General features: G+C 68.9%; 39 protein-coding genes, 1 pseudogene and 1 riboswitch. Of the genes and pseudogenes, 17 read left to right on the forward strand and 23 right to left on the reverse strand.

The window, feature by feature from the left end; genetic code table 11:
- The first annotated feature begins 430 nt into the window (after positions 1-430).
- From ACK5M9_RS15055 to nagA, 3 genes are read left to right on the forward strand one after another with little or no spacing between them, the layout of a single operon-like run.
- Complete coding sequence (locus ACK5M9_RS15055) at positions 431-1663, forward strand: D-alanyl-D-alanine carboxypeptidase family protein (RefSeq protein ID WP_416893955.1); 1233 nt, start codon at positions 431-433, stop codon at positions 1661-1663.
- The gene (locus tag ACK5M9_RS15060) at positions 1660-3024 is read left to right on the forward strand and encodes a sugar porter family MFS transporter (RefSeq protein WP_416893991.1); all 1365 of its coding nucleotides are present in this window, start codon (positions 1660-1662) and stop codon (positions 3022-3024) included. Before ACK5M9_RS15055 ends, ACK5M9_RS15060 begins: the two co-directional genes overlap by 4 nt.
- Positions 3021-4142: an N-acetylglucosamine-6-phosphate deacetylase gene (gene nagA / locus ACK5M9_RS15065; protein ID WP_416893956.1), complete on the forward strand. Its 1122-nt coding sequence runs from the start codon at positions 3021-3023 to the stop codon at positions 4140-4142. Before ACK5M9_RS15060 ends, nagA begins: the two co-directional genes overlap by 4 nt.
- Positions 4143-4145: 3 nt before the next feature.
- Here the strand turns inward: nagA and yhjD are convergent, their stop codons facing one another.
- Positions 4146-5180 (reverse strand): inner membrane protein YhjD, encoded by a 1035-nt coding sequence (yhjD, locus tag ACK5M9_RS15070; protein ID WP_416893957.1) that lies wholly within the window; start codon positions 5178-5180, stop codon positions 4146-4148.
- On the reverse strand, positions 5177-6208 hold the full coding sequence (gene trpS / locus ACK5M9_RS15075) for a tryptophan--tRNA ligase (RefSeq protein ID WP_416893992.1): 1032 nt from the start codon (positions 6206-6208) through the stop codon (positions 5177-5179). Before trpS ends, yhjD begins: the two co-directional genes overlap by 4 nt.
- 158 nt (positions 6209-6366) lie before the next feature.
- Positions 6367-6486: riboswitch (SAM riboswitch) on the forward strand.
- 150 nt (positions 6487-6636) lie between these two features.
- On the opposite strand from trpS, the gene ACK5M9_RS15080 reads away from it, so the two are divergent.
- Genes ACK5M9_RS15080 through ACK5M9_RS15090 form a run of 3 tightly spaced genes read left to right on the forward strand, consistent with a single transcriptional unit; the run spans position 6637 to position 9867 of the window.
- Entirely contained in the window at positions 6637-7995 is a 1359-nt protein-coding gene (locus tag ACK5M9_RS15080; RefSeq protein ID WP_416893958.1) for a bifunctional o-acetylhomoserine/o-acetylserine sulfhydrylase, read from the forward strand.
- Positions 7996-8005: 10 nt separating this feature from the next.
- The gene (gene metX / locus ACK5M9_RS15085; RefSeq protein ID WP_416893959.1) at positions 8006-9139 is read left to right on the forward strand and encodes a homoserine O-acetyltransferase MetX; all 1134 of its coding nucleotides are present in this window, start codon (positions 8006-8008) and stop codon (positions 9137-9139) included.
- On the forward strand, positions 9136-9867 hold the full coding sequence (locus tag ACK5M9_RS15090; protein ID WP_416893960.1) for a class I SAM-dependent methyltransferase: 732 nt from the start codon (positions 9136-9138) through the stop codon (positions 9865-9867). Before metX ends, ACK5M9_RS15090 begins: the two co-directional genes overlap by 4 nt.
- Positions 9868-9893: 26 nt before the next feature.
- On the opposite strand, the gene ACK5M9_RS15095 is transcribed toward ACK5M9_RS15090, so the two are convergent.
- On the reverse strand, positions 9894-11726 hold the full coding sequence (locus tag ACK5M9_RS15095; protein WP_416893961.1) for a PE family protein: 1833 nt from the start codon (positions 11724-11726) through the stop codon (positions 9894-9896).
- A gap of 189 nt (positions 11727-11915) precedes the next feature.
- Positions 11916-13352, reverse strand: a complete 1437-nt coding sequence (locus tag ACK5M9_RS15100) for an FAD-binding protein (RefSeq protein ID WP_416893962.1) — start codon at positions 13350-13352, stop codon at positions 11916-11918.
- Between the two features lie 161 nt (positions 13353-13513).
- Between ACK5M9_RS15100 and ACK5M9_RS15105 the strand changes: the two genes are divergently transcribed.
- Positions 13514-13924, forward strand: a complete 411-nt coding sequence (locus ACK5M9_RS15105) for a DUF732 domain-containing protein (RefSeq protein WP_416893963.1) — start codon at positions 13514-13516, stop codon at positions 13922-13924.
- A gap of 144 nt (positions 13925-14068) precedes the next feature.
- On the opposite strand, the gene ACK5M9_RS15110 is transcribed toward ACK5M9_RS15105, so the two are convergent.
- Together ACK5M9_RS15110 and ACK5M9_RS15115 are read right to left on the reverse strand one after the other, a co-directional pair.
- Positions 14069-14362 carry a DUF3017 domain-containing protein gene (locus tag ACK5M9_RS15110; protein ID WP_416893964.1) on the reverse strand — a complete coding sequence of 98 codons (294 nt, stop codon included), beginning with the start codon at positions 14360-14362 and terminating at the stop codon, positions 14069-14071.
- A complete protein-coding gene (locus ACK5M9_RS15115; RefSeq protein ID WP_416893965.1) occupies positions 14359-15204 on the reverse strand; it encodes a bifunctional methylenetetrahydrofolate dehydrogenase/methenyltetrahydrofolate cyclohydrolase in 846 nt (281 codons plus the stop codon). The genes ACK5M9_RS15110 and ACK5M9_RS15115 overlap by 4 nt, the downstream gene beginning before the upstream one ends.
- 39 nt (positions 15205-15243) lie before the next feature.
- Here ACK5M9_RS15115 and ACK5M9_RS15120 point away from each other — a divergent pair, with 39 nt between their 5' ends.
- Entirely contained in the window at positions 15244-16458 is a 1215-nt protein-coding gene (locus ACK5M9_RS15120) for an NADH:flavin oxidoreductase (protein WP_416893966.1), read from the forward strand.
- Here ACK5M9_RS15120 and ACK5M9_RS15125 read toward each other — a convergent pair.
- The 4 genes from ACK5M9_RS15125 to ACK5M9_RS15140 all read right to left on the reverse strand — a co-directional run bounded on the left by ACK5M9_RS15125 (position 16433) and on the right by ACK5M9_RS15140 (position 20787).
- A complete protein-coding gene (locus tag ACK5M9_RS15125; RefSeq protein WP_416893967.1) occupies positions 16433-17026 on the reverse strand; it encodes a GTP-binding protein in 594 nt (197 codons plus the stop codon). The two genes, ACK5M9_RS15120 and ACK5M9_RS15125, sit on opposite strands and share 26 nt — an antisense overlap.
- Before the next feature lie 30 nt (positions 17027-17056).
- Positions 17057-17467: a serine protease inhibitor gene (locus ACK5M9_RS15130; protein ID WP_416893968.1), complete on the reverse strand. Its 411-nt coding sequence runs from the start codon at positions 17465-17467 to the stop codon at positions 17057-17059.
- Complete coding sequence (locus tag ACK5M9_RS15135) at positions 17464-19992, reverse strand: ATP-binding protein (RefSeq protein WP_416893993.1); 2529 nt, start codon at positions 19990-19992, stop codon at positions 17464-17466. Before ACK5M9_RS15135 ends, ACK5M9_RS15130 begins: the two co-directional genes overlap by 4 nt.
- A 189-nt stretch (positions 19993-20181) precedes the next feature.
- Complete coding sequence (locus ACK5M9_RS15140) at positions 20182-20787, reverse strand: class I SAM-dependent methyltransferase (protein WP_416893969.1); 606 nt, start codon at positions 20785-20787, stop codon at positions 20182-20184.
- A gap of 69 nt (positions 20788-20856) precedes the next feature.
- Here ACK5M9_RS15140 and ACK5M9_RS15145 point away from each other — a divergent pair, with 69 nt between their 5' ends.
- Complete coding sequence (locus tag ACK5M9_RS15145; protein WP_416893970.1) at positions 20857-21321, forward strand: tRNA (cytidine(34)-2'-O)-methyltransferase; 465 nt, start codon at positions 20857-20859, stop codon at positions 21319-21321.
- Positions 21322-21351: 30 nt separating this feature from the next.
- Here ACK5M9_RS15145 and ACK5M9_RS15150 read toward each other — a convergent pair.
- The 4 genes and pseudogenes from ACK5M9_RS15150 to ACK5M9_RS15165 form a co-directional block, all read right to left on the reverse strand.
- Positions 21352-21732: pseudogene (locus ACK5M9_RS15150) on the reverse strand (multicopper oxidase domain-containing protein).
- The gene (locus tag ACK5M9_RS15155) at positions 21659-22996 is read right to left on the reverse strand and encodes a multicopper oxidase family protein (RefSeq protein WP_416893971.1); all 1338 of its coding nucleotides are present in this window, start codon (positions 22994-22996) and stop codon (positions 21659-21661) included. The pseudogene ACK5M9_RS15150 and the gene ACK5M9_RS15155 overlap by 74 nt, the downstream one beginning before the upstream one ends.
- A gap of 327 nt (positions 22997-23323) precedes the next feature.
- Positions 23324-23968 carry a nitroreductase family protein gene (locus ACK5M9_RS15160; RefSeq protein ID WP_416893972.1) on the reverse strand — a complete coding sequence of 215 codons (645 nt, stop codon included), beginning with the start codon at positions 23966-23968 and terminating at the stop codon, positions 23324-23326.
- A gap of 15 nt (positions 23969-23983) precedes the next feature.
- Positions 23984-27265 carry an error-prone DNA polymerase gene (locus ACK5M9_RS15165; RefSeq protein ID WP_416893973.1) on the reverse strand — a complete coding sequence of 1094 codons (3282 nt, stop codon included), beginning with the start codon at positions 27263-27265 and terminating at the stop codon, positions 23984-23986.
- 83 nt (positions 27266-27348) lie between these two features.
- Here ACK5M9_RS15165 and otsB point away from each other — a divergent pair, with 83 nt between their 5' ends.
- Both otsB and ACK5M9_RS15175 read left to right on the forward strand, forming a co-directional pair.
- Positions 27349-28524 carry a trehalose-phosphatase gene (gene otsB, locus ACK5M9_RS15170; RefSeq protein WP_416893974.1) on the forward strand — a complete coding sequence of 392 codons (1176 nt, stop codon included), beginning with the start codon at positions 27349-27351 and terminating at the stop codon, positions 28522-28524.
- A gap of 3 nt (positions 28525-28527) precedes the next feature.
- Positions 28528-29985, forward strand: a complete 1458-nt coding sequence (locus ACK5M9_RS15175; RefSeq protein ID WP_416893975.1) for an APC family permease — start codon at positions 28528-28530, stop codon at positions 29983-29985.
- On the opposite strand, the gene ACK5M9_RS15180 is transcribed toward ACK5M9_RS15175, so the two are convergent.
- Positions 29982-30851, reverse strand: coding sequence for a MaoC/PaaZ C-terminal domain-containing protein (locus tag ACK5M9_RS15180; protein WP_416893976.1), 870 nt, complete (start codon positions 30849-30851; stop codon positions 29982-29984). The genes ACK5M9_RS15175 and ACK5M9_RS15180 overlap by 4 nt on opposite strands.
- Positions 30852-30947: 96 nt before the next feature.
- On the opposite strand from ACK5M9_RS15180, the gene ACK5M9_RS15185 reads away from it, so the two are divergent.
- On the forward strand, positions 30948-31649 hold the full coding sequence (locus ACK5M9_RS15185) for a histidine phosphatase family protein (protein ID WP_416893977.1): 702 nt from the start codon (positions 30948-30950) through the stop codon (positions 31647-31649).
- Positions 31650-31656: 7 nt separating this feature from the next.
- Here ACK5M9_RS15185 and ACK5M9_RS15190 read toward each other — a convergent pair whose 3' ends face one another.
- The 5 genes from ACK5M9_RS15190 to guaA all read right to left on the reverse strand — a co-directional run bounded on the left by ACK5M9_RS15190 (position 31657) and on the right by guaA (position 36591).
- A complete protein-coding gene (locus ACK5M9_RS15190) occupies positions 31657-33201 on the reverse strand; it encodes a DNA polymerase Y family protein (protein WP_416893978.1) in 1545 nt (514 codons plus the stop codon).
- Positions 33202-33240: 39 nt separating this feature from the next.
- Positions 33241-33867: a hypothetical protein gene (locus ACK5M9_RS15195; RefSeq protein ID WP_416893979.1), complete on the reverse strand. Its 627-nt coding sequence runs from the start codon at positions 33865-33867 to the stop codon at positions 33241-33243.
- 153 nt (positions 33868-34020) lie between these two features.
- The gene (locus ACK5M9_RS15200) at positions 34021-34749 is read right to left on the reverse strand and encodes a phytanoyl-CoA dioxygenase family protein (protein WP_416893980.1); all 729 of its coding nucleotides are present in this window, start codon (positions 34747-34749) and stop codon (positions 34021-34023) included.
- A 3-nt stretch (positions 34750-34752) separates the two neighbouring features.
- Positions 34753-34956: a hypothetical protein gene (locus ACK5M9_RS15205; protein WP_416893981.1), complete on the reverse strand. Its 204-nt coding sequence runs from the start codon at positions 34954-34956 to the stop codon at positions 34753-34755.
- A 66-nt stretch (positions 34957-35022) separates the two neighbouring features.
- Positions 35023-36591 (reverse strand): glutamine-hydrolyzing GMP synthase, encoded by a 1569-nt coding sequence (guaA, locus tag ACK5M9_RS15210; protein WP_416893982.1) that lies wholly within the window; start codon positions 36589-36591, stop codon positions 35023-35025.
- A 186-nt stretch (positions 36592-36777) separates the two neighbouring features.
- On the opposite strand from guaA, the gene ACK5M9_RS15215 reads away from it, so the two are divergent.
- From ACK5M9_RS15215 to ACK5M9_RS15230, 4 genes are all read left to right on the forward strand, one after another.
- A complete protein-coding gene (locus tag ACK5M9_RS15215; protein WP_416893983.1) occupies positions 36778-37173 on the forward strand; it encodes a cold-shock protein in 396 nt (131 codons plus the stop codon).
- Between the two features lie 75 nt (positions 37174-37248).
- The gene (locus ACK5M9_RS15220; RefSeq protein ID WP_416893984.1) at positions 37249-38040 is read left to right on the forward strand and encodes a beta-phosphoglucomutase family hydrolase; all 792 of its coding nucleotides are present in this window, start codon (positions 37249-37251) and stop codon (positions 38038-38040) included.
- Complete coding sequence (locus ACK5M9_RS15225; protein ID WP_416893985.1) at positions 38037-40412, forward strand: glycoside hydrolase family 65 protein; 2376 nt, start codon at positions 38037-38039, stop codon at positions 40410-40412. The genes ACK5M9_RS15220 and ACK5M9_RS15225 overlap by 4 nt, the downstream gene beginning before the upstream one ends.
- Before the next feature lie 98 nt (positions 40413-40510).
- Positions 40511-40891, forward strand: a complete 381-nt coding sequence (locus tag ACK5M9_RS15230; RefSeq protein WP_416893986.1) for a DUF4345 domain-containing protein — start codon at positions 40511-40513, stop codon at positions 40889-40891.
- A 96-nt stretch (positions 40892-40987) separates the two neighbouring features.
- On the opposite strand, the gene ACK5M9_RS15235 is transcribed toward ACK5M9_RS15230, so the two are convergent.
- The gene (locus ACK5M9_RS15235; RefSeq protein ID WP_416893987.1) at positions 40988-41569 is read right to left on the reverse strand and encodes a TetR/AcrR family transcriptional regulator; all 582 of its coding nucleotides are present in this window, start codon (positions 41567-41569) and stop codon (positions 40988-40990) included.
- A gap of 57 nt (positions 41570-41626) precedes the next feature.
- Between ACK5M9_RS15235 and ACK5M9_RS15240 the strand changes: the two genes are divergently transcribed.
- Entirely contained in the window at positions 41627-42523 is an 897-nt protein-coding gene (locus tag ACK5M9_RS15240; RefSeq protein ID WP_416893988.1) for a TauD/TfdA dioxygenase family protein, read from the forward strand.
- 1 nt (position 42524) lies between these two features.
- On the opposite strand, the gene ACK5M9_RS15245 is transcribed toward ACK5M9_RS15240, so the two are convergent.
- Entirely contained in the window at positions 42525-44261 is a 1737-nt protein-coding gene (locus ACK5M9_RS15245; RefSeq protein WP_416893989.1) for a GMC oxidoreductase, read from the reverse strand.
- A gap of 66 nt (positions 44262-44327) precedes the next feature.
- A partial coding sequence (locus tag ACK5M9_RS15250) for a GuaB3 family IMP dehydrogenase-related protein (protein ID WP_416893990.1) occupies positions 44328-45097 on the reverse strand: 770 nt, incomplete at its 5' end.

A 45097-nucleotide genomic window follows, 5' to 3' on the forward strand; every position in this document is an offset into this window, starting at 1 on the left:
CGGTGGGCACTTCCCTACGCCCGCCAAACGTGACTGCGGAGTCAGCACCCCCGTCGAGCGTGATTCCACAGTCACCCCCGCCGCCAAACGTGACTGTGGAGACACGCTCGGTGGGCACTTCCCTACGCCCGCCAAACGTGACTGCGGAGTCAGCACCCCCGTCGAGCGTGATTCCACAGTCACCCCCGCCGCCAAACGTGACTGTGGAGTCACGCTCGGTGGGCACTTCCCTACACCCTTCGAGCGCTACCCCACAGTCAGCACTACCGCCGAGCGTTACCCCACAGTCATCCTCGCCGCCAGATGTGACTGTGGTGTCACGCTCGGCGAAAGGGGGGATGCCTCACGCATATCATTTGCAACTTCTGTCCCACCAGTCACAGCGCGGCTCCCCGAAATCGGGTCGCCGATCGCCTACCCTGCACAGTCGATGCACCTTTTACGCTCCACGGCACGCCTGGCCGCAGCGGCTTTCCTGGTCGCCGGGTCGAGCGCACTCACCCTGAGCGCGGCCCCGGCAGCCGTCGCCGAACCCGGCCCACCGGATTGCCCCTACAAGATCAACACCCCGCCCGCCGTCGACTCCTCCGAGGTTCCTCAGGCCGGCGACCCCCCGATTCCGCTGGCGGTGCCGGCGTCCCCGGTCGGCGGCAACGCGCTGGGCGGCTGCGGGATCGTCGCAGCCCCCGACACCCCGCCGGTACCGGGCGACATCTCCGCCGAGGCCTGGCTGGTCGCCGACCTGGATAGCGGGGCCGTCATCGCCGCCCGCGACCCGCACGGCCGGCACCGGCCGGCGAGCATCATCAAGGTGCTGGTCGCAATGGCCTCCATCAACGAACTGGACCAGAACAAGACCGTCGAGGGCACCCCCGACGACGCCGCCTCCGAGGGCACCAAGGTGGGGGTGGCCGAAGGCGGCACCTACACCGTCAACCAGCTGCTGCACGGGCTGCTGATGGGATCGGGCAACGACGCCGCACATTCACTGGCCATGCAACTCGGCGGCATGGACGCGGCACTGCAGAAGGTCAACGTGCTGGCCGCCAAACTCGGTGGACACGACACCCGCGCGGCCTCGCCGTCGGGACTCGACGCTCCGGGCATGAGCACCTCGGCCTACGACATCGGCCTGTTCTACCGCTACGCCTGGCGCAACCCCGTCTTCGCTGACATCGTCGCCACCCGTGACTTCGACTTCCCCGGTCACGGCGACCATCCCGGCTACCAACTGGACAACGACAACAAGCTGCTCTACAACTACCCGGGCGCCATGGGCGGAAAGACCGGCTACACCGACGATGCCGGCCAGACGTTCGTCGGCGCCGCCAACCACGACGGCCGGCGTCTGGTGGCGATCCTGCTGCACGGCACCCGCCAGCCGATCCCGCCCTGGGAGCAGGCCGCGCATCTGCTGGACTACGGGTTCAGCACACCGGTGGGCACCCAGATCGGTTCGCTGGTCGAACCCGACCCCTCATTGGCCCCCGCCGTGGCCGCCGAGCCCGGCCGGCTGGCCACCATCAACCAGGCCTCCGGCGTGATGGCGCCGGCGGACTCGGCGCCCGTGCGGGTCGGGGTCGCCATCTTCGGGACGATCGTCGTCTTCGGGCTGATCCTGCTGGCCCGCTCGATCAACAGCCGCGACGGGGTACGAGCCTGACCGCCCAAGGTGTTCGGGTCGGGCTCACCGCCGCCTGCATCGGAATCATCTACGGCTACGACCTCGGCGGCATCGCCGGAGTGCTGCTGTTCATCGACACCGATTTCGGTCTCGACGATTCGCAGAAGCAGCTGCTGACCACCATGGTGGTGCTCGGCCAGATCGTGGGAACCCTCAGCGGCGGCGTGCTCGCCGACGCCGTCGGCCGCAAGAGGTCGCTCGTGGCCTGCCTGGCGGGATACGCGGTGTTCGCGGTGCTGGGTGCGACGGCTGTGTCGCTGCCGGTGCTGCTGGTCGCCCGGTTATTCCTGGGTGCGGCGATCGGAGTCTCGATCGTGGTGGTGCCGGTGTATGTGGCCGAGTCGGCACCGGCCAGCGTGCGCGGGTCGCTGCTGACCGCCTACCAATTCACGATCCTGGCCGGCATCATCGTCGGCTACCTGGCCGGCTACCTGTTCGCGCCGACCCAGAACTGGCGCTGGCTGCTGGGCCTGGCGGCCGCGCCGGCCGTGGTGTTGCTGGCCATGCTGGCGCGGGTGTCCGACACCGCCAATTGGTATCTGCTCAAAGGGCGCACCGAAGACGCCCGCCGCGCACTGGCCCGGATCGAGCCGGCTGACACAGTCGAAGCCACCCTCGACGGCATCGCGGCCGCCCTGAACGAACGCCGGGGCAGCATCGGCGACATGCTGCGCAAACCCTACCTGCGCGCCACCGTTTTCGTGGTCGTCCTCGGCTTCCTCGTCCAGATCACCGGCATAAACGCGATCATCTACTACAGCCCGAAGCTGTTCGAAGCCATGGGTTTTGAAGGCAACTTCGGGCGCCTGGCGCTGCCTGCGATGGTTCAGGTCGGCGCGCTGGCCGCGGTCGGCGTATCGCTGTCGCTGGTCGACCGGCTGGGCCGGCGTCCGATCCTGCTGGCCGGCATCGCAGCGATGATCGCCGCCGACGCGGTGGTGATCGCCGCGGGAACCAGCGACGGCACCGCCGCGCGGATTCTCGGATTCGGCGGTGTACTGCTGTTCATCATCGGCTTCAACTTCGGATTCGGCTCCCTGGTCTGGGTTTTCGCCGGTGAGAGCTTTCCCTCCCATCTGCGGTCGCTGGGCTCCAGCGCCATGCAGACCTCGAACCTGACCGCCAACGCCGTGATCGCCGGCTTCACCCTGACCATGCTCAACCGGATCGGCATGGCCGGCATGTTCGCCGTGTTCGGGCTTTTCGCGGTGATCGCCTTCCTGGTCGTCTACCGGTTTGCGCCCGAGACCCGGGGCCGACAGCTGGAGGACATCCGCTACTTCTGGGAGAACGGCGGACGGTGGCCCGCCTCGGACGCCGGCCCGACGGACCCGTCGTGACGCTGATCCACGCCGGTACCGTCGTCGCCGAAGGCGCGGTATTCGAACCCGGCTGGGTGCGGACCGAGGGACCGCTGATCGTCTCCTGCGGCACTGGCGACCCACCCGCACCGCCCGACGTGCGACTGCCGGATTCCACCGTGGTGCCGGGGTTCGTCGATATGCATGTGCACGGCGGCGGCGGGGCGTCGTTCAGCGACCCCGGTGGGGCCCACCAAGCCACGGACTTCCACCGCCGGCACGGCACCACGACGATGCTGGCCAGCCTAGTCACCGCCGCGCCCGGCGAACTTGCCCGCGCCGTAGCCGAACTCGCCCGAGCGGCCCGTGCGGGCGTGATCGCCGGCATCCACCTGGAGGGGCCCTGGTTGAGCGAGGCCCGCTGCGGTGCCCATGATCGCACCCGGCTCAGGCCGCCGGATCCCGCCGAAGTCGACGCCCTGCTCGACGCCGCCGACGGCGCCATCTCGATGGTGACCCTGGCCCCCGAGCTGCCCGGCGCCGACACCGCGATCTCTCGCTTCGTCGACGCCGGTGTCGTTGTCGCGGTGGGGCATACCGATGCGACCTACGAACAGACCCGGCATGCCATCGAGCTGGGTGCGACCGTCGGAACCCACTTGTTCAATGCGATGCCGCCGCTGAGTCACCGGGCCCCCGGGCCCGTCCTGGCCCTGCTGGGGGACCCGCGGGTGACGGTCGAACTCATCGCCGACGGTGTGCACGTGCACCCCGAGATGGTGCGCGCGGTAGCCGGGGCGGTCGGCCCCGAACGGGTTGCGGTGATCACCGATGCGACGGCCGCATCCGGCTGCGGCGACGGCGAGTTCCGGCTGGGCTCGGTGCCGGTCACGGTCACCGCCGGGGTGGCCCGGGTGCGCGGGACCGACACCATCGCCGGCAGCACCGCGACCATGGATCAGCTTTTCACGGCGATGGCCCACGGATGCGGACTCAATGCCGCGGTGCGCGCGACGTCGACGACCCCGGCCCGCGCCCTCGGCCTGCACGGGGTGGGCGCCATCCGGGCCGGGTTGGCCGCCGACCTCGTCGTGCTGGACCGGGATTTGCGGGTTGCCGCCGTCATGTCCGGCGGGCGGTGGCCCGAGCGCCGGTAAAGGTCAGCGTTTTCCCCGAACGAACCGCGAAATCGCCAGTGCGCCGGCCGCCCCCGCCGCCAACGCGGCGACGGCCTGCCGGACCGGCAGACCCTCATCGAGGCGGATCCACCGGCCGACCGCCGCCGGCACCGGCCCTTCGGCCGCCGTCGCGCAGGCATCTTCGGGGTGCATGGTGGCCGCCCACGCGGTGGCGAACAGCAGCAGAAGCCCGGCGACATTGATGAACACCATCAAGCCCAGCACCGGCCCGAACGTCGCACCCGCGGGGCTGCGCATCACCACCCGCAGGTACATCGACGCGACCTGCTTGAACACCTCGTATGCCACCGTCGCCAGTACCGCGGCGCGAATCGACGCGCCGAATCGGACCGGTTCCCGCGGCAGCCGGGCGATCATCCAGGCGAACAGCAGCCACGACACCAGCAGTGACACCAACACCGAGATGAGCCGGAAAATCCAGTCGAAGATCGACAACTCCGGCGCCCCAAGCCATTTCAGGACTGCGCGCATCGGTTCGGCGTGCCCCAGCGCCGTCAACCCCAATGTCGCGATGATAACCAGGAATGTACCGATCAAGGCCCACAGGTCGGATATCTTGCTGCGCACGAAACCGTCGTTGCAGGTCTGTGCCCACATCTCACTCAGGGCCACCCGCAGGTGCGACATCCAGCTCAACCCGGCCCACGTCGAGGTGGCCAGCCCGATGATGCCGACAGAAGTCCGCGCGTCGATCGCCGAATTCATCATCGCGAGCAGCTGGGACGCCAGCGGGCCCGATACCGTCTCGACGACCTTGACATCGATATCGTGCAACACCGCCGGGCGCCTGGACAACATGAACCCGACCGAGGCGAACCCGACCATGAGCATCGGGAAGAGTGCCAGGATCGTGTAGTAGCTCAGGCCGGCCGCGTAGAACCCGCCGTTGCTCCCACTGAATCGCTCGCGGGCACGCATCGCATGATCGAACCAGCCGTACCGGTCGCGAAGGCGGTCGACAAAGCTCGGTTCTGTCGGCTCGGCCGATCCGCTCACGGCCAATCCGCTCCCGCTGCGGGTAGGAACCCCAACCGGTCGTAGACCCGCTGCACGGTTCTGCCGGCGACCTCGCCGGCGCGCTGCGCACCGAGGGCCAGCGCGGCCTCCAATTCGGCGGGGTCGGACGTCAGCTCCTGCACCCGTGCCCTGATCGGGCTGACGAAGGCGACGACGGCGTCGGCGGTGTCCTTCTTCAGGTCGCCGTAGCCGCGCCCGCTGTAGCCGTCGACCAGGGTGTCGACGGCGATACCGGTGACCGCCGACTGGATGCCGAGCAGGTTGGAGATGCCCGGCTTGCCCTGCGGGTCGTAGCGGATCTCGCGTTCGCTGTCGGTCACCGCCGAGCGAATTTTCTTGGCGGACTTGCCCGGATCGTCGAGCAGGCTGATCAGCCCGGCGTCGGTGGCCGCCGATTTGCTCATCTTCGACGTCGGGTCCTGCAGGTCGTAGATTTTCGCCGAGACCTTCGGGATCAGGACGTCGGGCACCACGAAGGTGTCCGGGAAGCGGCTGTTGAACCGCTGGGCGATATCGCGCGCGAGTTCCAGGTGCTGACGCTGGTCCTCCCCCACCGGCACCAGGTCGGTGTCGTAGGCGAGCACGTCGGCAGCCTGCAGCACCGGATAGGTGAACAACCCGACCGTGGCGGAGTCGGCGCCCTGCTTGCTCGACTTGTCCTTGAACTGGGTCATCCGCGAGGCCTGCCCGAAACCGGTGAAGCAGCCCAGCACCCACGCCAGCTGGCTGTGTGCCGGCACCTGGCTCTGCACAAAAATGGTGGCCCGGGCCGGGTCGATGCCCAGCGCCAGGTACTGCGCGGCGGTGATCAGGGTGCGGCGGCGCAGCGCCTCGGGGTCCTGCGGGATGGTGATCGCGTGCAGGTCCACCACGCAGAAGAACGCCTCGTGGCCGTCCTGCAGCCCAACCCACTGCGCGACCGCCCCGAGCGCGTTGCCTAGGTGCAGCGAGTCGGAGGTCGGCTGCACACCGGAGAAGATCCGGCGAGGTCCGGTCGGGGTGCTCACGGTGCTCCCGGTGCTCCCGGGGCTCCCGATGCTTTCGGCGCTCATGGTGCCCCGATCTTTCCATGACCGGCGCACGCGCTGCCCCGGCCCGGCGGCCGACACCCCGAATCCGGCCCAGGATTGGCCGCACCGCGCCGCCATGCGCTAGGCTTCGAAGCGGTCATGAGCGCCAGCGTCAAGCCCCGGCTTGCTGGCCGGCAACCCTCCAACCGCGGTGGGGTGCCCCGGGTGATGACCAGGTTGAGTAGCCGAACCCGGCTACGCGGCAAGCGCGGGTCCGCCGTGACGGGCCCCTGAGCTGACAGGGAAACGTTGATTCATATTCGCTGTACGTCATTACTCCTGCCCGCGGTTCCCGCGGCGCAGGCGTGACCGCCGCACACCCGCATACCCAATTCCGGTACCCCATTTAGCAGAAAGCAACCAGCGTGAGCTCTGAGAACAACAACACCACGGCCGACCCGACCGCGAACTGGTCGTTCGAGACCAAGCAGGTCCATGCCGGTCAGCAACCCGACCCGACCACCAACGCCCGTGCCCTGCCCATCTACCAGACCACGTCCTACACCTTCAACAACGTCGCGCACGCCGCCGCGCTGTTCGGGTTGGCCGAGCCGGGCAACATCTACACCCGTCTGGGGAACCCGACCACCGACGTGGTCGAGCAGCGGATCGCCGCACTGGAGGGCGGGGTGGCCGGGCTGTTCCTGTCGTCGGGGCAGGCGGCCGAAACGTTCGCGATCCTCAACGTCGCCGGCGCCGGCGATCACGTGGTGTCCAGCCCCCGGCTCTACGGCGGCACCTACAACCTGTTTCACCATTCGCTGGCCAAGCTCGGTATCGAGGTCAGCTTCGTCGAAGACCCCGATGACCTGGACTCCTGGCAGGCCGCGGTGCGGCCGAACACCAAGGCGTTCTTCGGTGAGACGATCTCCAACCCGCAGACCGACCTGCTGGACACCCCGGGTGTCTCGGAGGTGGCGCACCGCAACGGGCTGCCGCTGATCGTCGACAACACCATCGCCACCCCGTACCTGATCCAGCCGCTGTCCCAGGGCGCGGACATCGTGGTGCACTCGGCCACCAAGTACCTGGGCGGGCACGGCTCGGCGATCGCCGGCGTGATCGTCGACGGCGGCACCTTCGACTGGACACAGGGCCGGTTCCCGGGCTTCACCACACCCGACCCCAGCTACCACGGCGTGGTGTACGCCGAGCTCGGGCCGCCGGCATTCGCCCTCAAGGCCCGCGTGCAACTGCTGCGCGACCTCGGCTCGGCGGCGTCGCCGTTCAACGCTTTCCTGGTGGCCCAGGGGCTGGAAACGCTGAGCCTGCGGATGGAGCGGCACGTGGCCAACGCCCAGCGGGTCGCCGAGTTCCTGGCGGCCCGCGACGACGTACTCTCGGTCAACTATGCGGGGCTGCCCAGCTCGCCGTGGCACCAGCGGGCGAAGCAGCTGGCGCCCAAGGGAACCGGGGCCGTGCTGGCCTTCGAGCTGGCCGGCGGGGCGGAAGCGGGCAAGGCGTTCGTCGACTCGCTGAAGCTGCACAGCCACGTGGCCAACATCGGCGACGTGCGCTCGCTGGTGATCCACCCGGCGTCGACCACTCACGCCCAGCTCACCCCGGCCGAACAGCTGGCAACCGGTGTCACACCGGGCCTGGTGCGGCTGGCTGTCGGCATCGAGGGCATCGCCGACATCCTCGCCGACCTCGAACTCGGTTTTACCGCGGCGAAGGCGGCCGTATCCAGCGCCGGCGACCCGCAATCCGTGGCGGCCTTCTGAGGACCCACCCGTGACGATCTCCGACGTGCCCACCCAAGCGCTGCCCGCCGAAGGTGAGATCGGCGTGGTCGACATCGGCCCGCTGACGCTGGAGAGCGGTGCCGTCCTCGACGACGTGCACATCGCCGTGCAGCGCTGGGGTGAGCTGTCGCCGAATCGGGACAACGTGGTGATGGTGTTGCACGCGCTCACCGGCGACTCGCACATCACCGGGCCGGCCGGGCCGGGCCATCCGACCCCCGGCTGGTGGGACGGGGTGGCCGGACCGGGCGCGCCGATCGACACCGGCCGCTGGTGCGCGGTGGCCACCAACGTGCTGGGCGGCTGCCGCGGCTCCACCGGCCCCAGTTCGCTGGCCCGCGACGGAAAGCCGTACGGCTCACGGTTTCCGCTGGTCACCATCCGCGACCAGGTGAAGGCCGACATTGCCGCGCTGGCCGCGCTGGGAGTCACCGAGGTCGCCGCGGTGGTCGGCGGCTCCATGGGTGGCGCGCGGGCGCTGGAGTGGATCGTCGGCCACCCCGACCGGGTTCGGGCCGGGCTGCTGCTGGCGGTGGGCGCCCGCGCCACCGGCGACCAGATCGGCACCCAGACCACCCAGATCGCCGCCATCACGGCCGACCCGGCCTGGCAGGGCGGCGACTACCACGACACCAGCCGGGCACCCCAGGCCGGCCTGAAGATCGCCCGGCGGTTCGCCCACCTGACGTATCGGAGTGAACTCGAGCTGGACAACCGGTTCGCCAACCATGCCCAAGCCGGTGAGGATCCGGCGGCCGGTGGCCGCTACGCCGTGCAGAGCTATCTGGAGCACCAGGGCGACAAGCTGCTGTCCCGGTTCGACGCCGGCAGCTATGTGATCCTGACCGAGTCGCTCAACAGCCACGACGTCGGCCGCGGCCGCGGCGGGGTGCGGGCAGCGCTGACCGGGTGCCCGGTGCCGGTGGTGGTCGGCGGCATCACCTCGGACCGGTTGTATCCGCTGCGGCTGCAGGACGAGCTCGCCGAGCTGCTGCCGGGCTGTGCCGGTGTACGGGTGGTCGAATCGCTGTGCGGTCACGACGGCTTCCTGGTGGAGTCCGAGGCCGTCGGTGAACTGATCCGCGAGACGTTGGATCTGGCCGAAGGCGCGGGTGCCCGGTGACCAGGGTGCGGCGGGAGCGCTCGCTGTCGTTCGGCTCAGCGGCGGCCGCCTACGAGCGGGGCCGACCCACCTACCCGCCCGAGGCGATCGACTGGCTGCTGCCAGACGGGGCGCGCGATGTGCTCGACCTCGGTGCGGGTACCGGCAAACTGACCACCCGGCTGATCGAGCGCGGCCTGGACGTGGTGGCCGTCGACCCGGTCCCGGAGATGCTGGACGTGCTGCGCGCATCGCTGCCGGCAACACAGGCGCTGCTGGGGACCGCCGAGGATATTCCGCTTCGGGACAACAGCGTCGACGCGGTGCTGGTGGCCCAGGCCTGGCACTGGGTGGACCCGGCCAGGGCGATTCCCGAAGTGGCTCGGGTGCTGCGGCCCGGCGGGCGACTGGGCCTGGTGTGGAACACCCGCGACGAACGGCTGGGCTGGGTGCGGGAGCTGGGTGAGATCATCGGCCGCGACAGCGATCCGGTGCACGGCCAGGCAACGCTGCCCGAACCGTTCTCCCGAGTGGAACATCACCGGGTGGAATGGACCAATTACCTCACGCCGCAGGCACTTATCGACTTGGTCGCGTCCCGCACCTACTGCATAACCTCACCGGCCGAGGTGCGTTCCCGGACACTCGACGAGGTCCGTGGGCTGCTGGCCACCCATCCGGCGCTGGCAAACGCGAAAGGCCTTGCGCTGCCGTACGTCACGGTGTGCGTGCGGGCGACGCCGGCCTGAGTTCTGCGCCGGCTGATCTGGCTGAGCTACTCACTGTTGAGGTAGGACATCTCCGGTGCGATGGTCTGCGGCATCGTGTTCAGCAGGAACGGCAGCAGTCCGCCGAACTTGGTGCCCCCCAGCGGGACTACCAGGTCGGGGAGCCCCGGAACGCCCACGACCTCGCTCAGCGGCACCGTCGCGGAAATGTTGTGCGGCGGGACCAGCAGCCCGGCCATGGGCAGTCCGGCGATCGTCGGCATGGTGAACGGAACGCCGAGCACCGGAAGGTCGACGGTCACCGGCAGCGGCTCCTGGACAATGACTTCGCCGTTGAGGAAGCCGTCCAGGATGAAGGCGGGCATATTGCCCAGGGCGTTGGCGGCTCCCCACAGATCGCCCTGGAGCAAGGCGTCGCCGAATACCGTCCCGCCATGCGCCCACCCGCCCAGCGCGGCGAACGGCGAACCCAGGAACGCGAATCCCAGCTGCAGCGGCATCCCGAAGAAGGCCTCGCCTGACAGTGTGGCGACGCCCAGGGAAGGATTCAGCGGGTTGGTGTCGAGGTTAAGCAGGTCCACCGTAAAATCCGCCGCGACGGTGGTGTCGGTGAGCACTCCGATGCCGTTGGCCAGGTTGCGCATGGTTCCGCCGGGCCAGCCGCCGGGCGGGAAGAAGCTCGCGCCGCCCTGCGCGTTCTGGCCGAGGGCCGTCAGGATCGGCATCAATGCTCCCGCGGGCCCCTCCAGGCCGATGGGTCCGGCGATATTCAGTGAGACATCAATGGGGGGTGGGAGGACATGAATATCCGGAGTTACCTCCAGCCCGCTGGTATCGAACCCCGAGATGAACAGGTCGATGAACGACTTGGCCCCGTACTCGACGGCCTGGCCGTAGTTGCCCTGCTGGATTTCCATCCAGGCGCTGTCCAAGTCGGCCCGGAATGCCGGATAGGTCTGTTGCAGCCCCTCCCCGACCAGGATCAGCTGGTGCTGCACCACGCTGCCCAGGCCGGTGATTCCGCCGACGAATTGGTCGACGACCGGACCCGGGGAGGCCGAGTTGGCGAGGGCCATGAAGAGATCGAGATTCGTCGACACATTGCCCGGGAAGCCGCCGAGGTTGTACGCGATGGCCTGCATGGCCTGCTGGGCGTAGTGGTTCTGGTTGATGACGACCTGGTTGAGCACCGGGAACGGCCGGTAGTCGGCCCGCAGGGTATCGAAGTTCCGCGACGAGTTCTCCACCAGCGTCACGTAGGGGTTCTGATAGGGCGCAGTGGTCGGTTCCGACTCCGATGGGAATCCGGCGAACAGCGGGATTCCCAGGGCATTTCCCAGACGGCCGAGCACCGGCCCGAGCGGCCCCAACGGCCCGGCACCGCCGAGTAACGGCCCCAACGGCCCGGCACCGCCGAGCACCGGCCCCAGCGGCCCGCCACCGCCGCCGCCGCCGCCGCCGCCGAGCAGCCCACCGCCGAGAAGCCCGCCGCCGAGAAGCCCGCCGGGCAGTCCCAGCAGTGCATCCCCGGGGGCCGCGGCCAATACGCCGCCCGCCGCACCCGCCCCGCCCAAGCCACCCAGCAGAGCGCTCCCGGCGTTGGCCAGTTCGGCGTTGGCATAGGCGGCCGCGCCGCCGTTGAGCAGCCGGGCGAATTCGGCGCTGAAGGCGCTCGCTTGGGCGTTGATGGCTTGGAATTCCTGCCCGAAGGTGCCGAACAGCCGGGCTACGGCGGCCGATATCTCGTCACCGGCCGCGGCGGCGATTCCGGTGGTCGGCCCCGCGGCCGCGGTCGCCACCTCGTTCAGCAGGGAATTGACGCCCGCCAGCTGCTCCGTTGCGGCCATCACCAGATCTGGTCGGACAACGACGAATGACATCGGACTCTCCCCTCGAAGACAAGACGCGCACGGGCCTCGACTACCCGCTTGGACCAGAGATCAAACTTCAGCGAAGCCTCCAAGTCGCCAGCGTAGCCTCATTTATCCCGGCGGCAACCCCGTGACGCACATTTTTTTGCCGGCGTCAATCCGCTCCGCTGGATCGGGTACGAAAGGCTAGGTCAGGGCTCAGAAACTGAGCCCTGAATACATCAGTCCGGCGGGGTCGTACTGCCGGCGGACGGCGCTCAGCCGCGGCAGGTTCGACCCGAAATACCGCGCCGCCGACATGTTCGATTCGAGGTAGTTGACGTAGCCGCCCACCGAGTGTTCCTTCACCGTCTGGTGGGCGGTGGCAACCCAGGTGCTGGCGGTCGAGGTCTGCCCGTTGCCGGTTTGGACGTACCACTGCGCAACGGCCGACTGGCGGCGCCACGGGAAGGCCGTGCCGGCCGGGTCCACGTCGCTCACCGCGCCGCCGATGGTGTCGAGGATGACCGCAGCGGCTCCCCCTCCGGGCGGCCACTTCCCGATTGCGTCGACGATCGCCTGCGCGGCCGCGGAATTCATGGTTCCGATCACGTCGGATCCGGCAACGAAGCCGCGCGGGGAATTCGTCGAGCTGCCGCCGGCCAGGTAGGTCACCAGTTCCATTCGGCTCAGCGTCTTGCGTTCGATCGCGGTGGGTTGCACCCCCACAGCGGACGCGATGTCCTGGGCCACCGTCGCACCGGAGCCGGCCGGACACGTCGCCAGCACATGACAGTTCCCCTCGGTCCCGTTGACCGAAAGATCGACCAGGCCCCAGGTGTCGCGATCGGCCGCCGCCAGCCACGCCTGCCAGCCGGTCAGCGCCTGCGCGCCCGCCGACGTCGGAAAATCGACGCGCACCACATCGCAGGCGCCGACGGGGAAGGTCGCGAACGTCAGCGACGTCGTCACCCCGAAGTTGCCGCCGCCTCCTCCCCGCAGCGCCCAGAACAGATCGGGGTTGTCCTGGGCGGACGCGGTGACCGTCTGCCCGCTGGGCAGCACGACCGTCGCCGACCGCAGCGCATCGCACGTCAGGCCCGCCCGCCGGGAGTCCGCGCCCAGCCCACCGCCCAGGGTCAGCCCGGCGGTTCCGACGGTCGGGCAGCTGCCGGCCGGAATCGCCCGGCCGGCGGCGGCCAGCCCCTGGTGGACGCTGAACAGGTCGGTGGCGGCCGGCACGGTCACGGTGCCCGCCGCGTTGTCGACGTGCACCCCGCCCGGCATGCCGCGCAGGTCGAGCACCATGGCTCCGGTCGCGGTGGAGGCTCCGGTGTAGGAGTGCCCGCCGCCGCGCGGGGCGATCTTGAGTTTGTTGGCGGCGGCGAAGGCCACCGCTTTTTCGACGTCCGCCTGCGAGCTCGCCACCACCACCGCCGCCGGGGTGGAGCCGTTGTAGACCGAGTTGAACACCTGCTTGCGTCCGGCGAATGCCGGATCGGTCGGCAGCAGCACTTGGCCGCCGATGGCCGACGCCAGGCTGCTCCAACCCCCGGCCGGGTCCGCCCGAGCCCGCGTCGAGGTGAACAGGGCCGAGGTCGCCAACGCTCCGGCGGCACCCCGAAGAAAGACCTGGCGAGAGATCATGAGCCGCATTGTCAACCGCCGCGGGCGCAAATCGGGTGACGACAGGCCGTAAGAGCGGCGACCGGCCAAACCTTTACCTTGCCGTGTCTGCGATGAGACTGCCGGGGAGAAAGGTTCCAAGAGTCAAGAGCCCCCGGAAGCAATGCTCCAACATCGCGAGGAAGTCGAACATGAAACCATGGCGTGACCTGCCGCTGCCCCTACGCTTGCTCGCCGTGACCGCGGGAGTGCTCACCGCGGCGGCGGGCTTCACCGCCCCCGCCGAGGCGGACACCATGGACGACCTGTTCATCGCCGCGCTGCAGAACGCCAACATGGATGACGGCGATGAGGCCGCCGAGGCGGCTCTGGGCGAGCGGATCTGCCCGATTCTCAGCGAGCCGGGCGGGTCGTTCAACTCTGCGGTGGGCACGGTGATGGCCTCCCAGAGCGGGATGTCCCCGCAGATGGCCAGGACATTCACCAGCATCGCGATCTCGGTGTACTGCCCGTCGGTGATGGGCAATATCACCGGGCAACTGCCCGGGGCACTGCAACAGATCCCGGGGATATCGGCGATCCCGGGCTTGGCGGGCACCTGACCCCTGCCCCCCGCAACCAGCGCCGCCCCTCGCCGAACGTGCAACTACTGCGGAAAAACGGCCAAAAAACCGCAGCCATTGCACGCTCGGCGCGCACCGCGGTCGTGCGGGGGGCGGTACGCCGGATTGCCGGTACCCGCTGCCCTAACCCGTTCCCAGCGGGTCGATCGTCCAGGCGATGTAGACCATCGCCGCACCCACCGACGCCGTGGTCAGGAAGTCGGCCCCCCTGCTGCGCACCACCAGCAACCCGGCCCGATTGTCGGGCAACACCAGCCGCAGCGACGCGGCCACACCGGCCCCGATGCCGATCAGCAGCGAGCCGCGGCGCCAGAAGTTCGCACCCGCCAACCCGAATGCCACCGCGAATATCAGCCCGACGAGCACGATCGGCCACTGTGCGCGAAGCAATCGGCCGAGGGCGGCCCGAACGGTCACTGCCGCTCGGCCCGCTCGACGACATTGGTCAGCAGGAATGCCCGGGTGAGCGGCCCCACCCCGCCGGGGTTCGGCGACACGTGCCCGGCGACTTCCCACACGCCCGGGTGCACGTCCCCGGTGAGCTTGCCGTTCACCCGGCTCACCCCGACGTCGATCACCGCGGCACCCGGGCGCACCATGTCGGGTGTCAGCATGTGCGGCACGCCGACCGCGGCCACGACGATGTCGGCCTGGCGGGTCAGCGCGGGCAGGTCGCGGGTTCCGGTGTGGCACAGCGTGACGGTGGCGTTCTCGGAGCGTCGGGTGAGCAGCAGCCCCAGGGGCCGCCCGACGGTGACGCCGCGGCCGATGACCACCACGTGCGCCCCGGCGATCCCGACGTCGTAGCGCCGCAGCAGGTGCACGATGCCGCGCGGGGTGCACGGCAGCGGCGCGGGGGTGTTGAGCACCAGCCGACCCAGGTTCGTCGGGTGCAGACCATCGGCGTCCTTGCCGGGGTCGATGCGCTCCAGGGCGGCATTCTCGTCGAGGTGCCGCGGCAGCGGCAGCTGCACGATGTACCCGGTGCACTCCGGGTTAGCGTTGAGTTCGTCGATGGCCGCATTCAGCGTGGCGGTGTCGGTGTCGGCCGGCAGGTCGCGGCGGATCGAGGTGATGCCGACCTTCGCGCAGTCGGCGTGCTTGCCGCGAACGTAGGCCTGCGATCCGGGGTCGTCGCCGACCAGGATGGTGCCCAGCCCGGGGGTGCGCTCCGCTGCGGTCAGTGCCGTCACCCGCTGCGTGAGGTCGGTGAGGATTTCGTCGCGGGTGGCCTTGCCGTCCAGGGTGATTGCGCCCACGCCACACAGTCTGACATGCCCGACGCGTAGGCTCGTCGGATGCCAGCCGAGAAGGCCCCGCCGGCTGTCCCGGACGTGTTCAGCACGGCCAGGCTCGGCCCGCTGACGCTGCGCAACCGGATCATCAAGGCCGCCACTTTCGAAGCCCGTACCCCCGCGGCATTGGTCACCGACGACCTGATCGAATACCACCGTCGGCACGCCGCAGGCGGGGTCGCGATGACCACCGTCGCCTACTGCGCGGTCTCCCCCGGCGGCCGCACCGGCGGCGAGCAGATCTGGATGCGCCCGCAGGCCGTCGACGGTCTGCGCCGGCTCGCCGAGGCGATCCACGCCGAGGGCGCCGCGGTCAGCGCGCAGATCGGCCACGCCGGGCCGGTGGCCGACGCCCGCTCCAACAAGGCGACCGCGCTGGCGCCGGTTCGGTTCTTCAACCCGATGGCGATGCGGTTCGCCCGCAAGGCCGACCGCGACGACATCGACGGCGTGCTGACCGACCACGCCAACGCCGCCCGGCTGGCGGTGGAAGCCGGCTTCGACGCCGTGGAAATCCATTTGGGGCACAACTATCTGGCGAGTTCGTTCCTGTCGCCGCTGATCAACCGTCGCGACGACGAGTTCGGCGGGTCGCTGGCGAACCGGGCCAAGGTGGCCCGGGGTGTGGTGACGGCGGTGCGGCGGGCAGTCGATCGGGGACCGCGAAAGATCGCGGTGACCGCCAAGCTCAACATGGCCGACGGGGTGCGCGGCGGCATCGGCATCGACGAGGCGCTGACCACCGCGAAATGGCTGGAGGACGACGGTGGCCTGGACGCCATCGAGCTCACCGCCGGCAGCTCGCTGGTCAACCCGATGTATCTGTTCCGCGGCGACGCGCCGGTAAGGCAGTTCGCCGGCGCCTTCAAGCCCCCGCTGCGCTGGGGCATCCGGATGACCGGCACGAAATTCCTACGCGAATACCCCTACCGCGAGGCGTATCTGCTGCGCGAGGCCCGGCTGTTCCGCGCCGAATTGTCGCTGCCGCTGATCCTGCTCGGCGGCATCACCAACCGGGAGACGATGGACACCGCGATGGCCGAGGGGTTCGAGTTCGTCGCCATGGCCCGGGCGCTGCTGGCCGAGCCCGACCTGATCAACCGGATCAGAACCGACGGCACGCAGGTGCGCTCGGTGTGCACGCATTGCAACCAGTGCATGCCGACCATCTACAGCCGGACCCGCTGTGTGGTTACCGGCGCCCCCGACTCCGGCTGAGAACCGGTCGGGCCAGCGCGTACTCGCTGAGTGCGATCAGCGCACCGGTGGCCGACGTTCGGTCGCGGGCGTCGACGGCGATCACCGGAACGCGCTCGGGCAGCGCCAGCGCCGCGCGCACCTCGGCGGCCGGGTAGCGCGAGGCGCCGTCGAACTCGTTGACCGCGACCAGGAACGGCAGGTTGCGGTGTTCGAAGAAGTCGACGGCGGCGAAGCAATCCTGCAGGCGCCGGCAATCGGCCAGCACGATCGCGCCGGCCGCGCCGCGCACCAGGTCGTCCCACATGAACCAGAACCGCCGCTGACCGGGTGTGCCGAACAGATACAGCACAAGCTCGTCGGCCAGGGTGAGGCGGCCGAAGTCCATCGCGACGGTGGTGGTGCGCTTGTCCGGGGTGGCCTCGATCATGTCGACGCCGGCCGAGGCGTCGGTGACCATCGCTTCGGTGCGCAGCGGCATGATCTCCGAAACCGTGGCGACGAACGTGGTCTTGCCCGCCCCGAAGCCGCCGGCGACGACGATCTTCACCGGTGCGGCGCCGTGAGCTTCACGCTGCCCGAGAGCCACCCGGGGGCCTTCCTGCCGGTGCGCAACGGATCATTGCGGCCCGGATTCCGCCCGGCGGGCCGACTGCACGACGTTGCCGACCTGCTCAACCAGGACGGCCATCTCGTATCCGATCTGGCCGATGTCGCACGACGGCAGGGCCAGGGTGGCCAGGTGCGAACCGTCGCCGACCCGCATTAGGAGCAGAAAAGCGTTCTGCATCTCGACCACCGACTGCAGCACGTGCCCACCTTCGAAGAGCTGCGCGGCGCCGGCGGCCAGACTGGCCAGCCCGGAGGCCACCGCGGCCAGCTGGTCTGCACTCTCGCGGGGTAGGCGCTCGCTGGCGGCGACCGGAAGTCCGTCCACCGACACCAGCAGTGCGTGCGCCACGCCCGGGACTTCGCGGACGAACTTCGACACCAACCAGTCCAGCGGGTTCGGCGGCGACGGGTCCGTCATGACCGGTCGGTGTCCCGGCTGGTCTCGCCTGCCGCCCGGCCGGCACGCACACCGGTGAAGTGGCTGCCGAGCGAGGTGCGGACGGCTTCGGGGTCACGCGCCGGGGCCACGTCTTCGGCCTGCCGGGCGGAGTCGGGTCCGTCGTCGGTGGATTCCGGCTCGTGGGCTGTGTCGCCCCGGTTGGCCTCGGGGGATCCCGGCACCAGCCGGGCCCCGGGTGTGCGCACCGCCAGTCCCGCCTCGGTCCGATTGTCGACGGGCGCGTCCTCGGCGTCGGCGGCCATCGTCCAGCCGCGGTCCCACACGCTGCGCCAATCCAGGTCCGGGCTGGCCAGCAGATCATGCGGGTCACCGGTCATCTCGGTCAGCATCCGCTGATAGATGGCGTCGTCATCGACGGGACCCGCCGGTGTGCGGTCCGACCGCGACGGTGCCGACGGGGCAGGCGGGGCAGGCGGGGCCGAGGTGCCTGCGGCCGGTCCGGCCTCCTGCGGGGACTCGTGGCCCGGGGGCGGCGCGGTTCCAGGCCGGGTCGGCAGCTCGGTTTGCCGCTGGGGCGCCTTCTGCCACCACGGTGTCGGCAGCGGGCGTTCCTGCTTGGGCGGCACCTCCCGCCGGGGTGCGGCACCAGTGGCACCGCCGGGACCCCGGCCCGGCAGCGCGGTCACAGCCGTTCCGGACTGCTCACCGGGCAGCGAGACGGTGGGTGCGGCAGGATCGGGTTCCGCCCGCGGCGGGGTCACCCTCAGGTACCGTCGCGCCGGGGGTTCGGCCGGTTCGCCGTGCTCGCCCTCCAGGACGGCTCGCGGCAGGTACACCTGCGCGGTGGTGCCGCTGCCGGATTCGTCGCCGGCCGGTCGGCGCAGCTCCGCCTGCAGGCCGTGGCGGGCGGCCAGCCGTCCGGCCACGAACAGCCCCATATGCCGTGCGTTCTGCGGGGTGGGGCCGGGCGCGTCCCGGTGATCGGCTTGCAGTCGCATGTTGGCCGTCCGCCGGTCGGCCTCGGTCATGCCGATACCGGCGTCGACGATGCGCAGCAGCACCCCGCCCTCGCTGCCCCGCACCGCCGAGACCGTCACCGCCGTGGCCGGCGGCGAGTAGCGCACCGCGTTGTCGGTCAACTCCGCCAGCAGGTGGATGACCGCCCCGGACGCCGAGCCCAGGACAGCAGCCTCGGGCACCTCGGTGACCTCGACTCGCCGGTAGTCCTGCACCTCCGACAGCGCCGCGTTGATCACCGTCGCCAGCGGCACCGGTTCCCGCTGGTCCCGGGTGATCTGCGCACCGGCCAGCACCAGCAGGTTGGCGCTGTTGCGCCGCAGCCGGGCCGCCAGGTGGTCCAACCGGAGCAGGCCGTCGAGCCGCTCGGGATCTTCTTCGCCGCGCTCCAATTCGCCGATGATCACCAGCTGCTGATCGACCAGCGACCGGCTGCGCCGCGACGTGGTTTCGAACATGTCGGTGACCAGCGCCCGCAGCCGAGCCTCGTCGCGGGCCAGCAGCAACGCCCGGGTGTGCAGTTCGTCGACGGCGCCGGCGACTTGGCCGATCTCGTCGGTGGTGCGGATCGCCAGCGGTTCGGGGTGCGGCTCGGCGCCGCCGCGCACCCGGTCGACGTCGCCGTCAAGGCCGGTGCGGGCGACGCTGACCGCACCGTCGCGCAGCAGCCGCAACGGCTTGACCAGTGCGCGGGCCACCAGCAGTGCTATCCCGAGCGCGGCGGCCAGCACGGCCAGCACCAGCACACCCTCGCGGATCGCGGCGCGACGGCGTGCATCGGCCTGCGCCGCCACCGACCCGGAGATCTCGGCGACGGCATTGCGAACGTTCTGTTCGGCGGCTGCGCGCGCGGTCGCAATCGAGTCCAGGAGTTCGGTGTCGCCCGGCAGGTCGGTGCCGCCGGTCGCCAGGAGCCGCTGCACGGTCATTTGCCCGCGGGTGCCGACGGCCCGGCTCAAGGCCCGCACCTGGGATCGGAGTCGTTCGTCGCCGATGGGCGCCGACGCGTCGATCGCCTCTTGGGCACCCAGCAGCAGCGGCACATAGGCGGCGATCCGGTTGGGTACGGCGGCACTGTCGTCCGGGGCGGCATCGGCCAGCGCCTGCCCGTCGTCGAGCAGCCTGGCGACACCGGAACGCAGGTCGGGGGTCACGTCGGTGTCCGCCAGCCGTGCCCGCAGCTCGGAGGTGCGCGCGGCAAGGTTCTCGCGCACGCCCTGCGCAGAGGCTCCGGTAGCGCCCGTCGACATCCCAACATCGACCGCAGACATGTAGTTGGCGATCGCCGGGGCCATCTCCGCCCGCGCTTCCGCCAGCTCCAGGCCGTGGAAATCGGCGAGTGCGTCCGCGATCCGCGCCGCCCCGAACGCCGTCGCCACCAGCAGCGGGGCCAGTGCCAGCACCGCGACCTTCCACCGCACCGGCCAATTGCTCAGCGACCAGGGGCGCGGGAGTTTGCCGGGTGGCGACGTCGGCGCCGGCTCGGGTGCAACCGCTGCGACCGGGTTGGCCGGGCGCGCGAACATGCTCACCTGGCCACGCCTTGGTGCGTCATGGCGGGAGACGACGGGCTCATGGGACTTCCTGCTTGGTTCGCCGGCAGCTGCCCGGGCACATGGGCGCCCAGCAGCTCGACGAGTATGACAGCCCACGGGGGCCGTCTGCAGAATCGTTACTGACTAGTTAGGGATGCGACGCTGTCGGCCTGGGTGCGCCTACACCGGTCGCAGGACCGCGACCAGGAAATCGGAATCCTCGGAGAACGGCCGCACATCCCAGGCCGACAGCAGCACGTCGGGCTCCAACGCCGCATCGGCCGCGTCGCGCAGGAACCGGTCGAACACGTACCCTCGCCCCGCCCCGAAGCCGATCACCACCCGGCCGTCGTCCGCGACGTGCGCCCGCAATCGGCGTACCACCTCGGCGCGGGTCCCCGGCGCCAGGAATGCCATCACGTTGCCCGCCGACACGATGATGTCGAACGGCTCGGCGATGCCGCGGGCGGGCAGGTCGAGCTCGGCGAGGTCCCCGACCAGCCAGCGCGGCCCCGGATGGTCCTGCTCGGCTGCGGCGATCAGCGCCGGGTCGACGTCGACGCCGAACACCTGATGCCCCAGCGCAGCCAGCTGCCCGCCCACCCGGCCGGGCCCGCAGCCGGCGTCGAGGATGCGCGCCGATCGGGGCGCCATCGCATCCACCAGGCGGGCCTCCCCCGCCAGATCCTCACCGGCGCGCTCCATTTCCCGGAATCGCTCGATATACCAGCTGGAATGGCCGGGATCGGCCGCCACCTTCTGCATCCACAGGCTCTGCTCGACCATGGACGCATTATCGCAAGACCCGGCCGGTCCGGTCGCCCCAAGGGCTCGGCGGGCGGGGAAAATACGGTTGTGTTCAAGCTGATGTTCGTCTCCCCCCGCATCGCACCCAACTCCGGCAATGCCATCCGGACAGCGGCCGCAACCGGCTGCGAACTGCATCTCGTCGAGCCGCTGGGCTTCGATCTGAGCGAACCGAAACTGCGGCGGGCCGGCTTGGACTACCACGACCTGGCCTCGGTGACCGTGCACGAATCCCTGCACGCGGCATGGCGGGCGCTGGCACCGGCGCGGGTATTCGCCTTCACCACCCATGCCGCCAGTCGCTTCAGCGACGTCTCCTACCGGCCCGGCGACGTCTTGATGTTCGGCCCCGAACCCACCGGCCTGGATGCGGCCACACTGGCCGACCCGCACATCACCGCCCATGTGCGCATTCCGATGCTGGCCGGACGGCGGTCGCTGAACCTGGCCAATGCCGCGGCCGTGGCGGTCTATGAGGCCTGGCGGCAGCAGGGCTACCCCGGGGCCGTCTGAGGCCCCGTCGACTCATGGCCGCATGTCCGGCTACGGCTCGACGGTGAAGTTGAGCATCATGCCGCTCTCGTGGTGTTCGGCGATGTGGCAGTGCATCATCCACATGCCCGGGTTGGTGACCTCGAACAGGATGTCGGTGGTCTGCCCGGTCTACACCAGCACGGTGTCCTTCCACACCAGGTTCGGCTCGACCACACCGTCACGGGTGAGCACCAGGAAGCGTCCGGCCCCGTGCAGGTGGATCGGATGCTGCATCGGGTGATCGGAGTCGGTTGTGTTGATCAACCGGATCTTCACCTGGTCGCCCACCCGGAATCGCCAGTCGATGGTGTGGCCCTCACCGCCAGTGGCGGGCTCGACCAGCTTCCAGCGCATGGTGGCATCGGTCGACGTCCGGTTCATCTCCACCATGTGGTCTTCCCACTCGATCGGGGGAAGCGATTGGTCGTGGTCGCCGCCGGCACTGTGGCAATGGTGGCCCTGCCGACCCGCCGCCCCCACCGCCCCCACCGTCCCCACCGTCACCAACGTCCCCGCCCCACCGCCCCACCGCCCCACCGCCGAGCGGGAACGGATGGTCACCCTCGGCGGCGAGTGCGACTGTGGTGTCACCCTCGGCGGGTGGTATGAGCGTGTGGTCCATCTCGGCGACCAGTTCGAGCGTCTTGTCCGGCTCGACACCGAGATATTCGGCTAGGCGGTGCCGCTCTGCGACCATGTCGTCGCTGGTGCGCAGGTCGCCGAATCCACGGGCCGCCGAGGGGTCGGACGCTTCGCCGGCCACGGTGATCGCCCCCAGCACGTAGGTGTGATCGGGTGTCCGGTGCTCGAATGCGACCGGGCCCGGCTCGTCGAACAGGACGTCGATCACGGCACGTTCGGATGGCGAGATCATCACTTCCTCGACGATCCGCTCGAACTCGTAGTGCCCGCTGTCGCCGCCGACGAGTTTCATCCGCGCACCGGCGAAGGTGACGTTGAACGTGCGGGTGTTGGCCGTGTTGACCAGATGGAAGCGCACCACCTCACCTCGGCGGGCCGTGGTCGAATAGTCGGATTCGCCGTTGACCAGCAGGACATTTCCGTAGCGGCCCATCGCCGCGTAGGTGGTCCGGTTGCGGCTAAACGGGGCGGCCTGCCCGTTTTCGATCAGGAAGTCATCCAGGGTGAGTGCGACCTCGCGGTCGACCCGCGGCCAGTAGTCCTCGTCGCCCGGAGCGACGACGATGGCGCCGTAGGAGCCCATCTCCAGGTTGTAGTCGTGCCGAACGTGCGGGTGATACCAGTAGACGCCGGGGTCGGGGAATCGGACGCGGTAGGTGAACCGGCCCCCGACCGGGATCGGCACCTGCGTGTGCGGCGTCCCGTCGTAACGGTTTTCCAGGCGCAGCCCGTGCCAGTGCACGGTGGTCGGGGTATCGCCGTCGTTGATCGCGGTGACGATAATCTCCGATCCCTGCCGGACGCGCAGCTGCGGGCCGGGCACCGAGCCGTTGTAGGCCAGCAGCCGGACTGTGGTGTCCCCCAGGCGCTTCGCCACCGGGGCGACCCTCAGCTCGTAGCTGTCGCCGTCACGCAGCTCCACGATCTGTGGCGGCACAGCCTCGGGCAGCCCCGCGGGGTCGGTGGGGAAATGATCGAGAACGCTGACAACGGTGCTTGCGGGTGTGCTCATGGCGGGTATCCCTTTCGGGGCGAGTCGGCTACCAGCCAACGCCCGGCGAGCACCTGAGCGCCTGAGCACCCGGGTTGCCCGGGCCGCAGATTCCGCTGCGGCCTGGTGCGTCCGGCCTTTCGGGGAGCGTTGGACTGGAATCAGGCTCTACCCCCTAGGGGTATATGGCAAGGGGTTCGGCGGGCCGACGAGGGCGGATCAACGGGCATCCTGGCCAACCCGAGGAACACCCGGAGCGAAGGAAAGCTGCGCGCCCCAACACCCGCAAATCGAAAACGAGTGCTGTGTTCTACAGCCGGCCCGTAGTCCACGCACCAGCCGCCCGCACTACCACCGATCCCAGTGCGTCAGACTCTCCGCCGGCAACCGCTTGGCCGGCCGGAAGTCGGTGCCCTTGGTGTAGGCGATGGGGAACAGCCCGCCCTGGCTGTAGTCGTCATAGGGGATTCCGAGGATGTCGGCGGCTTCCCGTTCTCCGTCGCCGACCAGGTGCAACGTGGTCCAGCAGGAGCCGAGGCCGCGCGAGCGCAACGCCAGGCAGAAGCTCCAAACCGCCGGAAACAACGACGCCCAGAACGAAACCCCGCCCAGCGGCGACTTCTCCTCCCGGCCCTGAATGCAGGGGATCATCAGCACCGGCGCCTGGTGCATGTGCTCGGCGAGGTACATCGCCGAGTCGCGGACCCTGCCCATCCGCTCGCCGCGGATATCGCCGACGCCGTACTCGGGAGCGGGCGAACTCAGATAACCCCGCGCGTTGGCCAGGTAGACGTCGGCTATCGCCTTCTTCTTCGCGGCATCCTCGACAAACACCCACTGCCAGCCCTGCGAGTTGGAGCCGGTCGGCGCCTGCAGCGCGAGTTCCAGGCACTCCATCAGCACAGTGCGCGGCACCGGCTTGTCGAAATCGAGGCGCTTGCGCACCGAGCGGGTGGTGGCCAGGACTTCGTCGACGGTCAGGTTGAGGCTCATGTTCGCAGGCTACTGCTACCGGAAATCACGTGACCGTGAACCGACCGACAGGGCGATCCGGCCCATCCGTTCGGCCACGACGGTGACCGCGCCGCTGGCGTTTTGGACCTGACCGCGGATCAACAGCGCCGAGGCCGTCTGGGCCAGCTTGCGGTACCGCGCCCACAGCCCGGGCGTGCACAGCACGTTGACCATGCCGGTCTCGTCCTCCAAATTGACAAACGTCACCCCCTGGGCGGTTGCGGGCCGCTGCCGGTGGGTCACCGCCCCGGCGATCAGCACCCGGTCACCGTCTGGCACCGACCCCAGCTTTTTTGCGGGCACCACCCCCAGCTTGTCCAGGTCCGTCCGCAGGAACTGTGTGGGAAAACTGTCCGGGGAAACGCCGGTGGCCCACACGTCGGCGGCCGCCAGCTCCGGCTCGCTCATCCCCGGCAGCGCCGGAATGTGCGAGGACGACCCCACCCCCGGCAACCGGCCTGGCCGCTGGGTGGCTGCCGCCCCGGCCGCCCACAGCGCCTCGCGTCGGGCCATCCCGAAACAGCCCAGCGCCCCGGCTGTCGCCAACGCCTCGGCCTGCGGCACCGAGAGCTGCAGCCGCGATGTCAGGTCCAGCAGCGAGACGAAGGGGCCGTGGGATTCGCGTTCATCGACCAGCTTTTCAGCCAAGGCGTCACCGATATGGCGCACCGCCCCCAGCCCGAGGCGGACCTCCATGCCCTCGTTCTCCAGGGTCGCGTAGCCCAGGCTGGCGTTGACGCACGGCCCGTGCACCACCACGCCGTGCCGCCGGGCGTCGGCCACCAGCGACTGCGGTGAATAGAAGCCCATCGGCTGGGCCCGCAGCAGCGCCGCGCAGAACGCCGCCGGGTGATGCAACTTGAACCACGACGAGTAGAACACCAGCGACGCGAAGGACAGCGCGTGACTCTCGGGGAAGCCGAAGTTGGCGAACGCCTCCAGTTTTTCGTAGATCCGGTCGATCACCTCGTCGGGGGCGCCGTGCAGGGTGCGCATGCCGTCGTAGAACCGGCCGCGCAGCCGCTGCATGCGTTCGGTCGACCGCTTGGAGCCCATGGCGCGCCGCAGCTGATCGGCCTCGGCGGCGGAGAAGCCGGCGCAGTCGACCGCGAGCTGCATCAGCTGTTCCTGAAAAAGAGGTATCCCCAGTGTCTTCCGCAGGGCCCGCTCCATGGAGGGGTGGTCGTAGACGACCCGGTCCACACCGTTGCGCCGCCGGATGTAGGGGTGCACCGACCCGCCCTGGATGGGCCCCGGGCGGATCAGCGCGACCTCCACCACCAGGTCGTAGAACACCCGCGGCCGCAGCCGCGGCAGCGTGGCCATCTGCGCCCGCGACTCCACCTGGAAAACACCGACCGAATCGGCCCGCGCCAGCATGTCGTACACCGCGGGCTCGGATAGGTCGAGCCTGGCGAAGTCGACCTCGATGCGTTTGTGTTCGGCCACCAGGTCCCGCGCGTAGTGCAGCGCGGACAGCATGCCCAGCCCCAACAGGTCAAACTTCACCAAACCTATGGCCGCGCAGTCGTCTTTGTCCCATTGCAGGACGCTGCGGTTGGGCATGCGCGCCCATTCCACCGGGCACACGTCGGCGATCGGGCGGTCGCAGATCACCATGCCGCCGGAATGGATACCCAGGTGCCGCGGCAGGCTCCGAATCTGTTCCGCCAGGTCGATCACCTGTTCGGGGATATCCGCCATATCGGCGGGCCGCGGCGACCAGTGACTGATCTGTTTGCTCCACGCGTCCTGCTGCCCCTGCGAGAAACCCAGGGCGCGGGCCATGTCGCGCACCGCGCTGCGACTCCGGTAGGTGATGACATTGGCCACCTGGGCGGCATAGTCGCGGCCGTACTTGTCGTAGACGTACTGGATCACCTTTTCGCGTTGATCCGACTCGATGTCGATGTCGATGTCGGGGGGGCCGTCACGGGCCGGTGACAGGAACCGTTCGAACAGCAAGTCGTTGGCAACCGGGTCGACAGCGGTCACTCCCAGGGAATAACACACAGCGGAATTGGCCGCCGATCCCCTGCCCTGGCACAGGATGTCGTTGCTCCGGCAGAACCGGGTGATGTCGTGCACCACCAGGAAATAGCCCGGAAACTTCAGTTGGGCAATCACTTTCAGCTCCCGCTCGATCTGCGCGTAGGCTTTCGGCGCCCGTTCGGCCGGCCCGTACCGGTCGAGGGCTCCCGCCATGGTCAACACGCGCAGCCAGCTGTCCTCGGTGTGCCCGCCGGGCACCTCGAACGGCGGCAGCCGCGGCGCGATCAGCGCGAGAGCGAATGCGCACCGCTCACCGAGTTCGGCGGCCGCGGCCACCGCCTCCGGCCGCTGCGCGAACACCCGAGCCATCTCATCGCCGGATCGCAGGTGCGAGCCCCCCAGCGGGGCCAGCCAGCCCGCGGCGGCATCCAGGGATTGCCGGGCCCGGATCGCGCCCATCGCCATGGCCAGCCGGCGGCGGGACGGATGGGCGAAATGCGCCCCGGTGGTGGCGACGACCCCGACCCCGAAGTGCGGGGCCAGCCCGGCCAGCACGGTGTTGCGTTCGTCGTCGGCGGGCTGGCCGTGATGGGTCAGCTCGATGCTGACCCGGCCGGGGCCGAACCGGTCCACCAGGTCGGCCAGCGCGCCTTTCGCCGATTCCGGGCCGCCGTCGCAAAGCGCTTGGCGTACAGCTCCTTTACGGCATCCGGTAAGGATGTGCCAGTGGCCTGCGGCCGCTTCGGTCAACGCCTCGATGTCGTAGCGCAGTGCGCCTTTCTCCCCGCCGGCCAGATGTGCGGTGGCCAGTTGCCGGGACAACCTCCGGTACCCTTCCGGTCCGCGGGCCAGTACCAGCAGATGCGGTCCGGGGGGATCCGGCTGCTCGGTGCGGGCCTGGCAGCCGAGCGACAACTCGGCGCCGAACACGGTGTGCAGGCCGAGCTCGGTGGCCGCTTCGGCGAACCGCACCGCCCCGTACAGGCCGTCGTGGTCGGTCAGTGCCAGCGCGCGCAGATCCAGCCGCACGGCCTCCTCCACCAGTTCCTCCGGGGTGCTGGCGCCGTCGAGGAAGCTGTAGGCGGAATGCGCATGCAACTCGGCGTAGGCCACCGACGACCGGCCCCGGGGCCCGCCCGGCCCTGTCGGGTACGCGCCGCGTTCGCACGACTGCGGACCCTCCCCCGCCCCGCCGGGCGGAACAGACGCCCCGCCATGGCGCGGCTTGCCATCGAGGACCCGTTCCATTTCCGCCCAGCTCGGCGGACCATTGCCCCAACCCATAGCCACACTGTATCGAACATATGTTCGATACATCAACATGCCGGCGGAGGCATTGCCCACCCGCCCCGTGAGAGGCTGGGTCCATGGCGGTCACCATCGATCCACGACGCCACGACACGGTGCTGTTCGACGCCGCCCTGCCCGGCCCCCCGGACACCCGCGACGCGCTGATCACCCGGCTGCGCCAAGCCCGTCTGGGCGTCGATGTCTTCGGCTCCGGCAACGACTCCCCGACCAACGCCGCCGAACGACTATCCGCGCAGCCCGGGCGCGCCGCCGTCATCGCCGCCGACCCATCGGCTGTCGCAGCGGCCCGTGCGGCCGGCTTCGCGCTGGTGATCGGACTCGGCGAGGACAGCTCCGCGCTGGATGCCGGGGCCGATGATGCCGGGGCCGATGCCGTGGTGGCCGGCCTCGGTGAAATCGACGTCCGCACCGGCGACCACAGGATGTCGGAGCTTCCCGACGCGCTGCACACCCCGGACCTCGCCGCTGATCTCGCCGCACGGCAACCGGCGGTGTTCTTCGACTTCGACGGCACCCTGTCCGACATCGTCAACAACCCCGATTCCGCCCGGCCCGTCGAGGGCGCCGTAGCCGCCCTGCGCGAGCTCGCCCGGCACTGCCCGGTCGCGGTGCTCAGCGGCCGCGACCTCGCCGATATCGTCGAACGTGTTGGGATACCGGGTATCTGGTATGCCGGCAGCCACGGTTTCGAGCTCACCGCCCCCGACGGCACCCACCACCAGAACGAGGCCGCCGCCGCGCTCATCCCGGTGCTGCAACACGCCGCGGCGCAGCTTCGCACACAACTGGCCCCGATTCCCGGAGTGGTCGTGGAGCACAAGCGATTCGGCGTTGCCGTGCACTATCGCAACGCCCCGCGCGACCGGGTGGGTGAAGTGGCCGCCGCTGTGCGAGCCGCCGGCCGCCACGACGCACTCCGGGTCACCACGGGCCGCGAAGTCATCGAGCTGCGCCCCGACATCGACTGGGACAAAGGCAGGACCCTGCACTGGATCATCGGCCGGCTCCCAGGCCGGGACAACGCACCGCGTCTGCCGATCTATCTGGGCGACGACATCACCGACGAGGACGCCTTCGATGCCGTGCGGGAAGCCGGTGTGCCGATCGTGGTGCGCCACAACGACGACGGCGACCGCGCCACCGCCGCGCTGTTCGCACTGGCCAGTCCCGTCGAAGTCGCGGAGTTCACCGGGCGGCTGGCACGTCAGCTCGACGACGCCGGTAAGAGCTGACGGGTGACCCACCCGGCAGGGGGCAAACTCGGCTTCCGCAGCGTCGTCATGCTCGGAATCAACGCCATCATCGGCGCCGGCATCTTCCTGACCCCCGGCGCCGTCATCAAGCTCGCCGGCCCGCTGGCGCCGCTGGCCTATATCCTGGCCGGTCTTTTCGCCGGAACGATGGCGATGGTCTTCGCCACGGCGGCCCGCTACGTCACGACCAACGGCGCCTCCTACGCCTACACCAATGCGGCGTTTGGCCGGCGTCTGGCCATCTACGTCGGCGTCACCCACGCGGTGATCGCCTCGATCGCCTGGGGGGTGCTGGCCACACTGTTCGTCTCGACACTTCTCAAAGTGGCTTTTCCGCAACATGATTGGTCAATCGACACAGACCCCTTCAGCATCAAGACATTGACGTTCCTGGGCTTCGTCGCCGTGCTGCTGGTCATCAACCTGTTCGGCAATCGCGTGATCCGGTGGGCCAACGGAATCTCCACGCTGGGCAAGGTTTTCGCGCTCGCGGTCTTCATCGCCGGCGGGGTGTGGATCATCGTCACCGAGCACGTGAACAATTACGGCGCCGCCGGCTCATCGCTGGTCCACCACCCGCAACCCTACGCACTGTTCGGCTTCATCCAGATAGGACAGAACAACACGCCGGCCACGCTGGTGCTGGCCACCATGTCGGCACTGTATGCCTTCACCGGCTTCGAGTCGATTGCCAACGCCGCCGAGGAAATGACCGAGCCAAACCGGAACCTGCCCAAAGCCATACCGATTGTAATTCTGGCCGTCGGCACCATCTATGTACTCGCGGTAGCCGTAGCAATGCTGCTCGGGTCGGACAGGATCGTCGCGTCGCACGACACGGTGAAACTGGCGGCGGCGATCGGCGACGACACCTTCCGGACGGTCGTCGTCCTGGGCGCGCTGGTTTCGATGTTCGGTATCAACGTGGCCGCCTCGTTCGGAGCGCCGCGGCTGTGGACCGCCCTGGCCGACACCGGGGTACTGCCGACCCGGCTCTCGAAGAAAAATCGCTTCGGCGTTCCCATGGCCGCCTTCGCCGTCACCGCGTCGCTGGCGCTGGCCTTCCCGCTGGCACTGCACTTCGACAACGACCACCTGACCGGTCTGGCGGTGATCGCCCGGTTCATCCAGTTCATCATCGTCCCGCTCGCCGTGATGCGGTTGGCGCGCAACCGAGCCGGCACCGATCCGGCAATCACACCGACTCGGTTCACCCGCACGGTGCTACCGGTCGCGGCGGTGACGATCTCGGCGGCGCTGGCGGTGTCCTTCGACTACCGGACCATCCTGCTGGTGCCGGACGGCGGCCCCAACTACTTCTCGATAGCGCTGGTCGTTACGGCGTTCGTCGTGGTGCCGACGGCCGCCTACCTCTACTACTTCCGATCCGCCGACCGATCCGCCGACCGATCCGCCCGCATTGGCCCCGCCCCCCACTAGCCGGAGTACTCCACCTCCCCGTCGTCGAGCACCAGACGGGGGCCCAGCCCTTCCGCGCCGGAGGCCTCGGTGCGGAACAGTGCCCTACCCGGCTCGGTCTTCCAGATCGAGGTGGACAGTGTCTCGCCGGGGAACACCGGTTTGGTGAACCGCGCCGCGATCGAGGTGATGTTCGCCGCGACGCCGTTGCCCAGCTCGGCGACCAGGGCCCGGCCCGCGACCCCGTAGGTGCACAGGCCGTGCAGGATCGGCCGGGGGAACCCGGCCAGGTTGGTGGCGAACCAGGGGTCGCTGTGCAACGGGTTGCGGTCGCCGGACAGGCGGTAGATCAGCGCCTGGTCCTCGCCGGTGAGCAGGTCGACTCGCGCATCGGGTTCGCGGTCGGGAAACTCCGGCGCCGCCGGCCGCTGGCCTTTCTCGCCACCGAAACCGCCCTCGCCCCGGATGACCAGGTTGGTCAGCGTCTCGACGATCAGCGTTCCGCTGTCGGGATCCCGACCCAGGCCGCGCAGCATCAGGACCGCGTTCTTGCCCTCGCCCTTGTCCTGGATATCGACCACCTCGGAGACCACGGACAGCGCACCGGCCGGCGGCAGCGGAGCGTGCAGCCGCACCGTCTGCGACCCGTGCAGCAGCATCGCCCAGTTGAACGATCCGACCTTGCCCGCCGCCCCGAACGCCGGGCAGCAGATCACCGCATAGGTGGGCAACACCTGCTGCGGAGTGTCCCGGCTGTTTTCGGTGGTGAAAGCCAGATCGCCGACGCCGGCACCGACGCCGAGCGCGTAGAGCAGCGTGTCCCGGTCGGCCCAGTCGAACAGCTGGGGTTCCGTCGTCGCTCCGACGGCACTCGGGTCGATCGCCATCTAAAGTCTCCTTCCGATTCCAGATTTACGAATTTTCTCCGACCTAACCATCGCAAACCCTTCCCTCCGATGGTGTCGACAAGGCAGGCTATCGCCATGGCTAAGCGCACCACGATGTGGAATATCTCCAAATTCGCAGCCCTGCTCGCCGCGACGATGCTCGTCGGCGCCTGCGGCGGTGGCGAACCACAGGCCCGCAGCATCACCCTGACCTTCATCCGCAGCGCACAGTCCCAGGCCGAAGCCGACGGGGTCATCGACACCGAAATCCCGGGTCCCGGCCTTACCGCGGACGGAAAAGGACAGGCCCAGCAGCTCTCGCGCGGCGACTTCGACGGTATCTACACCTCGCCCATGACCGCAGACCAGCAAACCGCAGAAACGTTGGCCGCCAATTCGAGCCAGCGAGCCGAGGTCGTGCAGGGACTCCGATCGATCAACGCCGGCTGGTACAACGGCAAGCCGCAGTCGATGGCCGATTCGACATACCTGTTGGCGCCGACGATGTGGGTGAAAGGCGACGTCAATACGAGCATCCCCGGATCGGTCAGCGGTGAAGACTTCAACTCCCGGTTCGCCGACGCGGTCCGCACGATCTACGACAGCGGCAACAAGAAGCCGGCCGCGGTCTCCCAGGGCACGGCGATCATGGTGTGGACGCTGATGAACGTCAAGAATCCCAAGGTCAGTCTGTTGGACAGCCACCCGCTGCCCAATGCCGGTCGGGTGGTCATCACCGGGAGCCCGGCCAACGGCTGGACACTGGTGGAGTGGGACGGCATCCGTAACTTCAACTGATCCGGGGTCACTCATAGGCTCCTTCGAGATACCACTTCCGTTGCCGGTAGCACAGCAGCAGTGCACGCTCGCTGTCCAAAAGCACCTGGGCGCGGGCTGCCCGATTTGCCGAACCGGCTGAGCCCGCCTCCGGGTCCCACCAGCGCTCATCGACCGGCCAGGGCCCGGCCCACCAGCGCAACCGTTCGGTGCGTCCGCGGGCAGTCAACCGCGCGGGATCGGCGGAGAACATTCCCCGGCTGGTCACCCGGACCGGGTTGCCGTGAGCGTCGAACAATTCCACCGGGGCATCGAGCAGCACCGCCGGCGACGGATCGGGCAGCCGGCCGGGCCACGGCCGGTCCGGGTCGGCCCGCGGCAGCGGTTCGTCCCCCAGGGAGACCAGCGTGATGCGTTCGCCCGGGCCCCGGCCGCCGGACAGCACCGGAACCCGTACCGCCTCCGGGCCGAGCAGGCCCTGAACCCGCACCAGCGCCCGTCGGGCACGAACCCTGTCCTCATCCCCGAGCCCACCCCAGAGTGGTAGCTGCAGCGCACCGGCCGAGATCACCTCGATCGCACACAGCCGCAACAGCGTCACCGGCGCGTCCAGGGGGCGACCGCAGGCCATCCGACGGCTCAACCACCCGTCCAGCTGCCAGCGCACCCGGTCCGCGGTGGCTTCCTCGGTCAACGGCTCGGCGCACCGCCACACCCGTTCCAGCTCGTCACCACCGGCGGTGACCGCGTGAATGGCCAGCCGGGTGCACCCCACCCCGGCAGCCAGCAACGCCTGATGCAGCGCGGCGGCCAGTGAGCGGCCGGCGAATGCCGCGGCATCGACCCGCTCGATCGGCGGGTCGCAGTCCAGCACGGCGTCGAGTTCGGTGGGCAGCTCCCTTCCCGAGGGGCCGCGTTCTGGCTCACCACGGGCGCACCGGTGAGCGACCACCGCGTCGGGGCCGAACCGGGAGGCGACATCGGTGCGCGACAGCGCGGCAAACTGCCCGATGGTGCGAATCCCCAACCGCCACAACAGATCCGTCAACTCGACCCGGCCCGGCCCGGCCAAGCTCGGTTCCACGGCTAGCTGCCGGATCGACAGCGCGGACAAGAACCGCGCGTCGCCTCCCGGCTCCACCACGCGGCCCGCGCGCGCGGCGAATACCGCGGTGGATAAACCGTCGGCGATCCCGATCCGGCACTCCGCGCCGGCCGCGGCCACCGCGTCCGCCAGCAGCTCGCCGGCCTGCTGTTCGGACCCGAAGAACCGGACCGCCCCGCGCACCGGCAGGACCAGTAGTCCGGGCCGCAATACCTCGGCGCGGGGCACCAGATCGTCCACCGCGGCGATCACCCCTTCGAAGAACCGGGCGTCGCGGTCCGCATCGGCGGCGGCGATGTGCAGTTGCGGGCATCGCGCGGCCGCGTCCCGGCGCCGCAGGCCGCGCCGCACCCCGGCGGCACGGGCCGTCGCCGAGCAGGCGATCACCCGGTTGGCCACGGTGACCGCGACCGGTGCCGTCGCGGGCAGGCCGGCCGCCGCCCCCGCCGCCACTGCGGGCCAGTCCATGCACCAGATCGCCAGCACACGTGAAGCAGGCACCCGAACTCACCCGGTTCGCGATCGACCGGCCGTCCGCCCGGAGCACACCTGCGTGCGGACACCGCCGATGCGCCCGAACCCGGGGACGGGTACTCCCGCGCGGCCCGCTGTGATCTCGTAACCGCGGACTCGGGCCTCCAGCCGCGTCGATGCTCCCTCCCAGTCGCCGTCGGTGACCAGCACGGTGCACCCCTTGTGACGGGCACGCGCGACCACCGCTCGCGCCCGCGTCCGGGTCACCCGCCGCCCACCGAGGCCGAGAACCACCAGGTCCATGCCGTCGATGAGCACCGCGGCGACCTCCACAGGATCGTTTCCCGGGTCCGGTATCACCGCGATCCGGCTCAGATCCGCCCCCATCTCGACCGCGGCCAGCAACCCGAGATCGGGCTGCCCCAGGATGGCCGCGTTACCCCCGTCCGCCGTCACCGCGGCCACCATGCGCAGTAACAGCGACCGCGCCCCGGACAGCACCGCCACGCTTCCCCGGGGCACCGGCGCCGGCCCCGCCGGTAACAGGTCGTCCACACACCCGGCGTCTTTTCCCGACAGTGCGGCGATCTTCTGACGTAACTGTTTAAGCTGGTCGGCACGGTTTTCCCGCCGTTGATCGGAAGGGGAAACCGCAGTCATGATCAACCTTCAATTGTTTCGAAAATATGTTCGAATCAGTAGTAAACACCCAGCCGGCAACAACGTCAAGGGGCCTGTCAAGGAACCCGTCACGGAGCCCCGCGCGAACCGCGCGAAACCAGCCTCATTGCCCCCGTATAGCCGCCCGGAAGCTCAGATGGTGGCCGGGACTCCCGTCGGGACTCCCGTCGGAACCCTCTCCGTAACCGCAACGCCCGGCATGTAACGCTGAGAAAGCACGGTGGCGACGGCCCCGATGTCATCGGACAGCGGATACATGTGGCGATACTGCAGCACCTGCTTGCCGATCAGCCCGAGCCGCTCGGTGAACGACGGCACCCGATGGGGATCCAGCAGCGGGCTGTTGAACGCCGGGCGGTCGGCGCGCTGAAACTCGAAGGCGGCGCTGACCCGCGGCGCGGACCCCAGCCTGCTACCTCGTCCACCCCAGTGCAGAACAGCCTGATTCCAGGCGAAAAAGGTTCCGGCAGTCGCCGGCAGCGCCCTGATGTCCTGCGGGTTGTAGACGACGTTATTGCCCTCCCCGTCCCATCGACGTTGCCGGAACCGGTCGTCGAGATGCGCGGGCAGCATATACATGCACCCGTTCAGCGGGGTAGCGTCGGTGAAAGGCAGCCACACGGTCAGCGTGTGCGGCGAGTTGTCGGCATCGAGTGTCGGAATCACCCGGTCGCGATGCGGCCCCCAACCCGCCGAATTCTCGCTGGGGTTGACATGCCAAACCCAGAAGTCGGGCAGTGCCCGGTAGTCCACACCGAGCACGGTGGAAAGGAACCGGGACAGACTCCGGAATGCCAGCCACAATTCGTCGTAGACGAAAGCGAACGGCAACGGGATTCCCCGCTGGAACAGCGTCGACACCGCCTAGCGGATCGGTGCGGTGGTCACTTCCGGCAGAGCGCCGGGCACCTGGACGTAGCCCTCCCGTTTCAGGTTCGCCAACAGCGGGTTGATCTCGCCCAGCACGGCAGGGGCGCCGACACCGCCGGACTCAATCGACAATCCCGGACACAGCGCATTCCAAAACTCGCGACGCTCGACATCCGCCACCGACAGCATGGTCATCATTACGGCATTGTATCTCAGTAGCCACCTCAGCCCAGACCCCTTGACCAGCCAAGATGGCGCCCCCGGCTACTCCCACTCGATGGTTCCGGGCGGCTTGCTGGTGATGTCCAGCACCACGCGGTTGACCTCGCGCACCTCGTTGGTGATGCGGGTCGATATGCGTTCGAGCACCTCGTAGGGCACCCGGGTCCAGTCGGCGGTCATGGCATCCTCGCTGGACACCGGACGCAGCACGATCGGGTGCCCGTAGGTACGCCCGTCGCCCTGCACTCCCACCGAGCGGACGTCGGCCAGCAGCACCACCGGGCATTGCCAGATCTGCTGGTCCAGGCCGGCCGCCGAGAGTTCCTCGCGGGCAATCGAGTCGGCGTGCCGCAACGTCTCCAACCGCTCCGCGGTGACTTCGCCGACGATCCGGATACCCAGCCCCGGCCCGGGAAATGGCTGGCGCGCAACGATCTCCTCCGGCAGACCCAAGTCCCGGCCGACCGCGCGCACCTCGTCCTTGAACAACAGCCGCAGCGGCTCGACGAGGGTGAAATTCAGGTCGTCGGGCAGGCCGCCGACGTTGTGGTGGCTCTTGATGTTCGCCGCACCGCTGCCGCCGCCGGACTCCACCACGTCCGGATACAACGTCCCCTGCACCAGGAACTCGACGCCGACGTCCTCAAAATCACTGTCTTGCACCAGGTTCCGGACCGCACCCTCGAATGCCCGAATGAACTGGCGGCCGATGATCTTGCGTTTACCCTCGGGGTTGTGCACTCCCGAGAGCGCATCCAGGAACGTCTGCGCCACATCGACGGTGACCAGATTGGCTCCGGTGGCGGCGACGAAATCCCGTTCCACCTGAGCGCGCTCACCGGCCCGCAGCAACCCGTGGTCGACGAACACGCACGTCAACTTCTCACCGACGGCGCGCTGCACCAGCGCCGCTGCCACCGCCGAGTCGACCCCGCCGGACAGTCCGCATATCGCGCGGCCGGCACCGATCTGCGCACGCGCCTGCTCGACCAGCGCACCGGCGATGTTGGCCGGCGTCCAGTCCGCGCCGATCCCGGCGAATTCGTGCAGGAACCGGCTGAGCACCTGCTGGCCGTGCGGGCTGTGCATCACTTCCGGGTGGTACTGCACACCGGCCAGCCGACGCTCCGGACACTCAAACGCCGCTACCGGCGCACCCGAGGTGGCGGCTACCACGTCGAATCCGGCCGGCGCCGCCGTGACCGCGTCGCCGTGACTCATCCAGACCGGCTGAACCGCGGGTAGGCCCGAATGCAATTCGCCGCCAAGGGATTTCAAATCGGTGCGACCGTACTCGCTGGCGCCGGTGTGCGCGACGGTCCCGCCGAGCGCGGCGGCCATGGCCTGGAACCCGTAGCAGATGCCGAACACCGGCAGGTCGAGGTCGAACAGCTCCGGATCCAGTTGCGGAGCATCCTCGGCGTAGACACTGGCCGGACCGCCGGACAGCACCAGCGCCAACGGCCGGCGGGCCCGGATCTCCTCGATCGACGCGGTGTGCGGGATCACCTCGGAAAAGACCCGCGCCTCGCGGACGCGCCGGGCGATCAGCTGCGCGTACTGTGCACCGAAGTCGACAACCAGGACGGGCCGCGGCGGGGCTGCTTCCACGGGCACCGAGTGTAGTAGCCGCGGACACCCGACCGCGCACCCCGGCCGACGTGGTCTCTCCGGGGGGTCGGACGTCTTTGCCCAGCCGAGCCTCGCGGCGGTTTCCCATCGCAGCGTCCACTTCAGCAAGCCGGTGACCGACTGTATGATCACCGAAGCGTTGGAGGCGTGGAAAAGGGGTAGCAGTTGCGGGTCGCAGGAAGAATCGTCCGTTTCGACGGCGTGCGCGGATATGGCTTCATCACGCCCGATACCGGCGGTGAGGATGTCTTCCTACACGCCAACGACCTTGAGATGGAAAAGCATTCGGCTGTACGCGGCGCCAGTGTTTCCTTCGAGGTCGACGAAGGAGACCGGGGAAAGTTTGCGCGCGCAGTACGTTTGTCGGACACCCCCTCGGCTAGTTCCGGCGATGCCAACCCGATCGGCGACGAGTATTTCGACGTCGTTTCGGTGCAGGAATTCCGGAATACCGTGACCGAAAAGCTGTTGCACACAACTCCACCGCTTACTGCTCCGCAAATCCTCGCCGTGCGGGACGCCTTCGAAGGGATTGCCCGTGGCCACGGCCTGATCGACTAGCCGTTGTCATCGGCGCCCCTGCCGGGGACTGCACAGTGATATCGGTCGACGACACCCGAAAGCGAGGTTCAGCCTGTGGGCTCTGCGTTCGGTCTGCCCGAGAAGGTGCACGCCTGCTTGTTCGACCTTGACGGTGTGCTCACCGACACCGCGGGAGTGCACACCAAGGCCTGGAAGCAGATGTTCGACGCGTTCCTGTCCGAACGCGCCCAACACACCGGAGGCGAGTTCGTCCCGTTCGACCCCGTCGCCGACTACCGCACATATGTCGACGGTAAGAAGCGCGAGGACGGGGTCCGGTCGTTCCTGGACAGCCGGGGTATCGACTTGCCCCAGGGCAGCCCCGACGACACCGGCGACGCCGACACGGTGTACGGGCTGGGCACACGGAAAAACGACATGTTCCAGAAGGTCCTGGACGACGACGGCGTCGAGGTGTTCGAGGGCTCCCGCCGCTACCTGGAGGCCGTGACAGCCGCCGGCCTGGCCGTCGCCGTCGTCTCCTCGAGCGCCAACACCCGCCAAGTCCTGGAGATCACCGGGTTGGACAGGTTCGTCCAGCAGCGGGTGGACGGCGTGACGATGCGCGAGGAACACATCACCGGCAAGCCCGCCCCGGATCCGTATCTGCGCGGGGCGGCGCTGCTCGACGTCGAGCCCGGCGCGGCCGCGGTGTTCGAAGACGCCATCTCCGGGGTGCAGGCCGGGCGGGCGGGCAACTTCGGGATCGTGGTTGGCGTCGACCGGGTGGGCCAGGCCCCGGAATTGCTGCGCAACGGGGCCGACATCGTGGTGACCGATCTCGCCGAGCTACTCGGCGACAACCGTGGCCAGGCTGGCCACCACACGCAGGAGGTTCGGTCATGATCACCGAGGAAGCATTCCCGGTCGAACCGTGGCAGATTCGCGAGACCCGGCTGAACCTGAATGTGCTGGCCCAGTCGGAATCGCTGTTCGCCCTGTCCAACGGGCACATCGGGTTGCGCGGAAACCTCGACGAAGGCGAACCCTACGGCCTGCCGGGCACCTATTTGAACTCGTTCTACGAGATCCGCCCCCTGCCCTACGCCGAAGCCGGATACGGCTATCCCGAAGCCGGCCAGACCATCGTCGACGTCACCAACGGCAAGATCATCCGGCTGATGGTCGACGACGAACCGTTCGACGTGCGCTACGGCGAACTGCTCGACCACGAACGTGTCCTGGACCTGCGCGCCGGAACGCTGACCCGCCGCACGCATTGGCGCTCCCCCACCGGCAAGCAGGTCAAGGTGGTCTCCACCAGGATGGTGTCCCTGCGCCACCGCGGTGTCGCGGCCATCGAGTACATCGTCGAGGCCATCGACGAGTTCTCCCGGATCACAGTGCAATCCGAACTGGTCACCAACGAGGATCAGCCGCAGACCTCCGACGACCCGAGGGTGTCGGCGATCCTGGACAAACCCCTGGAGGCAGTCGAGCACGAACGCACCGAACGCGGCGCGATGCTCATGCACCGCACCCGCAGCAGCGCCCTGATGATGGCCGCCGCCATGGATCACGAGGTCGAGGTGCCCGGACGGGTAGAGATCACCACCGATGCCCGCCCGGATCTGGAGCGCACCACCGTGATCTGCGGCCTGCGGCCCGGACAGAAGCTGCGCGTGGTGAAGTACCTGGCGTACGGCTGGTCGAGCCTGCGGTCACGTCCGGCACTGCGCGACCAGGCCTCCGCGGCGCTGACCAGCGCTCACTACAGCGGCTGGCAGGGTCTGATCGACGGCCAACGCGCCTACCTCGACGAGTTCTGGGACACCTGCGACGTGGAGGTCGAAGGCGACCCGGAATGCCAGCAGGCGGTGCGCTTCGGGCTGTTCCACCTGTTGCAGGCCAGCGCCCGCGCCGAACGCCGGGCCATCCCCAGCAAGGGACTCACCGGCACCGGCTACGACGGCCACGCCTTCTGGGACACCGAGGGCTTCGTGCTGCCGGTACTCACCTACACCGTCCCGCACGCCGTCGCCGACGCATTGCGCTGGCGGGCGTCGATCCTGGACCTCTCCAGGGAACGCGCGGCCGAACTCGGCCTCGACGGAGCCGCCTTCCCGTGGCGAACCATCCGCGGTCACGAATGCTCGGCGTACTGGCCGGCCGGCACTGCGGCCTGGCACATCAATGCAGACATCGCGATGGCATTCGAGCGGTACCGGATCGTCACCGGCGACGACTCGCTGGAACAGGAGTGTGGCCTGCAGGTGCTGGTCGAGACCGCCCGGTTGTGGTTGTCGCTGGGACACCACGACCGCAATGGCCTCTGGCATCTCGACGGCGTCACCGGCCCAGACGAATACACCGCGATCGTGCGTGACAACGTGTTCACCAACCTGGTCGCGGCCAACAACCTGCGCATCGCAGCCGACGCCGCCAAACGTCATCCCGAGCAGGCGGGCGCGTTGGGTGTGACGACCGAGGAAATGGCGGCCTGGCGAGATGCGGCCGACTCCGCCCACCTCCCCTACGACGAGGAGTTGGGTGTTCACCAGCAATGCGAAGGCTTCACCACCTTTACCGAATGGGACTTCGAGACCAACACCACCTACCCGCTGCTGCTGCACGAGGCCTACGTGCGCCTGTACCCGGCCCAGGTGATCAAACAGGCCGACCTGGTGCTGGCCATGCAGTGGCAGAGCCACGCATTCACCCCCGAACAGAAGGCGCGCAACGTCGACTACTACGAGCGCCGCACGGTCCGCGACTCGTCGCTGTCGGCGTGCACCCAGGCGGTGATGTGCGCCGACGTCGGACATCTGGAGCTGGCGCACGACTACGCCTACGAGGCGGCGCTGATCGACCTGCGCGATCTGCATCAGAACACCCGTGACGGCCTGCACATGGCGTCGCTGGCCGGGGCCTGGATGGCGTTGGTCAACGGCTTCGGCGGACTACGCGACGACGAAGGCATCATGTCCATCGATCCCCAACTGCCCGAGGGCATCTCACGCCTGACGTTCCGGTTGCGCTGGCGCGGATTCCGGCTGACCGTCGACGCCGACCACCAGAACGTCACCTACACGCTGCGCGACGGGCCCGGAGGTGAGTTGGCGATCAAGCACGCGGGCGAGAAGGTGAGCCTGAGGACGGAATCGCCGTCGACCTTCAGGGTGCGCCCGCGCACAGCCTTGTTGCCCCCGCCGCCCCAGCCGCCTGGCCGCGAACCGCTCCACCGGCGGTCCCTGCCCCGGCTGAGGACCGCCACATAATCTGTGGGTCGCCGTATCCTGCCGCCTGTGGCCGGGTTCACATACACTCCAGGGGCGGGATGTGGGCGGTGCGCATGACGGCCGCACGATTGGAATTCTTGCGAAAAGCGGTACTGGTCGCCGCAATCGTGATCCTGACCCCGATCGCCCTCAGCTACGGGGTGGCGCCGGCCCGGGTGTTGCCGCACCTGATGCAAGTCGATGTGCATACCGTCGACGAGGCCAACACCATGCGGGCGGTGGCCGGAATCATCTTCGCGATGATCGGGCTGTTCGCCTGCGGCCTTGCCCGCGAGTCGATGCGGCTGACCGCGCTGTACGCACTGCTGGCGTTCACCGGCGGCCTGTCATGCGGCCGGATCGTCAGCATGCTGGTCGACGGGGTACCCACGGCTGTGCCCCTTGCGTATCTGGCACTGGAGTTCTCCACCGCGCTCACAGTGCTGGCGCTACTACGAATCCACCCCCGCGACACCTGAGGATCTCCCTCCGGTTGCAGCACCGGGCCGGCACAGACCGAGGTCCGGGCGGGGCGGCAAGGGGTCGACTGTGACACCTGGGTGTTGAAACTGACATCAGTGCGGCTGCAGCATCCGCTCGGCTGCATCGAGGATCGCCTGCCGCAGATCCCCGTCTTCCAGCGCTTCGAGACCGGTCGCCGAGCGCAGCATCGGCTCGAACAGCCGCCAGCCCAGCCGCAGCGCCAGCGCATTGCCGACGGCCAGCCGCGCGGCACGGTCGGACATGCCCTGTTCGCGGTACTCGCCGCGCACCGATTCCAGCAGCGGGGCGACGTTGGGGAACCGGGTCTGCAGATGTTCCCTGGGATACCCGTCCAGCAGAATTCGCGCCCACACCCGCATCTGCCGGTCCATCGCCGTGTCGAGGTCACCGACGGGAGCCCCGGACTGCAACAGCTCGGTCAGCTCGGTCGCCAGGTTGTCCAACACCGCGCCGACCAATTGTTCCTTGGTGCCGACGTGGCGAAACACCAGGCCGTGATTGACCTTTGCCCGCCCGGCAATGTCTCGGATCGAGGTCGCCGCCGGCCCACGCTCGGCGAAGAGTTCGGTGGCGGCCCGCAGGACCGCCGCCACCACTTCGTCCCGCCCGGTGGGAATCCCTTCGCGAGATGTGTTTGCCGTCGGTGTAGTCATTCGTCTACAGTAGCGGGTGCAGTCAATTGACTACACTTAGATCCGCAGAGGACGACCATGACAGGCCGGATATCAGTTCGCCAGCTCGCCAGCCGTATCGGCGCCGAAATCGACGGGGTCCGCTTGGGCGCCGACCTCGAACCCGCCACGGTCGAGGAGATCCGCGAGAGGCTGCTCAAGCACAAGGTGATCTTCTTCCGCAATCAGCACCACCTCGACGACCATCAGCAACTTGCATTCGCAGGCCTATTGGGCACCCCGGTCGGCCACCCCGCCGCCGCGGCATTGTCCCCGGAGGCCCCCATCATCACGCCTATCGATTCCGAACTCGGCAGCGCCAACCGCTGGCACACCGACGTCACCTTCGCCGCCAACTACCCGGCGGCCTCGATCCTGCGAGCCGTCACGCTGCCCAGCTACGGCGGCTCGACGATCTGGGCCAACGCCGCCACCGGCTACACCGATCTACCCGAACCGCTGAGGCACCTGGCCGACAACCTGTGGGCATTGCATAGCAACCGCTACGACTACGTCCGCAGCGGCGCCGCACAATCCCTCACCGAAAACCAGAAAGCCTTCCGTCAGGTGTTCGAGGCCCCCGACTTCCAGACCGAGCATCCGGTGGTGCGGGTACACCCCGAGACCGGCGAGCGCACCCTGGTGGCCGGCGACTTCGTCCGCAACTTCGTCGGACTGGACAGCCAAGAGTCGAGCGCGTTGCTCGAATTGCTGCAACGTCGAATAACCTTGCCCGAGAACACCGTTCACTGGAATTGGACACCAGGTGACGTGGCCGTCTGGGACAACCGGGCAACCCAGCACCGCGCGGTCGACGACTACGACGACCAGCCCCGGCTGATGCACCGGGTCACCCTGATGGGCGATGTGCCCGTCGACGTGCACGGGCAGCACAGCCGGGTGGTCAGCGGGGCGCCGCTGGCCTTGGCGGGCTGACTCAGCCCGTAGGGCCCACCGGTTCGATCGGGAGCCACCGCAACGCGCCCGGCGCCTCTGCCGGCACAGCGGGACGCTGCGGCGCAACCGGATCGATTCGTCGATACGCGGCACCCTGTCGAGGCCGCTGGTCGTCCTGCCCCTTGTTGGGCCACAGCGATGCGGCCCGCTCCGCCTGCGCGGCGATGGACAGCGAAGGGTTGACGCCCAGGTTCGCCGAGATCGCCGCCCCGTCGACGACGAACAGCGTCGGATAGCCGTAGACCCGGTGGTAGGGATCGATAACGCCGGCCGCAGGGCTGTCGCCGATCGCGGCTCCGCCCAGGAAGTGCGCGGTCAGCGGGATGTTGAACAGTTCACCCCAGGTGCCGCCCGCCACCCCGTCGATCTTCTCGGCGATACGACGGGTGACTTGATTGCCGGCGGGAATCCACGACGGGTTCGGCTCACCGTGCCCCTGCTTGGACGAGAACCAGCGGACACCGAGCCTGCCCCGCTTTGTGAAGGTGGTGATCGAGTTGTCCAGATGCTGCATGACCAGTGTGATCACCGTGCGCTCACTCCACTGCCGCGGGTTGAGCATGCGCAGGATCAACCGCGGCTGCTGCCGCGCCTGGATCCGCAGCTGCCGCCACCGCGGCACGTCGGTACCCTCCGGCCCGGCGCCGTCGGTCATCAGCGTCTGCAGTAGCCCCATCGCGTTGGAGCCCTTGCCGTAGCGCACCGGTTCGATGTGGGTGTCCGACGTGGGGTGAATCGACGACGTGATCGCTACCCCGTGCGTCAGGTCCAGGGCGTCGGGCACCTGCAACGTCGCCGCGCCGAGAATCGACTCGGAATTGGTCCGGGTCAGCACCCCGAGCTGTTCGGAGAGCCGCGGCAGCTTGCCCTTGTCGCGCATCGCGAACATCAGGCGCTGGGTACCCCAGGTGCCCGCGGCCAGGATCAAGTGTCCGGCGGTGAAGGTACGCCTGTCGCGGCGCACCCAGCTGCCGGTTCGTGCCGTCGCCACCTCCCACAACCCATCGGAGCGCTGCTCGAAGCCCGTCACCGTTGTCATCGGAATAACCTGGGCCCCAGCGGATTCCGCGAGACCAAGATAGTTCTTGACCAAAGTGTTCTTGGCACCGTGGCGGCAGCCGGTCATACATTCGCCGCATTCGATGCAGCCGGTGCGCGCCGGGCCGGCGCCGCCGAAGTACGGGTCGGGCACTGTCACGCCCGGGGTCTTGGCGCCGTCGGACCCGAAGAACACTCCGACGGGAGTGGGCACCCAGGTGTCCCCGCAGCCCATCTCGTCGGCTACACCCTTGATGATCCGGTCGGCGTCGGTGAAAGTCGGGTTCTGCACCACGCCCAGCATCCGTTGAGCCTGGTGATAGTGCGGCATCAGCTCCTCGCGCCAGTCGGTGATGTGCTTCCACTGCTGGTCGTTGAAGAACGGATCCGGCGGAATGTAGAGCGTGTTGGCGTAGTTCAGCGAACCGCCGCCCACCCCGGCCCCGGCCAGGATCATCACGTTCTTCAGCGGGTGGATGCGTTGGATGCCGTAGCAGCCCAATCGCGGCGCCCAGAGGAACTTGCGCAGGTCCCATGAGGTCGCGGCGAATTCCTCGTCGGAGAACCTGCGCCCGGCCTCCAGCACACCGACCCGGTAGCCCTTTTCGGTCAGCCGCAGCGCGCTGACACTGCCCCCGAAACCCGATCCGATGATCAAAACGTCAAAATCCGGTGCCATCGATGCAGTATGACCCGCTTTACATCGGCCGCCTCACCAAGCCACCCCTAAATCCGGCGCGGACCGTCAACTTCCGACGGTCAGGCCGACCTTCTGAAACTCCTTGAGGTCGCAGTACCCGGCCTTGGCCATCGACCTGCGCAGCCCGCCGACCAGGTTCAACGTGCCGAACGGGTCGTCAGACGGACCGTTGAGCACACATTCCAGGTGCGGACGCTCACCGACGGCGATCTGTAGCAGCGCACCCCGCGGCAACGACGGATGGGCGGCCGCGGACGGCCAGTACCAGCCCTGGCCGAAAGCCTCGGCGGCCTCGGCCAGCGGCGTGCCCAGCACCACCGCGTCCGCGCCGCACGCGATGGCCTTGGCCAGCTCACCGGAGGTGTGGATATCGCCGTCGGCCAGCACGTGCACGTAGCGGCCGCCGGTCTCGTCGAGGTACTCGCGCCGGGCGGCGGCGGCATCGGCAATCGCGGTTGCCATCGGCACGCTGATACCCAGCACCTCGTCGGTCGACGTCACTCCCTCGGTGGCGCCGTATCCCACGATGACGCCGGCCGCTCCGGTGCGCATCAGGTGCAGCGCGGTGCGATGGTCCTGCACGCCGCCGGCGACCACCGGGATGTCCAGCTCGGAGATGAACGTCTTGAGATTGAGCGGCTCGCCGGCCCCCTCCCGTTCCCGGACCACCCGTTCCGCGGTGACGATGGTGCCCTGGATGACCAGCAGATCCACCCCGGCCTGTACCAGCACCGGGGTCAGCGCCCGGGCATTCTGCGGGCTGACCCGCACCGCGGTGGTCACCCCGGCGTCACGCACCCGCGCCACCGCGGCAC

This window comes from Mycobacterium sp., from assembly GCF_047975165.1.
Taxonomy (GTDB): domain Bacteria; phylum Actinomycetota; class Actinomycetes; order Mycobacteriales; family Mycobacteriaceae; genus Mycobacterium.

Excerpts from the sequence above, each read along its gene's own strand:
- ACK5M9_RS15055 (WP_416893955.1), top strand. The coding sequence starts at position 431 with ATGCACCTTTTACGCTCCACGGCACGCCTGGCCGCAGCGGCTTTCCTG.
- ACK5M9_RS15095 (WP_416893961.1), bottom strand. The coding sequence starts at position 11,726 with ATGTCATTCGTCGTTGTCCGACCAGATCTGGTGATGGCCGCAACGGAG.
- ACK5M9_RS15100 (WP_416893962.1), bottom strand. The coding sequence starts at position 13,352 with ATGCGGCTCATGATCTCTCGCCAGGTCTTTCTTCGGGGTGCCGCCGGA.
- ACK5M9_RS15105 (WP_416893963.1), top strand. The coding sequence starts at position 13,514 with ATGAAACCATGGCGTGACCTGCCGCTGCCCCTACGCTTGCTCGCCGTG.
- ACK5M9_RS15120 (WP_416893966.1), top strand. The coding sequence starts at position 15,244 with ATGCCAGCCGAGAAGGCCCCGCCGGCTGTCCCGGACGTGTTCAGCACG.
- ACK5M9_RS15130 (WP_416893968.1), bottom strand. The coding sequence starts at position 17,467 with ATGACGGACCCGTCGCCGCCGAACCCGCTGGACTGGTTGGTGTCGAAG.
- ACK5M9_RS15135 (WP_416893993.1), bottom strand. The coding sequence starts at position 19,992 with ATGTTCGCGCGCCCGGCCAACCCGGTCGCAGCGGTTGCACCCGAGCCG.
- ACK5M9_RS15140 (WP_416893969.1), bottom strand. The coding sequence starts at position 20,787 with ATGGTCGAGCAGAGCCTGTGGATGCAGAAGGTGGCGGCCGATCCCGGC.
- ACK5M9_RS15155 (WP_416893971.1), bottom strand. The coding sequence starts at position 22,996 with ATGAGCACACCCGCAAGCACCGTTGTCAGCGTTCTCGATCATTTCCCC.
- ACK5M9_RS15160 (WP_416893972.1), bottom strand. The coding sequence starts at position 23,968 with ATGAGCCTCAACCTGACCGTCGACGAAGTCCTGGCCACCACCCGCTCG.
- ACK5M9_RS15165 (WP_416893973.1), bottom strand. The coding sequence starts at position 27,265 with ATGGGTTGGGGCAATGGTCCGCCGAGCTGGGCGGAAATGGAACGGGTC.
- otsB (WP_416893974.1), top strand. The coding sequence starts at position 27,349 with ATGGCGGTCACCATCGATCCACGACGCCACGACACGGTGCTGTTCGAC.
- ACK5M9_RS15180 (WP_416893976.1), bottom strand. The coding sequence starts at position 30,851 with ATGGCGATCGACCCGAGTGCCGTCGGAGCGACGACGGAACCCCAGCTG.
- ACK5M9_RS15185 (WP_416893977.1), top strand. The coding sequence starts at position 30,948 with ATGGCTAAGCGCACCACGATGTGGAATATCTCCAAATTCGCAGCCCTG.
- ACK5M9_RS15190 (WP_416893978.1), bottom strand. The coding sequence starts at position 33,201 with ATGGACTGGCCCGCAGTGGCGGCGGGGGCGGCGGCCGGCCTGCCCGCG.
- ACK5M9_RS15195 (WP_416893979.1), bottom strand. The coding sequence starts at position 33,867 with ATGACTGCGGTTTCCCCTTCCGATCAACGGCGGGAAAACCGTGCCGAC.
- ACK5M9_RS15205 (WP_416893981.1), bottom strand. The coding sequence starts at position 34,956 with ATGATGACCATGCTGTCGGTGGCGGATGTCGAGCGTCGCGAGTTTTGG.
- ACK5M9_RS15225 (WP_416893985.1), top strand. The coding sequence starts at position 38,037 with ATGATCACCGAGGAAGCATTCCCGGTCGAACCGTGGCAGATTCGCGAG.
- ACK5M9_RS15235 (WP_416893987.1), bottom strand. The coding sequence starts at position 41,569 with ATGACTACACCGACGGCAAACACATCTCGCGAAGGGATTCCCACCGGG.
- ACK5M9_RS15240 (WP_416893988.1), top strand. The coding sequence starts at position 41,627 with ATGACAGGCCGGATATCAGTTCGCCAGCTCGCCAGCCGTATCGGCGCC.
- ACK5M9_RS15245 (WP_416893989.1), bottom strand. The coding sequence starts at position 44,261 with ATGGCACCGGATTTTGACGTTTTGATCATCGGATCGGGTTTCGGGGGC.